Genomic DNA, 57,671 nt, shown 5'->3' on the forward strand with positions numbered 1-57,671 from the left:
CGTTTACCACCGCTTCGGCCTCAGCAACGGGCTGACCAATTCCAAGTTCAGCGAGAATCTTGCCCTCAATCTCATCGGCTAGATCAGGGTTATCCACTAGGAACTGACGGACATTCTCCTTGCCCTGTCCCAGTTGATCCTTGTCGTATGTGAACCAGGATCCAGACTTACGGACGATTCCGGCTTCGACCCCCATGTCGATGATCGAACCCTCGCGGGAGACACCCTTGCCATAAATGATGTCAAACTCTGCCTGCTTGAACGGCGGAGCCATCTTGTTCTTAACGATCTTGGCCCTGGTTCGGTTACCAACCGGCGCACCGGCTTCCTTAAGCGTCTCAATTCTGCGCACGTCAATACGAACCGAAGAGTAAAACTTGAGTGCCTTACCGCCCGTAGTCGTCTCAGGAGAACCGAAGAAGACACCGATCTTTTCACGCAGCTGGTTGATAAAGATGGCGGTGGTCCCAGTGGCTGAAAGAGCGCCCGTAATCTTGCGGAGCGCCTGGCTCATAAGGCGAGCCTGCAGTCCGACGTGGGAGTCACCCATCTCCCCCTCAATCTCTGCCTTAGGTACCAGCGCAGCGACCGAGTCGACGACGATGATGTCAATACCACCCGAGCGGATCAGCATGTCGGTAATCTCAAGCGCCTGCTCACCCGTGTCTGGCTGAGAAACCAGGAGGTTATCGGTGTCTACACCAAGTGCGCGGGCATAGATCGGGTCGAGAGCGTGTTCCGCGTCGATGAAAGCAGCGTTACCACCTGCCCTTTGAGCGCTGGCAACCGCATGGAGGGCTACCGTTGTCTTACCTGATGACTCAGGTCCGTAGATCTCTACCACCCGGCCGCGAGGGAGTCCGCCGATTCCGAGAGCAACGTCAAGGGCGAGAGAACCAGTGGGAATCACCTTGACAGGGGGACGGGTATCGTCCCCCAGGCGCATGACAGAACCCTTACCGAACTGTCGGTCGATCTGACTAAGTGCGAGATCTAGGGCTTTGGCCCGATCTGTCCCCGGAGCCGCAACCGTCTTGGGGTTTGAAACACGCGCCATAATTGCTCCTTCTTCAGCAGCCTCTCCGGCTGATTCACCTTCTGGCTTCGATTCAACAGACCCTCTCCGGATTCTGCTGAGGTAACACTATGTCCAGCCACCGACATAATCAGAACGCCCCCAGTTCCCTGTGGAAACTGCCGGGCACGCCTACCTGCGGATAACTCTACTCGAACATCCGTTCGATTGGAAAGCTGACACGCATAATACTCGCCAGGTCTAGCGTCTCTTCTGGGGACGACGGTGAACCCAAAGATCCTCCTCGCCCCGCCCCGTCTCAGCAATGAGCGCGTTCCACACCACATCGACCTTGATGTGCTTTTCCAAGGCTTCCCTGGCGGTCATCGCCAGCGTGGGAAGGTAGAGGTCATACACGAGTGAACGCCCTAGGGCCGGTCCGTAAACCTGCTCTAGGGCGTTCCAAAACTCAGATTGGTTCACCTGTTGGTAACCAGGGAACCAGCCAGAAGATCATCTGGCACGGTATCCGGAACGGCTGCTGTATCAAGCACCATCATGCGATCCGCAACTTCACGCAGCACGAACCACAGGGGCACCCCCAGGGCCGTGCAGATCGACTCTAGTAGCTCAGAAGAGGCTTCCTTCTGACCACGTTCAACCTCACTGAGATAGCCCAGCGAGACCTGCGCCTGCGAAGAAACCTCCCGCAGAGTGCGCCCCTGAAGATTACGGAGCGAACGCAAAACATCACCGAGCTCACTTCGCAGCAACGGTGACCTTACAGATGTCATTTTCATCATCTCTCCACTGTACCTCGGCTTAGCGGTCTGACGTGAAGCCTGTCCACGATGACCCGCGGGAACTGAACGTGACATCACATTCCCTGCGCCCACCGGACGACGTAGCTGGTTCGTTGTCTTCATGCCATATATAACGCCAGAGACAACCAACTTATTGCGTAATCTGCCTCACAAACACCGGGGGACGGCTATGCTTCGTCGCCCTTCTGCAAGTTCAAAGCATGTACCGACACCAGAAGGTACTGGATGCCCGACCACACCGTCACGATCAGAGCGGCAAGCATTACGACCCAAATCAGGATCAGTACCAACTGCGCCACGAGATGGCTCACGAAAGAACCCCACGGAATGATCAATAGCATGATCAGGAACATCTGCAGAACCGTCTTCAGCTTGCCACCAGAGGAGGCCGCTACGACGGTCCCCCGCCTGCGCAAGACCTCTCGCAGAACGGTGATCCCCAACTCTCGAACCGCCACAATAATCGTGAACCACCAGGGCAGGTCCGAAAGGATAGATAGCGCGACAAAGGCGCCGAGAGTCAGGAACTTATCGGCCAGTGGATCAGCCAGCTTGCCGAAGTTCGTGATGATCTTATACTTGCGGGCAATCTGTCCATCAAGATGATCGGTGTAAGCCGCAACAGCAAACACCAGGGCCGCCCACCAGCGTGACGAAGTGGTGTTTTCAAGTAGCAGCCAGAGGAACACGGGCACCATGAGAATGCGCAGAACGGTGAGGGCATTGGGCAGGTTCAATGTCGGTGAGTTCTGCTGCCCGGTCTTCTTACCGTTATCGCCCATCACGGACTCCCTACTAATTGCTTGGCCCCCATCATCTTCATCATGATAGATCACCGGTCCCGCTGAACTGGGGCGAGATGCGAATCGGTCGCGTGGGTGCTTCGTCACGAAGAACCCGGGTCGCATCCTCATCCCCCCACCTCGGAGTCAGTTCAGGACCGCCAAGAAACTGGGTAGCTGGGCCATCTTCAGTGGGTTCGTCGTAGTCTTCCTCAGACTCTTCCCCAACCGCAGGCACCTGTGGGACTGCTGGGGCAGATGGCATCTGTGAGACCTCGCCGCGAAGAAGTGCAAGTACCGAAGGCAGTTCTTCCGGTTCAACCAGGACCTCGCGCGCCTTCGAGCCCTGGGAGGGGCCTACTATCTCCCGTGACTCAAGTAGATCCATCAGCCTCCCGGCCCGTGCAAAACCAATCCTGAGCTTGCGCTGCAGCATCGATGTTGAACCGAGCTGTGTGTTTATGACAAGCTCGGCAGCTGCGAGCAAATCATTGAGGTCGGAGCCGATGTCTTCCGCTACCTTGGCCCCGCTGGGAGCAGCAATGACACTCTCATCGTACTCAGGATCCGCCTGGTTACGACAGTACTCAACGGCTGCCTCAATCTCATCCTCATCAACCCATGCCCCCTGGACACGGAGGGGCTTTGCGGCCCCGGCAGGAAGGTACAGGGCGTCACCCTGACCGATGAGTTTCTCCGCTCCCGGCTGGTCCAGAATAACCCTGGAGTCCGCCAGCGCCGACGTTGCAAATGCCAGACGGGAAGGCACGTTTGCCTTGATGAGCCCGGTGACCACATCCACGGATGGCCGCTGCGTCGCCAGAACCAGGTGGATGCCGGCAGCACGTGCCAGCTGGGTGATGCGCTGAACCGAAGACTCAACATCACGCGGTGCAATCATCATCAGATCCGCCAGCTCATCAACTACCACCAGCAGGTAGGGATAGGGCTTGAGTTTGCGCTTGGATCCAGGAGGGGGACTGACCTTACCCTCACGGATCGCAGCATTGAAGTCGTCAACATGTTTGAAGCCGTACTCAGCGAGGTCGTCGTAGCGCGCATCCATTTCACGCACCACCCACTCCAGGGCCTCAGAGGCCTTCTTCGGATTGGTAATGATGGGTGTAACGAGGTGCGGGACGCCCTCGTAAATCGACAGTTCCACCCGCTTGGGGTCAATCAGAATCATCTTCACCTGGTCGGGTGTCGCCCTCATCAGGATCGAAACGATCATGGAGTTAATGAACGATGACTTACCAGAACCTGTCTGGCCCGCAACGAGCAGGTGGGGAGTCTTTGCGAGGTTGGTGACCACATAGCCGCCTTCAACGTCCTTACCGACGCCAACAAGAAGCGGGTGCTGATTCTTCTGGGCCTTGCCGCAGCGCAAAACATCTCCGAGGACGACGGTCTCACGGTCGGTGTTGGGGATCTCTACCCCAATGGCGGACTTACCGGGAATCGGGGCCAGGATCCGCACATCTGCACTGGCAACTGCATAGGAAATGTTGCCGGCGAGGGCGGTGATCCGGTCTACCTTCACACCCGGCCCGAGGGTCACCTCATAGCGCGTCACCGTGGGACCCCGCGAGAAGCCCGAAACATACGCGTCCACGTTGAACTCTTCGAGTACCCCCTGGAGGGTGGCGATAACGAGGTCGTTCGCCTCCGAGCGTGCCTTGTGGGGGACTCCCCGCTTCAGCAGTCCGGGTTCCGGCAGCCGGTATAGACGAGTCGGCGCATGAGCGGAAAACTCTTCCTCCAACACGACGGGTTCACGTGGCTCCTCAGGAATCACGTGAGGCACGAAGGCCACCGTCGCCTCTTCGTCGGGGGTCGGGGCACTCTGCGCGTAAGTTGGCGGCGGTGAGACCTTGGCGGGCGCCTCGGGTTCCGGCGTCCACACCGAAGACTCATCCTCATCGAAGCTGGCACTCACCCTCGTCAGCTCTTCGGAGGCTTCCACCTCATCTATGGGTGCAAAGGGATCGAAAGAATCACGTTGAACGCGAGCGACTTCCGCCTCTAGGTCATACGGGGCAACGGTCTCTCGGCGCACTGGCGCTACCTGCTTGCGCACCCTGGTTACCGGCGCCACCCGGTGTTCGTTGAGCCAGGCATCGTCTTCCGTTGCCAGGGCCACAGCGTCTTCGACCTCGACCTCATCGTCCCCGGCGGACTTTCGTCGTGCGATGACTTCCCACAGGGCACGGAGCTTGGGCCACGCCTCTCTAAGTGGCGTCTTACTCCCGAGGAGAAGGGAGTACAGGAAGAGCAGGAAGAGCAGGATTCCGGCGCCGACGGGCGACACCAAACTGGCTGTTGGAGACGCGAAGAACCAGCCGATGATGCCCCCGGCAGACTCAATGGCAGCAAAGTCAGAAAAGGCTGGGTTTCCGCTGAACAGCTGTGCCAACCCTGTCACGGATGCGATCACACCGACTGTTCCGGCGGCCCGGTAGGGCAGCATGTCGATGTTGCGGCGGCGCCTGAACAGAGCCACCCCCCAGAGCAGCAGGACAACGGGGACAACCACCGCGAAGAGGCCGACTGCACCCGCCACGGTGTGGTGGATGGCTTCGCTGAGGGCGCCCGCAACACCAAACCATTCGCGCAGTGCAACGATGACTGCAAAGGCCACCAGGATGAAACCGAGTGCGTCCCGTTTCATCTGGGGCTCAATTGCCCGCCAGGATGATGCCAGACCAGACCCCATGCGGCGTAAGGCGCCCGGGGTCCGTTCACGCTCATCCTCTTCAGGTTCAGCGTGAACGACGCGAGGAACCCGAGCGTCCCTGGCACCCTTGTCTTTGGTGCCGCCGCTCTTCGCTGGTTCGCCACCGCCCCGAGAGGAGGCGGTAGGACGTGTTTTCCGTGCTGTAGCCATAACAAATCGACGTTACAAGAGCTCTGTCAACATGACCGAGTGCCGCGCCGTTCACCGCCTATTCTTGGCGAAGGGGAAAGGTAGCTTCCGCCTCAACTTCCAGGGCATCCCTGGCATCTCCCGTGGCCAGGACAATATCCACAGCATCGCTTGAAGGCAGAGGGAACGCAGTGGCATGACTGATCTCAATGGCAGCGGCAGCATTGGCCCGCCGACAGGCGTCCACCAGTGAGTCACCTCGAAGCAGCGACGCACACATCACCGCGACGTGCGTGTCACCCACTCCCGTTGTGTCAACGGGACGTGCTGTCATTGCGGGGATAGTCTTCCGCTTCTTCCCCGCATCCTCGATGACCTCGCAGCCAAGCGGCCCCATCCGGCGCACAACTCCCACCGTGGGTTTGACGACCCCCTGGAACCACTCTGCTGTCACATACGGCTTCAGCAGCGCGTTAAGCAGTGCGGCCTCACGAATGTTGATGGTGAGAACATCGGCGCGTGCCAGTACCTCGAGCCACACTTCCGTGGGCACCAGAGCCACTGCTGGGGAGGCCGCCACCACGAGACGCACTCCCTCAGGAAGATCCTTTACCCACTTGACTATGGCTGTCGCCCCAGAAGCCGAAACTAAGTCGGCCCCACTCACGTGGACGAGGTCGCCGTCCTCAAGGGGGATCTGATCTAAGAGCTCCCTTGTCGGCTCTGCTTCGACCCCGGGGGCAACCACCTGGGCCATCTTGCCGTCGCTCTCGACCATTGTCACCGCCACCCCGATATCCCCGACAAACGCGGTATCAAAGGTTTCGATCCCCGATGCCATGAGGCTACGCCGGATCGAGTGGGAGTTCGGACCCGTGCCCAGCGGCGAGGCCAGGAACGTCCTCACCCCCTGGCGGCGAGCCCCCTCGGCAATGATGAACCCACCCCCCGGCGAAGAAACAGCCGAACTGGCCCGAACCTGATCCCCCTCAGACGGTACCTGCTGAACATTAAGGGTCACCGCAAGGTGAACGGCTGAGGTTGAGACCAACTTTCCCTCCGCCTTGAGCGGAGGGCCCGCGACCGGTCGACGCAGGGACCCCGAAAACTGATTGCCCTTATCGTCAACGAATCCATAGGGTCCTGCTGGTCTCACTGCTGAACCACAATCGGAACGATGACGGGGCGACGACGCAGGCGCCTTGAAACCCAGCGACCCAGGGTACGGCGAAGCGTCTGCTGCAACCTGTGGGTGGAGACGTTTCCGGGAGCTGCTGCGTCACGAAGGGCCTTGGCAAGCTCGGGACGAATCTCATCAAAGATCTCGTCCTCCTCTGCTACCCCGACCGCGCGAACCACCGGGTCCGAAAGCACCATCCCCGAATCCTTGTCGACTACCGCATAAACCGTGATCAGGCCCTCGGAGCCGAGAACGACGCGTTCGGCCAACTCATCTTCGGAAAGATCCCCGATCGATGAACCATCGACGTAAATCAGTTCGTTCGGGACCACTCCCGCCACGTGGGTCTTGCCGTTTTTCAGGTCTATCACCACGCCGCCCTCTGCGAGGACGACATTCTGGGGATCAACCCCGGTTTTCACCGCTAGCTGGCCGTTGGCTACCAGGTGGCGAATCTCGCCGTGGACGGGCAGGACGTTCTTCGGCTTGATGATGTTGTAGCAGTAGAGCAGCTCTCCGGCGGAGGCATGCCCCGAAACGTGCACCTTGGCGTTGCCCTGGTGCACCACCTTTGCACCGAGACCCGTGAGATCGTTGATGACGCGGTAGATCGAACTCTCGTTACCCGGGATCAGGCTGGAGGCAAACACCACGGTGTCACCGGGACCGACTTCGATGGAGTTGTGGTCACCACGCGCAATGCGTCCGAGGGCGGCCATGGGCTCGCCCTGCGAACCCGTCACCATGTAGACGCGATCGCGCCTCGGCAGGCTGTTGACTTCACTGAGGGGAGCCACGACGTTCTCGCCGGTATCCAGGTACTCAAGTTCGTCGGCGATCCGCATGTTGCGTTCCATGGAACGGCCGACGAAAGCCACCTTCCGCCCCGTTTTCTCGGCAGCCTGAAGGACCTGCTGAACACGGTGAATATGTGAGGCAAATGAGGCCACGATGATGGCCCCCGGTGTCCCCTCAAACGCCTTTTCAAGTGCCGGCCCAATCTCGACCTCGGAGGTGACGAAACCCGGAACCTCAGCGTTGGTGGAATCGACCAGGAAGAGGTCCACCCCCTCTTCACCGAACCTGGCGAAGGAACGAAGGTCCGTGAGGCGCCCATCGATGGGGAGTTGATCCATTTTGAAGTCGCCGGTGGCGAGGACGGTTCCTGCGGCCGTGCGGACAAAGATTGCCAGGGCGTCAGGAATAGAGTGGTTTACCGCCACAAACTCAGCTGAGAAGGGCGCAAGTTGAACCACATCGCCCTCACTCACCACGTGGAGGTGCTTGGTCGGCAGCCTGTGTTCCTGCAGTTTTGCTTCCACCAGGGCCAGCGTGAGGCGAGAACCATAGATGGGAATATCGGGACGTAGCTTCAAAAGGTAGGGGACAGCACCGATGTGGTCTTCATGACCGTGTGTGAGGAGGAGACCGACGACATCATCAAGACGATCGGCAATGTAGCCGAAGTCCGGAAGGATAAGGTCGACGCCCGGCTGATGGTCCGAAGGGAAGAGGACTCCGCAGTCAATCAGTAGCAGCTTGTCTTTGGTTTCAAGTACGGTCATGTTCCGGCCGACTTCGCCGAGTCCCCCCAGCGGCACCACCCTGAGGGTGTGCTTACCTACCGGACCTGGCTCAGAAAGATGCTTGTAAAGGTTGTTCATGACACCAGCATGCCACGTTGAGAGCCGGGCGCGTAACACCCCCGCTCTCTAGTCGAGGGCAGCAAACCAGAGGTGCTCGACGACCTCACCGACCCCGGTATCGGCGCCCCGGCGCACCCCCACCGGCGCAAACCCCGCCTTCCGGAAAAACCGCACCCGGTCCTGGTCTTCACCGACGATCCACACCACCATGCCCGGAACCCCCTGGGGCCGGAGGATGTCCGCGATTGCTGCGAGAAGGCGTGAGCCGTGTCCGATGCGACGGTGTGAGGGTGCGACCTCAAAAACCAGGATCTGCGCGGAACTGGTGGGGACTTCAAACGGAAGCCCCGGGACCACACTCTCGGCTTCCGCTTCGCCCTCAGAGACGGCAAATGCAGCGAACCCGACAACTTCCCCACTGTCAGTAGCAACCAGGACCCCGCGCTTTTGCTCATCCCCCAGTGCGATGGTTGAGTTCCAAGTCGCCTCGATATCCAGCTGGGACAGCTGGCCGGCAACCTGGTTACGGTACTGCTGACCCACGACGTGGGCGACCGTATCAACCAGGGCTCCCATCTGAATCTCAGTGATTGCCCCCACGTCATCAACAGTGGCAGCGCGGACGAACACCGGGGCCGACAACTCAGTCATTTGAACTCACAATCGCGCTGGATCGGACCGCCCCGAGCATCTGCCGAGCGATTTCTTGAACGTCTTCCTTCTGCACCGCATCGATTCTGGCGAGGGCGTCGGATACCGATACCAGTTCCCCGACTAGTTCAGAACGAGCCAGCCGCGACATACGGCTCGAGGGATCTTCCAGGTTGAGGGTCACACCGCCGCGAATCTGCCCCCTGGACCGCAGCAGTTCCTTGTCGGTGGGGCCGAACTCCGCCAGCTTCTCGACCTCTCCCCACATCACCTTTTCGACCTCGGCCAGGTGTCTGGGGGCGCAACCGGCGTAGAGCGCGAAGTAGCCTGCGTCCGAGTATGCCGAGGGGAAGGCGTAGGTCGAGTAGGCAAGGCCCCTCTTCTCTCGGATCTCCTGGAACAGTCGGGATGACATTCCCCCTCCCAGAAGGTTGAAAGTCACGGATGAGGCAGGCCCAGCAGGATCGAGGGCGCGCAACCACGGGCCTCCGACCAGGAGGTGTGCCTGTTCAATGTCCCTGACGATCTTGAGGTTCCGCTGGTGTGATCCCCCCGAGGCAACCATCAGGGTGCTGGGAACGCGGCGCTTCGGTTCGATTGGCTCTGCAAGTTGGGCCGCCCACGGCGAGTTCGACATGGCCTCTAGAAGCTGATCCCGGACCCTCCCGTGATCAACGTCCCCGGCCACACTAACGATCAGGTCGTCAGTGCCGTACTTCCGGTGGTAGAGGTCGCGGATCTTCTGAGCTGCCATCCCCTCAACCGAGTCCCTGGTGCCACCAATCGGTCGACCGAGCTCACTATCGCCATAGACGGCCCGCGCAAACAGCTCACCTGCAACCTCACTGGGTGAGTCGTCACTCATGGCCAGCTCATCAAGGATGACTCCGCGTTCGACCTCGACATCCTCATCCGAAATGACCGAATCGGTAACCATGTCCGTCAGGACTGGAAGCAGTTCCGGAAGGTCGTCTGCGACCATGTGCGCCCAGTAGTAGGTCGCCTCCTTGGTCGTGGCGGCATTGGATTCAGCACCCACCGCATCAAAGGCCTCCGCGATCTCAAAAGCTGAGCGCTTTGTGGTCCCCTTAAAGAGAAGATGCTCGAGGAAGTGACTGATTCCCCCCTCCCCCGGACCCTCATCTCTGGAGCCCACGGCAACCCACATACCGAGGGAAGCCGAGAGTGCCCCGGGAATCTGCTGGGTGATTAGGCGGATCCCACCCGGAAGAATCGATCTCTCGATTTCAAGGCCGGAATCCTCAATCGTTGAGGTGGAAGGCGCCCCGCCCAAGGTGAGGGTTGTCGGGGTTGCCGGGTCCACGTACTGGGGTAACGAAGGCAAAAATGCTACTTTCTACGACGGTTCTGGTTCCGGATCAAAAAGACCTTGTCCCATAGGCTACAGCGTTCCCGGAGGCAGTGGTTCCTCAGTTATCTCACTCACCTCGGCCGACACCTCCGGCAGGATCAAGTCCTGGCTTGCACCTGCAATCTCCTCGCTCTTGACACTAGGAACCGCACCGGTAAATGAAAGAACGAGGGCGATGAGTCCGGCCACAGCAATGACCCCGGAGAACCAGGCGGTGGTGCTGAAACCAACCTGGACCTGCTGTAAATCAGTGATAAGAGTCGCTAGAGAACCGAGCACGACCGCCAGGATTGAGGTACCCGTTACCCAGGCCCAGAACTTCACCGGCTGCACATTTAACAGCGCCCTCACCAGGGCCATTAGTGCAACGAGGGCGAGCGCCGGGGTCGCGATGATACAGAACACGACAACGGTCATCGGAGCGAAGTAGCCCACCGGAACATCGGGAATGTTCGATGTCGCGGAGGCGAGCAACCACGTCAGGGCCGTGACAATGAAGAGGAGGCCAAAAAGTAATGGGTCAGTGAATCTGCGCATAGGACAATACTATGGAGGTTGTGCCAACTTCACAGAGCACAGCTACTCAATGCGCTGCAGCGACCAGACGACTGCCCCGAACTCGGTTAGTTCGGGAACGCTGAGAAGGTTCCCCCCGATAATCGGCTTACTCATGCCCTGGGTGCTTCCGAGCCGAGTGGGTGCGACGTCGCCGAGCTGCCAAAGGTACATCTGAGGGTCGGAGTTGGCTGTGCCATTACCCCACGCAACCGACGCTGCAGAAGCACTAACCTCGGACCAGTCCGCTCCGGTCTCAATGGCGGCACGTAGCTGCAGGGTTGCGGCATCCAGAACAAGCAACCACGCAGGCGATTCCCCCTGGACGACCACCACAGTCACGATCTCCGAGGTGGCCACCACAGAACCAATCTGCCACCCGGCAGTAAGCACCTCCATGACCTCGGTTCCGTTGCGAACGAGGACGCCATTGTCATTGACCCAGTAGGAACCGGGTGATACCTGGTCGGCGAATGGGAGTGTGCCAGGTGCGACGACCTCAACCGCGCCCGGCTCACCCAGGGGAACCCGCAGGATCGCAGAGGCCCACTGGTCCCCAGCGGATCCGGGGATCAGCTGAGATGGCACCTTGGCCTCGTAGTAGATGTCCTGACCGTCGGTGCTGGGGGCAGCCGACCAGGAAGCGCGCGGCGCAAACCGCTCACCGTGAAGCAGGAATGCCGCCCCAAACTCTTGCACCTCACCGTTCGCTTTGTTCCACCCCACGATGCGCCAGTCATCGAAGTCGAGGGTCGGCATTGCTCCGTGTTCTCCCGCTGAGCCTTCCTTCCACAACACCCAGTCCCCATGGACAGTGGCGTCCTGTGGTTCAAAATACAGGTCGTCCGGATTGGCTCCGGACAGCCTGGCAAGCTCTCCGGTGAGTTCGGGCATCTCGGTGAACGTTCCGTCGGTTGCAATAGTGCCGAGGACGGTGGGGACCTGGGCTAGGTCGGTGATCTCAATCCCGAGCTGAGGTCTGAGCTGAGCGCCAAGTACGGCCTCATCATCAAGTACAGCTCGCACCGATGGGCCGGGAAGCCCGCCGTCTCCGGTGGCTGTCACCCCGAGTTCTGTCAGTTTATGCAGTTCCCCGGGGGCAACGGCATCAACGGCTCGAACTATCTCAACCTGACCGGCGGAGCCTGGAGCCAGGTTGAGTTCAAAGGGAACTCCCGGAACCTGAACTGCCTTCAGCGCAGCTGTCTGACTACCTGATGACTGGGGCACCGTAGAAGACTGTGCGGGTTGTGTTTCCTCTGATAAAAGGCCAACATCTGGGGAAAGCGACGTGGTACAACCGGTGGTGACCACCGCCAGCACGAGCATCCCAATCATCGGCAGAGATGGACGAAATTCCATCAGTAGTAGATTCCGAACGACTGCAAGAAGCCGGTGAAGGCACCCAGTTTGTACTTGAAACTAGGCTGGGAAGCCGCGTAAAAGTGTGAAGCCGGGTCCAGGGCGATCAGCGTGTCCGTGGCCGGATTATAACCCTCAACCGGCATCAAGTGACTGAACGTTGAGTTGGCGGGGTGCCCGTTGTAATGGACGCCTCCTGACCACTCTTGCGTGTCAACAACGACCGGCCGTCCCGTAGTGGTGAAACTCTTCGTCACCACAGACCGGAAGATTGTGGAACTCGGGGCTGCATGCTGGACGTAGGAGTTCTTCCCCATCCACTGGTTGAGTCCACGAGACATTGCCTGGGCCACCCAGGCGGTGCGCCCGTAGCGGTTAGTCATCAGGTAGGCATCCTTGGCCAGGTTCTGCTGGTTGAGGGCGAGTCCACTGGGTGAGCGTGGGTAACCTAGTCGGCTAAGAATCATCTCTCCGGTTGCAGGACCGCAGTAGTAGCCGTTGATCTGATTGCGGTGGGACATCCCGAACCGGTAGAAACCTTCCGATTGGCTGACCACGGAAGGGAGCACCGGACAGGTCTTGGTCACTGCACCCTCAGAGATAGCCACGGAACCACCTGTGACCAGGACATAGGTCTGCGATGCTGCAGCAGCCGCCACCGTCTTTGGCCTGCACTCTTTCTGAGTCAGGAGGATGGGGGCGTCGTAGGCCTTGGAAGCGGGCACGGAAGCCATGGCATCCGGGAAGGTCACCCCTGTGGCATAGATTATTGATGTCCGTCGCTCGCTCCAATAGTGCTGTGCGACCGCCGCCGAGGTGGCGTAGCGATCTCTCCCAGAAAGGAGCACCGGTGAGGTTCCCGCAGCGGAGGTGATTCGGTTCAAGTTGGAGGCGGACCAGGTTCCGCCGACAATCGTCACTGCCGAGGGCATGAGTCGACTAAGGGCCTGCTCAACCACCGGGCTGCTCACGAACCCGTTGGTGAGGAGTACGGGGCCTCCCCCACCATTCTTGGCTGAGGCCGAGGAAGCTACCAGCGCGTCCGGGAAGTCGGTACCCGTGGCAATCATTGCCCCGGAACCGACCGGGAACTTGGCGGCAATGGCCTCTGCCGTTTGGAAGCGGTTCGTGCCCGCAAGGCGCTCCACTCTGGGTGCCAGTCCCTTGAGGACTTGGATCACCGAGTCTGAGATGACCAGGTTGCCCCCCGCCACGTAAATCACTGAGGGCTGGAGCCTCTTGATCTCATTCACTACTGAAGTGGGAACCGTGTTCGTCATGGTGAGAAGAAGCGGGCCCCCCATGTAGGACGCCAGCGCGCCGAGCGTCAGTCCGTCAGAAAACGAACCACCCGAGGCAATGAAGACTGCCGGGGCCGTCGAGGTCCCGGGGAAAAGGCGCTGCGAGAGATTGACTGCAGTACTGTAGCGGTTCTGACCACCCGCCCGGGAAATGCCACGGGCCAGGGGCGTTGCACCGGTGAACTCGCCTCTGGCTACAGTGCCGGGAAGTTCCCCCTCGGCTTCCTCTAAGGGAAGCTCAGCCTCAACCTCCTCTAAGAGCCCACTCTCCGGCTCCCCTCCCCCAGGCTCTTCTTCCGGGTCCCCCTCGATCCCATCTTCGGGAGCCAGGTCCCCCTCGATCCCATCTTCAGGAGCCGGGTCCCCCTCACCCCCCGCTACTTCTTCTTCATCCGGTAGCGGTTTCTCTTGGCTGGTTCCCTCTTCAGTGGACAACATTGGATCAGGTAGTGGAGCGGCCTGTCCTCCAACCCCAGTGAGGCCGAGTGTGACTGCAAGCAGGGGTGCCAGCGTCATATGGGTGACTTTGAGCTTCATTGACAAGGTGCGTGCTCCATTCCACAGTGCAACTCCCTCTTCTTAGACACACCAACCTCCATCAGTCAGTGACCAGCAAAAGGGTCCAGTTCACTCACAAGCAATGTAAGCCCCAGCACCACGCCTAACTCTCTGTTCAGCCACCTGAACCTTCCTGAGGACGGGACTGCTGTACGTTTAGGCGACACTTGTTATTACGCTGCTTGTGCAGTGTGTGTATTCATTCTTAGTTCGAAGTCGATGGGTGTCAATTTGCCGAGTCGGGCTTGTCGGCGTCTGCGTTGGTAGGTGCGTTCACAGCGAGGCCGGCTTTCAGGCAGATGTCGATGGAAGATCCCATGATCCGCCCCGAGTAAGCGTCCTTGATGGCGCAAAGGTCATCATGAGCTGGCGATCCAGGCTTGTTACCGTTCTTGCGCTTCTTCTTACCAAAGACGGACCAGCACCCGACAGTGCTTCTTACTTCGGGTGGAAAGCAGTGACACCCCGGTGCTATGCCCGATTTCTCGGGGTCTCTCGCACCGGGGTGTCACCCAGATTTTATCTCAAGCCCGTCCTTTTAGAAGAACCTGAGGTGAGTCAACGTCAGACCCTAGCCCTCCTGGCCCTCACCGTCATTACGACGGCGGCGGTTGCGCTGACGGGGACGACGAGGACGGTCATCGCCCTTGTCTTCACCTTCACGCTTGTCTGACGCGGGGGCTTCAGCTGCCTCGGCACCCTCGTCCTCAACAACTGCGTGCAGCGAGAGCTTGCCACGATCGTCGATCTCAGCAATCTCAACTTCAACCTTCTGACCAACCTGGAGGACGTCCTCAACGTTCTCCACACGCTTACCACCGACGAGGCGGCGGATCTGCGAGATGTGCAGGAGGCCGTCCTTGCCCGGGCTGAGGGAGATGAATGCGCCGAAGGAAGTCGTCTTGACGACGGTGCCCACGAAGCGCTCCCCAACCTCTGGCATCTGCGGGTTAGCGATCTGGTTGACCATGGTTCGGGCGGCCTCAGCGGCCTCACCGGAAGCAGCGCCGATGTAGACAGTGCCGTCGTCCTCAATGGTCAGATCCGCACCGGTGTCCTCCTGGATCTGGTTGATCATCTTGCCCTTCGGGCCAATGACCTCACCGATCTTGTCAACAGGAACCTTGACGGTGATGATTCGCGGAGCGGTCATCGCCATCTCGTCGGGGGTGTCGATGGCCTGGTTCATGACATCCAGGATGGCAAGACGCGCATCACGTGCCTGTCCCAGGGCGGAAACCAGCAGGTCGGAGTCAATTCCGTCCAGCTTGGTGTCGAGCTGCAGCGCGGTGATGAACTCGGAGGTACCTGCAACCTTGAAGTCCATGTCGCCGAAGCCATCTTCTGCACCGAGGATGTCGGTCAGGGTGACCGCACGCTCTTCGCCGTCAACCATGCCAGTCATCAGACCCATGGCGATACCTGCAACTGGTGCGCGCAGTGGCACACCGGCCTGCAGCATCGACAGGGTTGAAGCACAGACGGAGCCCATTGAGGTCGAGCCGTTAGAGCCCAGCGCCTCGGAGACCTGGCGGATGGCGTAGGGGAAGTCCTCACGCGAGGGAAGAACGGGACGCAGCGCACGCTCAGCAAGGTCACCGTGGCCGATTTCGCGGCGCTTCGGTGAGCCCACCCGGCCGGTTTCACCGGTCGAGAAGGGCGGGAAGTTGTACTGGTGCATGTAGCGCTTGCGCGTCTGGGGACTCAGGTTGTCGAGCTGCTGCTCCATGCGGAGCATGGCCAGGGTCGTGACCCCGAGAATCTGGGTTTCGCCACGCTCGAACAGGGCGGAGCCGTGGACGCGGGGAAGAACCTCGACCTCGGCACCAAGGGAACGGATCTCGGTGGGGGTACGGCCGTCCATACGAACGCCGTCACGCAGGGTGCGGTTGCGGATTGTTTCCTTCTCAAGGCTGCGGAATGCTGCCTTGAGGGCCTTTTCCGAGCCGGGGAATGCCTCTGACGCCTCAAGCAGGGCCTGGGCCTTGACTGCGTCAACCGCATCCATGCGGGCAAGCTTGCCCTCGGTCAGCAGAGCCGCGGCGAGCTTGTCGCCGACAGCCTTCTCAACGGCTGCGAACTCTTCGTCGGTGTAGTCGAAGAAGAGAGGGAACTCAACGGTTTCCTTCGAAGCCTTGGCAGCAACCTCAAGCTGGGCCTCGCAGAGAGCGCGGAGGAAGGGCTTGGCAGCCTCAAGACCACTGGCAACGACCTCTTCGGTCGGCTTCTGGGCGCCGGCCTGGATTAGCTCCCACTGGTTGTCGCCGCCGCCGGCCTCAACCATCATGATGGCGATGTCGGAGGTGCCGTCTTCCTTCTCTACGATGCGACCGGAGACAACCATGTTGAACACGGAGTTCTCAAGTTCGCTGTAGCGAGGGAATGCCACCCACTGGCCGTCGATCAGCGCGAGGCGGGTGCCTGCGATCGGGCCGGTGAAGGGCAGGCCTGCGATCTGGGTCGACATCGATGCGGCGTTGATAGCCACGACGTCGTAGGCGTCATCGGGGTTGACTGCGAGGACGGTCTCAACTACCTGGACCTCGTTGCGTAGGCCCTTGACGAAGCCGGGGCGCAGGGGGCGGTCGATGAGGCGGCAGGCCAGAATGGCCTCCGTACCCGGACGGCCTTCGCGGCGGAAGAACGAACCCGGGATGCGACCGATGGCGTACTGGCGCTCTTCAACATCCACCGTCAGGGGGAAGAAGTCGAACTGGTCCTTCGGGGTCTTCCCGGCCGTGGTAGCCGAAAGGATGGTGGTCTCTTCGTCCAGGTAGACAACGGCGGAGCCTGCTGCCTGGAGGGCGAGACGACCGGTTTCGAAGCGCACGGTGCGCTTGCCGAAACGGCCGTTATCAATAACTGCTTCTGCAGTAACCACTTCACGTGGCTTAAGTGTCACTTCGGACATGGTTTCCTTTTCAGTTGGAGCCCGCTGTCGTCGGCCTTCGATCGAAGCCCACGGAACCCACTGCTCCGTAAGCCACTGTCGAAAACCGCACCAATCAGCGGTGACTCAGTTTTCTTTTCGAGATTTACTCGTTGTTTCAGGATATTGGATTTTCAATGCCCTGATAGATGTTCGGCCCGCATCCAGTAAGGAAGCGGGCCGAATGAAAGCTATCGACGCAGGCCGAGACGTTCAATCAGACTGCGGTAACGCTCCACGTCAATACCCTGGAGGTAGTCGAGCAGGTGGCGACGGCGGCCAACCATCAGCATCAGACCACGACGCGAGTTGTGATCGTGCTTGTGGAACTTCGAGTGTTCGGTCAGTTCCTTAATGCGCTCAGTCAGCAGTGCGACCTGTACTTCAGGTGAGCCCGTGTCGCCCTCGTGCGTCGCGTATTCCTTGACGATTGCTTCTTTTTGATCCTTTGACAGCGCCATGAGCACTCACTTTCTTTTCTGGTCGTTGCACGGAGCGTCTGGGCCGGTATACCCAGGCAGACAAGCCGTGGCCGATCGAACGGCAGGGACCAGACTACCAGTGCCACCACTCGACTCCCAGTGCCTGCGCCGGTTATCACTGGTGAAACCGGTGAGATGCGGCACCCCGGGTGTCACCCCTCACAGAGAAGCCACCCCCTGCGCTCTTCCCGATCTCAGGTACCCACCATCCTCCAGTCCGGCCTCAACCTCAAACCAGTTGCGGTGTGCGGACCTTCCGGAAATGGCGTACAGCAGTGGAAACCACGGTCCATAGCGCCTCCACTGCGCGACATGGCGCTTCTCATGGACGAGGACGGAGCGCGAGAAACTGGTGCCGGTGAGAAAGACTCGACCCAGGCAGATACCGCCGCGCGGATAGGCCCAACCGGGAAGGCGTGAGGCGATCACCAGGTCGTCATCTCGCAGAAAACGCACCCCGGGAAAGAAGGCTGCGTAACCCACGGCAACGGCTGAGATAACCTCCGTGGTGATCTCACCGATACCCCTGTCGAAGAGAAAGCGACCCGCCAGCTCCTGGGCACGGAGTAGCCCCCGTGGGCCCGGGTGGGCGGGCTGCCACGGGGAGCGAACCGGAACCGGCTGTGCCGCACTCTGGGAGAGGACGCCCCAGCCGGACCCTAATCGTTTGGTGAAGCCCACTAGGCTCCCACCGGGTCTGCCGAAGCGCTCCTCTGCGCCGCGACCTGCTTCAAAACGGTGACCACCAGGGCTGCGACCAGGGTTCCCGCGACGATTGCGAGAGCAAAACCCCAGAACGGCTGGATGGCAAAGAAAACGAAGACGCCTCCGTGAGGCGCCCTCGAGCCCACGCCAAAAGCCATGATCAGCGCACCCGTCACAGCTCCCCCGGTCATGATTGAGGGAATGACCCGGAAGGGGTCAGCCGCCGCGAATGGAATGGCCCCCTCGGAGATGAAAGCGGCTCCGAGCAGCCAGGCAGTAACGCCATTCTCGCGCTCTGCCTGGGTGTAAAGGCCGGGTCGAACGGCTGTTGAAAGGGCCATGGCAAGGGGTGGGACCATTCCGGCTGCCATCACCGCCGCCATGATCATGAAGGCCGCGTCGGTCTGAGCAGCAAGCCCGGTTGTGGCAAACAGGTAGGCCGCTTTGTTGACCGGTCCCCCCATGTCGAAACACATCATGAGGCCGAGGATGATGCCGAGAATGATTGCACCCGACCCCTCAGACAGCGAGGTGAGGCCATTGGTGAGGCCGATCATCAGGGCTTCGAGTGGCCTTCCCAGCAACATCAGCATGAGACCACCCACGAGGGCAGTCGTGAGGAGAGGGATGATGACAACCGGCATCAGACCCGCGAGCCACCTGGGTGGCCTCAGGCTCGCGAGCCAGTAGGCAACCAGACCCGCCAGCATGCCGGTGATAAGACCGCCGATGAAGCCCGCCCCGACGAAGACTGAGATAGCACCCCCAATGAACCCTGGGGCAATTCCGGGCCTTCCCGCTATCCCAAAGGAAATGTAGCCGGACAGGGCGGCGACCAGGAAACCCATGCCCGCCTGCCCGAGGACGAGCAGCACAGACCCTATGTACAAGAGAAAACCATTCCGGGCGAGGAGGTCGGTCCCCACCTCCCCTGACACCGCATCAACATCGGGCAGGTTCCACAGGGCGTAGTTACGGACGACAAGATCGCCGGCATCCGTGACGTTGTATCCCCCGAACAGGAAGGCGAGGGCGATGAGCAGGCCACCGGCGGCAACAAACGGGATCATGTAGGAAACGCCGGTCATCAGCGCCTGCTGGATCCGCTTGGGCCACGAGGTCGTGGGCACTTTCATCCCCTCGTGAGGATCTCTTCCAACCTCCCTTACCCGCTCAGCATTAGGGTCGCTCACCGCAGCCACCGCCTCGGCGATCATCTTGGCGCCCTCACCACGGTTCATCGGCCTCTTTACGCTGGACTCAATGACGGGCTTCCCAACGAAACGCTCCCGACCTGAGATATTCACGTCGGCGGCGATAATCACAGCATCCGCCCTCTTCAGCTGTTCGGGGGTAAACGGCTCTACCCCACCGGAACCCTGCGTCTCAACGAACAGTTGCACTCCCGCTTCCTTGGCAGCCTGCTCCAGGGCCTCAGCTGCCATGTAGGTGTGGGCGATTCCTGTGGGACAGGAGGTGACGGCCAACAGGACAGGGGCGTCGGCTGGAACCTCTTCCACACCCCCTGTGTGGCGGGCGACCTTCGTCTGCGCTGTCACCACCTGCTCCTGACTGGGCTCTACCACGCCCATAATCAGCGCGGACACCTCTTCCGGTGACCGGGCTGCCCTCAGCGAAGCAACGAACTCTTTTCGAATCAGGGCGCGCGAGAGCTTGGCCAGAAGCTTCATGTGTTGGGAGCCCGACTCATCAGGAGCCGCAATTCCGATAACGAGGTCGGCCGGACCATCTTTGGCTCCGAAATCAACCGGCTCGGCGAGGCGGATAAAACCGAGCGAAGCAACCTTGACAGCATCGGTTCGGCAGTGAGGAATCGCAATCCCACCGGGCATTCCGGTGGGGAACTGGGCCTCACGATCCTCCATCGCCTGCTTAAGACCGGCCTCTTCAGCCCGTCCCGTAGCCGCAATCACCGAGGCCATTTTGGCAATGACATCGTGCTTGTCACCGGAGACAGACACATCGAGACGGACTAGGTCCGGAATGATCAGTTGGTCCTCCATGCCTGCAACCCCCTTCGTGTCTAAATGTGATGACCGCCCGGATGGGAGATCAAATCCGTCTCACAGCCGCAGTATTTGGCAAGACCTGAGACGGAAGCGGAATAGTGGTACCCGGTAAGGACACGGCAGTTGATCCGTAGGCAACTGCAAGTGCCAGGCACTCTGCCGGCGGAAGCCCCTCCTCCCGGGCAATCAGGTATCCGGCAGTCGCAGAGTCGCCTGCCCCCACGGTTGAGACAACATCTACCCTCGGTGAGGGCGAGAACCACACGCCCTCTTCAGTCGCAAGGATGGCCCCGGCACCACCGAGAGTCACCAGTACCTCACCCACCCCCTGGGACCGCAGGGCGAGCGCGGCGTCACGGGCAGGCTCCAGGTCCCCCCTTTCAGCAAACCTCTCAATCTCAACCCCATCACGGCCGGTCAGCTGACCCAGTTCAAGACCATTGGGCTTGAGGAAGTCGGGGGCGGCATCAGCAAAGTTCTCAGCCAACGCCACCAGGGATGCATCTGAGGTATCCACCCCCACCCACACCCCGAGGGGGCGCAGTTTACGGATCAGTCGTGAGTACTCATCAACCGGGAAACCTGGCGCCAGCGAACCGGAAAGCATCACCGTATCCCCGGCTTGAACCGCATTGATTAGGGCGTCATCGACCGCCTCAACCTCCCGGGTTGAGAGTCGCTCCCCCGCCTCATTGATCTTGGTTGTCTCTCCGTCACCCAAGATTGTCAGGTTGGTTCGGACCCGACCTCTGACCGGAATCGATTGAAACGCCAGCCCTTCCTCTTTAAGCAGGGCAACCAGCCTGTCTGAGGAGTTGGCCGGCAGAAGCGCAAGTACGGGAACTCCGGCTGCCATCACCCCGAAGGCCACATTGACTCCCTTACCACCGGGCTGGGTGGCATCAGAGTCAATCCGGTGCACTGCTCCCGGAGTAAGTGCAGAGCCGAGGGTGACGGTCCGATCCAGAGATGGGTTCGCAGTCAGAGTGATTATCAAGGCGCCCCCTCACGGTCACTACCGGACTCACACATCGCCCAAGCGGCACGGTTTGACCCCCCAGCTTAGAGCAAAGCAGTGAGCTACACCACTGGTTGGGCCTGAGGGTTCAGAGACCCGCGGTCACTTTCGCGGGATCAACGCGGGTGGCACTGCGCGCTCCGAGAATCGCCGCTGTCGCGAGCAGGTCCTGGTCCATTTGCGAAAGGAGGTCATCGACCGAGTTGAACAGCATCATCGGACGCAGTCTCTTCACAAACACCACGGTGACTTCTTCACCATAGAGGTTGAGGTCGGTGCGGCCGAGCACGTGGGCCTCAACAGTCCTTGAGGTCCCCTGAAACTGCGGGTTACTTCCCACCGATATTGCCGCCGGGAGGAACTCTTGGCTATGCCCCACATCCCGCACCAGCCACCCGGCATAAACTCCGTCAGCGGGGACAAGCTGGCCGGCAACGGCGAGGTTAGCGGTTGGAAAGCCCAGCGCCCTCCCCCGCTTAGCGCCGTGAACGACGCAGCCGTTGACCCTCGGAAAACGACCCAGGACCCGGCTGGCTTCCTCAACATTGCCCTCTGCCATCAACTCCCGAACCCATGAGGAAGACCAGCGCCGACCTGACGGGGCTTCCACATCGGTGACCATGGAGACATCAAAGCCGTACTGGCGACCGTACTCTCGTAGCGTCTCAACATCGCCGCTGTTCCCGCGACCAAAGCGAAAGTCTTCACCAACGACGACCTCGACGGCTCCCAGACGTTCTACCAGGTAGTTCACGACAAAGTCTTCTGGACTGAGCATGTACAGATCAGGGGAATAGTTCGCCACGAAAACCGCGTCGACCCCGGCAATAGCCATGGCGTCGAGCCTGTCTTCGAGGGTCGCAATGAGTTCGAGAGGTTCACCCGGGCGATGCACCGACCTCGGATGTGGATCGAAAGTGAGCGCCACCGAGGGGAAGCCGCGCTTGCGGGCCCGTTCGACACAGGTCCCCACCACACGGGAGTGCCCCTGGTGCATTCCGTCGAAGTTGCCGATCGTGACCACAGACCTCTGATTGCCTGGAACTTCGTGAAGACTGCGCCAGATCTGCACCGGTCCTACTTTCAATAGTTTGCCCCGCCATGTCACAGGCGGGGCTCTCTAGGTTCGATGGGTCAGCAGACCCGAGACTGCTACTTGTTGCTGCGGAGGCCCAGGTTGATGCGGCCTTCGTTGTCGACGGGTTGTCCTTCGCGCCCCTTCTTGCCGCCCCCACCACATCCGCAGCCGCCGCAGCCACAGCCGCCAGACTTGCGCTCTTCCTCAGCCATCAGGCCCTCTCTTTCCCGTGTGTTGCAACCAGAAACCCGTGAAGGTTACCAGCCGTGTCTTCGCGACGGCCACTAGACCGCAGCGAAGACAGTTACTGTTCTGAGTTCAAGACTAGTCGGTTCGGCCAGCTCCACCAGTCCCAAGACCGTGTCCCTACTCTCCTCGGAGACCAGGGCCCGAATCAGGGGAAACTTCGGGTTGCCTGAACCTGCGTCTCCGTAATCCACCACATCCTCGGGTCGGGGGGCTTGGCCGTGGCGGAACCTCTCCCTGGCCCGCCCTGTCACCACGACCGTGGGAAACAGGGTTTGAGCGGCTGTGCTCAGAGGGATGACCGGCAGGGGCTCATCCCTCTCACGCAGTTCAAAGAGGCTCTCCAAAGAGTGGCACTGACCAATGTCCCACGGCCCGTTAGAGGTCCTCCGCAACGCGGTGAGGTGTCCCCCAACACCCAGGTCAGCTCCGATATCACGCGCGAGAGCCCGAATATAGGTCCCGGAAGAGCACCGGACTTCAATGTCGAAGTCAACCACGGGAACCATTTTCCCGTCATCATTGACAGCAACCTGGGTGATTCGTGGGGCACCCAGGATCACCAGGCGATGGATAGTGACCGGGCGGGGCGGAATAACCACCTCTTCCCCATCCCGCACCAGGGCGTGGGCCCGCTTGCCACCGATCTTGATGGCGCTGACCCTGGTGGGGACCTGCATGATGTCACCCCGGTAGTCTGCGACTGCCCGTTCAAGATCCAGCCCCGTCAGCGGTGGACACCCCGGGGACGCTATCACCTCGCCCTCGGCGTCATCGGAAACTGTCGTAACTCCCAGCCGCACCGTCCCCAGGTAGGTCTTGGGGGCCCCGGTGACGTACTGCAGCAGTTTCGTTCCCCCGTTGATACCGAGGACGAGGACGCCCGTAGCCATGGGGTCGAGGGTTCCGGCGTGGCCCACCCTGCGGGTCCCCGCAAGCCTGCGTCCTCGGGACACCACATCATGCGAGGTCATCCCCCCTGGTTTATCAACCAGAAGAATGCCCGCCTGCGGATTTGTTCCACTCACGGGCTAAGCTTCCTCGCCCGTCTCCTCTTCCACGTCCTCACGAAGGTCCTCGTAGACCTCTTCCTTCTCTTCTTCTACCTCGTCACCCGTGATGTAGGGGGAGGCGTCTCCGGCGTAGCTTGCCCCCTCAGCCTCCGCGGCGATTCGTGCGTCATTTTCGCGGGCGGCACGCAGGGCATCTTCGATTGAAGCGGCGGCTTCGGGAAGCGCATCCAACTGGAACTTTAGGGTTGGGGTGAGGCGGATACCGAGGGCGGCGCCGACCTCTGAACGAACCAGCCCCTTGGCGGACTCGAGGGCGCGACGACTCTTCTTCCGATCGTCCTCATCGCCCATGACGGTGTAGAAAATAGTTGCGTTCTGCAGGTCCCCCGTGACGCGCACATCAGTGATGGTAACGAAGCCGAGGCGTGGATCCTTAACCTTGCGCTCCAGGGTGCTGGCGACTGTCTCACGGATGCGCTCTGCAATACGACGCTGACGACCTTCATCTGCCATGGTGGGCTCCCCTCACAAGACTCTTCCGCAACCGCGGACTTCTACGCGAACAGCCTAGCTTCCCGTGGGCGACGGTGTGTAACCGGCAGGGGGAAACCCCCGCCGGTTACACACCGAACGGGGGTTCCTCTGCGGCTCAGCCGCCATGTTGAGCTGGTTAGGCGCGAGCCTTCTCGCGCATCTCCCAGGTCTCGATCGTGTCGCCCTCGCGAATGTCCTTGTAACCAAGGGTGATACCGCACTCAAAGCCCTCACGGACCTCGGTCACGTCATCCTTTTCACGACGCAGAGACTTGATCTCAAGGTCATCAGCAACCACGACGCCGTCACGAACCAGACGTGCCTTGGCTCCACGCTTAATGGTGCCCTTCCGCACAAGAGATCCTGCGATGTTGCCGAACTTGCCAGAGCGGAAGACCTGCATGATCTCTGCCGCGCCGATGTCGACCGACTCGTAGATCGGCTTGAGCATGCCCTTCATGGCATCCTCAATCTCTTCCAGTGCGCGGTAGATGACCGAGTAGTACTTGATCTCGACACCCTCGGACTCTGCCAGTTCCTGAACGCGTTCCGCCGGGCGGACGTTGAACGCGATGATAACCGCGTTGTCGACCGTCGCCAGGTTGACATCGTTCTGGGTAACTGCGCCGACGCCGCGGTGAATGACACGCAGTGCGACATCTTCACCGACATCCAGCTTGAGCAGTGAGTCTTCCAGTGCTTCGACAGCACCGGCCACGTCACCCTTGAGGATGAGGTTGAGAGTATCAACCTTTCCTTCCTTAAGAACACGGTCGAAGTCTTCCAGTGTGACGCGCTTACGACGACGAGCCAGCATGGCCTGCCGTTCAGCAGCCTCACGCTTGGAAGCAATCTGCCGCGCGGTCCGGTCGTCGGGAGCCACCAGGAAGGTGTCACCAGCACGAGGTACTGAAGTCAGACCGATCATGAGGACAGGACGAGCAGGTCCAGCCTCTTCAACGGACTCACCGTGCTCATCAAACATTGCTCGAACGCGACCGTACGAAGAACCAACCACAACGGCATCGCCGACGCGGAGGGTACCGCGCTGGACCAGCATGGTGACAACCGCACCGCGGCCCTTGTCCAGGTTCGCTTCAATCGCAACACCACGCGCCTCTGCATGAGGGTTGGCGGTGAGGTCGAGCGTGGCGTCTGCCGTCAGCAGGACAGCTTCGAGAAGCTTGTCGATGTTGAGGTTTTCGCGCGCTGAGACGTCGACGAACATGACGTCGCCACCGAACTCTTCAGCAACCAGTCCGTATTCGGTGAGCTGGCCGCGAATCTTATCCGGGTTCGCCTCTGGCTTATCAATCTTGTTGACGGCCACGACGATCGGAACCCCGGCAGCCTGCGCGTGGTTGATCGCCTCAACCGTCTGCGGCATGACACCGTCATCCGCCGCGACAACGAGGATCGCGAGGTCGGTTACCTGGGCGCCACGGGCACGCATAGCCGTGAAGGCTTCGTGACCCGGGGTGTCCAGGAACGTGATGGGACGGTCGCCGCCCTCGGACGCCACCAGGACCTGGTAGGCACCGATGTGCTGGGTGATGCCACCGTGCTCACCGGCAATAACGTCGGTGTGACGGATAGCGTCAAGGAGCCTGGTCTTACCGTGGTCAACGTGACCCATGACGGTGACAACCGGTGAGCGTGCCTCGAGGTTTTCCGCGTCCTCAAGGCTTTCGGCCTCAAAGGAGATATCGAAGGACTCGAGGAGCTCGCGGTCCTCATCCTCGGGGGAAACGACGTTGACGCGGTAACCGAGCTCTGCACCGAGGACCTCAAACGTGTCCTGGTCCAGCGACTGGGTTGCCGTTGCCATCTCTCCGAGGTGGAACAGAATCGCCACGAGGTCTGCCGGGTTGACATTGATCTTTTCGGCGAAGTCAGCAAGTGATGCACCCTGGCGAATCTGTACCTCTGTGTCGTTACCACGGGGTACCGAAACACCGCCGATTGCGGGCGCTGACTGCTGCTCGAACTCTTGACGCTTGGCGCGCTTGGACTTGCGCCCCTTCTGGCTGCGGCCCCCACCACGGCCAAAGGCACCCGGTGCTGCTCCGCGGCCACCACCGCGACCACCGCGGGGAGGAGCTGAGAAACCACCTGGAGCCTGACCGGGAGTGCCGGCACCGGCGCCACCGCCGCCGAATCGGCTGCCACCTGGGCGCTGAGCGCCTCCCGGGCGACCACGGCCGCCACCACCGGGACGCGTCGAGCCCGCGGGCTCATTGCGCTGGAAGGAAGCGGAACCGGGCATCATGGCCGGGTTGGGACGGGGGCCGCCACCGGGACGAGGCGCAGCGTTCGCGCCACCTGCCGGACGGGGAGCCCCTGGGCGAGGAGCACCGGAACGCGGAGCACCGGAACGCGGAGCACCTTGACGGGGTCCTCCGGGTCGGGGCATGCCCTGGCTCGAAGCGTAGGGGTTGTTACCGGGGCGCGGACCACGCGGACGGGGTCCGGCTCCACCGCCACCACCCGGGCGGGGCGCACCGGGACGAGGAGCGCCGGGCCGAGGCGCCGGAGCCGAGGGCCTGGAGCCTTCATCGCGCGGGCCTGAAGGCTTCGAAGGAGCGGCCGAACCCGGGGTAGGCGCAGGCCTAGCCGGGGGCTTCGGGGTCGACCTAGTCGCGGCGGTCTCCTCACGGAAAACGGGCTTGGACGAAGCGGGGGCCGGCTTGACAGGCGCGGAAGCGACAGGCTTGACCGGTTCTGGCGTCGGAGTCGCAGCGGCGCGTGGCTTGGGAGCCGCAGGGCGGGCGGGACCCGGAACTGGTGCCGCCGGGGCTGGAGCTGCGGACTTCGCAGCTGGTTTCTTGGGTGCGGCGGGTGCCGCGGCTTTCGCCGGGGCTGCCGGCGCCGATTTCGCCTTTGCAGAGTGCTCCTCTTGCATTTGGCGAACGATAGGGGCCTCAACCATTGATGAGGCAGACTTGACGAACTCTCCGCGAGCCGTCAGTTCTTCCCTGAGTTCCTTACTGGTGATGCCGAGCTCTTTCGCGAGCTCGTGTACGCGCATCCTTGGCACAAATTCTCCTCTTCGGGTCCATTCCCAAAAAAGAGAATGAACGACTAATCCTGCTGGCAGCTCATCGCTGGGTACTCATCGGGTGCCCATCAGCTTCCAACCCGCTTCCGTGTCTGTGAGGACAAGGCCTCATCCATTCGCAACAAAGAAGTCCTCTGTCTGCGTCCATGCCTGATCATTCCGGCTGTTGAACCTGAGTGATCGAGCGAGACGACCTGTCGCCAGTGCTTTGCGGTAGCACCCCAAATCGGGGTGGAGCCACGCACCGCGCCCCGGAAGTCTCTTGTTTGGGTCAACAACTACCGACCCCGAATCCCTAACAAGTCGAACCAAACCTGCCTGCTCCTGCCTTTTCCCACATCCAACACAGGTGCGGATGGGAACATGGCCGGGGGCGTGTAGCTTCGTCATAAGTCTCCGCGAACAAGTCTAGTCCAGCCTCTGCCGGGCTCCACCCCCCGATACTGAGCGAAGCATCACGCCAAAAGGCCAGACCGATTTCTCGGTCTGGCCTTTCACGAAGCTTCAACTAATCGTCAACGGCATCAGCAACTGACGATCGCGATATTTCAACATCACCCTCAGCGGTGTCCGCATTGATATCGATGTGGTAGTCCGTAAGTCGAGCCGCCAGGCGGGCGTTCTGCCCATCCTTACCGATTGCGAGGCGAAGCTGGAAGTCCGGGACCACAGCCGTGGCCGTCTTGTTCAGTTTCGAGTGCACCACCACCCGTGACACACGTGCGGGTGAGAGCGCATTGGCGATGAAACGTGCCGGATCATCGGACCAGTCAACGATGTCGATCTTTTCGCCACCGAGTTCAGCCATGACGTTACGGACACGGCCCCCCATGGGACCGATACAGGCCCCCTTCGCGTTCACATCCGGACGTGCAGCGGCAACTGCAATCTTGGTGCGGTGCCCCGCTTCACGAGCCAGTGCCTTGATCTCAACCAGACCCGAGTCGATCTCTGGGACCTCCCGGCGGAACAGTCCCTGCACCAGCCCCGGGTGGGTACGCGACAGGATGATCCGGGGACCCTTGTCGGTCCTCTCTACAGAAACAACGTAGGCACGGATGCGGTCACCGTGGTTGTAGGTCTCCCCGGGAACCTTCTCGCCCTCGGGCAGGATGGCCTCAAAGTCATCGCCCAGCTGAACGATGGTGGTGTTGCGGTCCCGTCCCTGCTGGACAACGCCCGTGACAACCGTGCCTTCTTTACCGGCGTAGGTGCCAAGTACCCGTGAGTCCTCGGCCTCTCGCAGGCGCTGGGTGATGATCGACCTGGCCGTGGTGGTGGCGATCCGCCCAAAGTTTGATGGGGTGTCATCGAACTCGCCGAGGACGGTGCCGTCCTCATCCGTTTCAGTCGCGATGACAGAGGCACGTCCGGTCTTCCGGTTCACCTCAATGCGGGCCTGGTCGATTGACCCGGGCATGTTGTGGTAGGCACGCAGCAGCGCCTCCTCGATGGCCTCGACAAGGGTGTCGAGGCTTACGCCCTTTTCCTGTTCGACCATCCGCAGTGCGGTCATGTCGATTTCCATGCTTAGCCCTCTCGAGGCGTCTCCACTACGAGCTGCGCCTTCTTGACATCGTCGAAGGCAATGGTGCGCGCACCATCTGGACCTTCAACTGTGAAACCGTCGTTGTCAACAGCCGTCATCTGTCCCTGAACGTGGTCCTTGTTTTTGAGAACTACCTTCACTTCACGACCAACCGACCGGTGGTACTGGTTCAGGTTGGTCAGCTCCCGGTCAGCTCCCGGTGAGGTGACCTCAAGTGTGTAGGCGCCCTCAATGGGATCGTGCTCATCAAGTGCCCGTGAAAACTCCCGAGCCAATGAGGCAACCTGATCTGAGGACAGGTTCGCCCCGACTCTTTCTAGATCAACGGTGACCGTCAGGACCTGACTGTTACCGCTTCCCGTCAGTGCCACTGCATCAACAACCGCGTTCTGTGCCTCTGCAAGTGGGGCAAGCAGCTGTTCTACCTGGTTTTCAACACTATTGCCTGTCATTGTCGATTCTCCGATCACACCCCGGGGAAAACCCCGCCTGATTATTCCGGCCACTTGTGACCGGTGTTGAACCCATGTTACTTGCTGATCGTGGGATGATCGCACAGTGCAGTATTTCATCGCAACCAGCAGTACCACCGGGATCCTTCGCAGGCTTGCCTACCTTTCGTTCTCGGTGATTATCGCCGCCGCTTCCCTGGGGGGCTGTACCACGACACCCAGCGCAGCAGGTGCCGAAGAGGGCGAGGCTGCCGTAAGGGAACTTCCCCAGCTCACTGCCGTCCAGGAGCTTCGCAACGCCATGGCACGCACCGAGTCGGCCATCACCGAGCGAACGGGACAACTGGCCTATCTTGCCACCGAATGTGATGACTGCCAGGAGACACTCATTGCCTCCGCATCCAGTTCTGAGGCGCGCCTAAGTAGCCTGGGAGGGCTCTGGTTCCCGTGGGGAGAGTTCGAAGTACGAGAAGACGCTGACGAGTTCGTCGAACTTCCTCCGCAGGTGTCTGACGCCCCCTACACGGTCGCTCCCCTCTCCGCGTTCATGGCTGTCACTGCGCGTCAGGAACTAGAGCTGGCGGCCAGGATCACCGACGTGGAACCGGAAGAACGCCAGGCACTTGCCTCCCTCCTTTTCGGGCGCCTTACCTCTGCCTGGTCCCTTGCCAGCTGGTACGGGGTTGACCTGCCCGCAGCCATCGAGAACCTTCCCCCGGAAGCGACCAGTTCTGCTGTACCTTCGGGTCCTGCGGCAGGAACCAAGCCCTCGCAGTCTGGTGGTTTAGAGACCCCTGCCGCCAAGGTTAGGGCGGATGCGCTGGTGGGATACGACTGCGCCCGCACCGCCCTCCTCAATCAAACCAACGACGGACTGACTCAGGCTCAATCGCTGAAGATTGCCAGCGACCTCGGTGACAGGATGAAGAGGATTCTGGAGAATGATGTGATCGACGGCCGGGCACTGGTTTGCACCGTGTCTGACCGGGCGCTGACCAGCGCACTGCACACCCTCGTCCTCGCCGATCTCAACCTGATCACTTCACCTGAACTTCCCGACCGCGAGCTGGCAGCCAAGTACCTGGTGGAGGACGCCCAACTTTGGGCCCAGGTTTCCCCCATTTCAGTTCCACTAGTCTCTATGTTGAGCCTTGAGAAGGAGAATGATGAACCCCAGTCTGAATGAAGCAGAGTTAGAGTCGGTCGATGGAAACGACACCCCATTCGATCCTGGACTCCTCAGGGAGGCCACCATCTCGGGTCAGTGGAACCGAGTAGCAACGGTTGGGCTGATAGTCTCGATCGCCCTCTATCTTCTCGTCGCGCTGCTGAACGGCCCTCGCGCCTTAGAAATCATCTTCGTCCTCGTTGCATTCGTCTTCGGCCTCGGTTACATGGCCACCACTATCTGGGTGTTCTCCCTGCGGTCAGAGCGCAAGCATCTGGCCCGAAAAAACGCGGAGGGTACCGCAGAGTAGCAACTCCCCACATCGCCATCACAAGCGAGTAAACCCCCTGGGCTCGAAGCCAAGGTCCACCATCTCCGTCAGTTTAGAGAATCAGTGCTTGACATCGACTTTGACATCGTTGGCTCATTCCTACGTCCCCGGGAGATCAAAGAGGCTCGGGCGGCCTACCGTGCAGGGGCGATCTCCCCTGCTGAACTGCGGCATATCGAGGACGACGCCATCAGCGCCCTAGTGCAGCGTCAGGTTCAGTCGGGACTGAAGATGGTTACGGATGGGGAGTTTCGCAGGCGCTGGTGGCACCTGGACTGGCTTAAAGAGTTTGACGGCTTCACGACTGAGTACCTCGAGAAGGAACACAACGGAGTCGTCAACCACATTGAGTTGGGCTTTATTGACGGCAAGATTGGCTATGACCCAAACCGACCTCATCCAGAAGTTGAGGCCTTCAATTTCCTGCAGAGTGAGGCTGCCAAGTACCCGGGTGTGACCGCGAAAAAGTGTATTTCCGGTCCGAACATGATTCTGGTCGACAACTATCTACAGCTGGGCAAGAGGGTTGTCCCCCACTACGGTGACGACATTGACACGCTCATCGAGGATATTGGGACGGCATATCAGGCTGCCATTCACGACCTTTACGATCAAGGCTGCCGCTACCTGCAGATTGACGACACCTCCTGGACCTACCTGATCGATGACGCCTTCCTAGCGAAGATCAGAGCCATGGGTTACGACCAGGCTGGCGTTCTGGAATGGTTCCGACGCGTCTCGACGAAGGCTTTGGAGAGCAGGCCCGCCGATATGACGATCGCCACCCACTTCTGCAAGGGAAACTTCAAGGGGCACCCCCTTTTCGCTGGCTTCTACGACGCTGTGGCCCCCGTCGTCGCCAGCCTCCCCTACGACGGCTTCTACGTTGAGTACGACGATGAGCGTTCAGGTTCATTCGAGCCCTGGTCGATCCTCAAGGACTCGGGTAAAACGCTCGTGGTCGGCCTCATTTCCACTAAGAACCCGGGCATGGAAACGCGTGAGCAACTCCGACTTCGACTACAGGAGGCACGTGACATTGTCGGCGACAACATCGCCCTGTCTCCCCAATGCGGGTTTGCTTCGGTCGAGGAGGGTAACCTCATCAGCGAGGAAACCCAGTGGGACAAGGTCGCCCTCCTTGTTGAGAGCGCGGACCTGGTCTGAACTCGGCCTAGCGAATGTGCATCATTGCAAGTCCAACCAAGCCCAAAAGCAGTCCGAATGGGCCCAGCACAGAGCGAGTCGGCCACCCAAAACCCACAGGTGACCGACTCGCGTCTACTCAGAGAGGAGCGTGCTGAATATTACGGGGTTGCTGTCACGGGTCCCCTCACCGCCGTTACAGCCCTCTCATTAGCCCCCTGCGTGTCCGTGTACTCAATCACGACCCTGATGAAGGCATCGAGATCGGTCTCCGCCACCAGGTAGGCACTGTCCAGAATCTGGTCTGCTCCGGGACCCTGAATAGTCACCCAGTCGGCGTCGGGAGCACCAGCCGCCGCTGCCCTCTGCCAGGTGTAGGTGAACACCGCCCCTTCTGTCCCGTCCTCATCGGTAGGTACCGTCACCGATAGCGTCGAACCCACCTGCAAGGTTCCAGCTAGTTCCGGCGGAACCGGGAGGTCGTTGACATTGACCACCGTTGACGCAGTTGGTACCGAGACAAAGGTGTGGGTTGTGCCGTCCCTGTCAAAGGTCATCCTGGCAATCAGGTACTGACCGACCGCTGCATCGTTAAGTGTGAAGGTTGAACGGTTCGGTGCATCAGCGTCTGCTTCCACACCACCGATTATCAGATCCTCACGCTCGGTGATCTCCTCCGGGGACGCACCTTCTCCGCCCTGCCAGAAGAAGCGGATGTTAGTGGCTCCGGTGAGGTCGAATGGCTGCCCTGAAAGGTCGAGCAGTTCGGCCACGGCCGTTTCGCCCTCAAGCATTTCCGGGGTGGTTGTAATGACAAGTTCACCCTCAGAAACACAGTCGAGAACCGTGACCGCTTCGGGGTCGAGCTTCACACATCCATCCTGGAACTGCAGGACCTCAATGTTGTTGATGATATCGAGTCCCTCAGACTCCTCGGCCTCGGCCGCGCCAGTGTGTTCAACCTGCCAGTAACTGTCACGAATGTGAGTGATCACGTAGGCCGTCCGAATATCCTGGTACTGCGCGGTATCAACGGCCGTGCTGTCCGGAGCGTCGTAGCGAATCTCGCGGACAATCTGCAGGTCGCCGGGGTTGATGGTGCCGTTGAGTAGACGAGCCCGGTAGGGAGCTGCGCCCGGATGCTGCTCAAGGATGGTTCCATCAGCGGAAACCAGAGCCAGGTCAGCCGCCAGGTAGGCATCGCCATCTAGGTAGTCATTGCCGAACCGGCCTTCAATGAGGTCGCTTCCTTCACCACCAAGGACGATGCTCGGGAAACCATCGGTATCAAGTACCGGGCCTGACCTCATGAACTGCTGACCGAAGTTGAGCCCTTCGGGGTAGAGCATCGCACGGAGGCCGGTGACCAGATCCAGGGTCGATTCGGTCATCTTGTGCAGGTACTCTTCATCTCCGGCGAACTCACCCTCGACCGCCCGGTTAGGTCCGCGCAGGATGTCATCGCCCGCACCACCCGAAAGGCCCTCAATTTGATCAAAACGGTCTCGAACAGCGGTTACATCTGGGCGTTGCAGCAGGGTGAAGTTGAAGTCAGCATCCACACCCTCTGTCTCACCGTAGTAGGTGACCCAGTCCCAACCCATGTTGCCGAGGTGGCGGTCGGTGCCGTACTTCTCGGCAACAAGGATGTCATCGCCACCCTCGCCCTCGATGTCGTCGTCACCCCCGCGGCCAAGGACAACATCGTTGCCCCCAATAACATCGGCCTGGAACTGATCGGCGTTATCACCCTGGGCGAGGTCGGCATGCGCTCCGCCCTCCACCCAGTCATCGCCCTCACCACCGAAGATGTTGGCCCGTCCTGTCCCACCGAGGTAAGTGTCGTTGCCATCACCCAGGAAGACGTTGCCCGTGTCGCTACCGCGAGTCACAAAGTCATCACCACCACCACCGAGGAGGAGGTCGAAGCCAGGTCCGCCGTTGACAACATCGTTGCCGAGGCCGGCTCGGATCTCGTCATCTCCGAAGAGGTCGGTGAGAATATCGTCGCCGACACCGCCATGGATCAGATCGTTGCCGGAACCGCCCTCGATGTTGTCGTTGCCCTCACGTCCCCAGAGTGCGTCATCACCCTGGTCTCCCCGGATTCGATCGTTTCCGACCGTTCCGTGGACCTCGACGTGCTCCTCCCCGATGAAGCGGTACTCCCCATTTGCAAGTTGGGAGAAACCATTCGGGAGGGGGATCGGGTTATCGAGGTCGAACTCAATCTGGTTGACGTTGAAGACTCCGGCAGGAATGTTCGCAGCATCAGAGTTGCGCTCAATAAGGGAGGCGAAGGAGTTGCCTTCCAGTGCCGCAAAGAGCTGGTTGCCCTGGTTGCGGAACAGGTAGTAGAAGCGGTCTCCGAACTGGAGGTCTTCAAGGGTGTTCTCAAAGACGTAGTTGAAGGTTGCTCCAAGCATTCCACCGAAGGGGTTGAGCCGTTCAGCTAGGCCGCCTGTCCAGAAGTCAACCCCGTTGAGGCCGGTCTCAAGACCCGCCCATGACCCAGAGGAAAACATGAAGTCGAGTCGATCGGCGGGTGCACTGGGACGGACAGGGGCAAGGGCAGCTAGCTGCGCCTCAACTCCCGCGTCAACAGCACCGGGTCCGCCAATAATGATGATTTTCTCCATGCCCAGTCGCCTCAGTTCGGCCACCACCGATCCGGGGATAGCTCCCGTAGTCGGAACCAGGAGCAGCGGGGCATCGTCTCGCCCAGCCGCTGGGGCCGGCCCGAGGGCGTCGGGGAAGTTCCTGCCCGTTGCGACGTAAACCGTCTTGGCACCGTCAGGATAGGTGGCTTTCGAGATCTCCACGGCTGTTCCGTACCGGTTGTCCCCACCCAGGCGTGTAACCGCACCTGTGGTGTAGGTCCCGAGCGACCTTGCAACAGAGGCATTAATCGCCTTTTCCCCACCGAGGACGATGATCTCCTTGGGTTGGAGGCGTCCCAGCTCGGTGGCTGTTGCCGCTGGGATCTTGCTTGAGCTGGTCAGGAGGATCGGGGCACCGAGGCGTCCCAGTCCACCCGGTGCGCTTGGTGAAGCCACAGCACCGCCCGCAAGCGCGTCGGGGAAGTTCGACCCGGTTGCGATGTAGACCCGGTCAACCCCGGGGTTGAAGGTGCTCCGGCTGACGCTGGCCGCGGTGACGAACCTGTCGGCTCCCGCGACTCTCTTCACCGTCGCAATATCGGCCAGGGCTTCGGCAACGCCCTGGGACACCGCGGAAGTTCCACCGAGAATGACGATCTCCGTGGGGTTCAGGCGCACCAGTTCGGTGGCAATTGCCACCGGTAGTACCGAGCCACGTGTGAGAAGGACGGGCCCCTCATTCATGCCGGCGGCAGGTCCACCAACTAGGGCATCCGGGAAGTTCTCGCCCGAGGCGATGTAGACAACCCGAGCCCCGGCGGGGAATGTCGCTCGGCTGATCACAGCTGAGGTGTCGTAGCGGTTGGTGCCTGCGAGCCTCTGAACGAACTCAGCACCCGGAGGGGCACCGTTGACGAGGTATGAGGCTGCCGTGCGCTTTTGATCGACTGTCTTGGCATTGAGGACCGTTGGGTGGGTGCCGTAGGCGGCGACGAAGTTGACCAGGGTGGCGTTTTGACCACCACGACCAAAGATGTTGCCGTTCTTTAGGCCATTTCCGAAGTCGGACCAGTTCTCGTAAGGACGCAGGCTGACGTCGCCGCTTTGCTCGTAGAACAGTGCGCGAGCGGACTGGAAACTTGGTGTTCCTGTGTCATTGGCTCGGATGAGGTTGATGGTTGCAAGGTCGAGGGGTAGTCCCAGCAGGTTGTTGCGCAGGGTACCGACGATGAACTCATCAATCTGGCTGCTCTGCTGGTCAGTGGTGCCCATGATGATGGAACCGGCGGCCTGATCGGGGCTCAGGGTTGACTCTGCGTCATAGGCCCTGGGGTTGAGGAAGCCATCCAACAGTGGGACATCAGCTGTTCCGAAGCCTTCACGCTGAATGGTTTCGGTCATCATCGAGTGTCCGAACCTGTAGACCACGTTGGCAAACTCTGCCGGGATGTCTGCGTTGATGTCCGGGTTGTAGCTGTTCTCGTTGAAGACGACCGGTTCGATGGCCGGCTGGATGCCTCGGGCGAACTCTTCAAAGACAAGGTGCTGGTATTGCATCTCGGTCACGAAGCGTGCTGCCTGGAACAGTCTCTGTTCGTAGCTCCAGTCATCAGCTTCAGGTCCGGGCAGAACCTGGTCCGGGCGCTGGTTGGGCCACTCGTGCTCGAGGCCCTGGAAGGCCTTCTTGAGCTCGGGGTTCTGGTTGAGCACCTCTTCGATATGGCCAACCATGCGGTTGTGCTCGGAGTGGAAGACATGGTGCACGGCGGTGAGGCCGATGTTCTCGTTTCCGCGTCCGTCACCCGTCACAAAGTGTTCATCAAGAGTGACGTTGTCGTAACCGGTCAGTTCTCCGCGAACCGGCGCTCCGCTGGCATCACAGACCGCATCGACCGGCGGGATTGGCTCGCCAGTTTCGTCGTACTCCTGCGGCTCAAGTGCCCCTGTCTCACAGTTGAAAAGAGGGGTGGCACCGTGGGCAATGTCGTCTAGGAAGGCGTGGTTGGTGTGGATGGCGGGCGCCGTTCCCGCAGGTGCACTTACGGACCCCTCCACGGTCCCGCCCTCGGTAACCAGCAACGGGAAACCATTGGGGCCGGGGACAAAGTTGCCGTAGAGATCGGTCGCCACCATCGGAACATTCAGGACGTCATCATCGTTCAGATTGATTCCGAGGACGTTGACGGCCTGCGCTTTGATGTCTGCCCATGTGGCCAACCCGCCCGTGGGGGCATCAAGTAGTCGTCCAGTGGCCTCCGGTTTTCCCGCAACCAGGGTGTACTCGCGAAGGAAGACCTGGTGGGAGGGATGGGAGGTGTAGGTCTGGTTCTGGTCTACATACGGAGTGGTCTGGTTGTTGTGGGTGTCGTCAACAGTTCCAATGACGCCATCTGGGCCCGCCCCGCGTTCGGCACGGGTCAGGGTGAGGAAGTTGGTTGAGGAACCATCCACATAGAGGGGATCATCCGGCTGGAGTGGCACGACAATCGTTCCGTATCCACCCTTGTTGATGAGGTCGAGGCCGTGGTCAAAGAACTGACCGAAGAACCCAAAGAAGGTGTTCGTCGGGGCAGACAGTCCCTCATCCGTAGCCGTGTTGGGAATGACTACGGATCCATCTGCATTGACCACTCCACCAAGTGTTGCTTCCGCTGCATTGACAGCCGCAGGGTTGGCGCTTGACTGGTCGACAATCAGGTTGCTGGTGATTCGAGGGGTAGCGTCATAGACGAAGTGACCGGGGTCAGACTGGGCGTAGCAGGTCGGGGTTGATCCTGGCGGCGCCCCTGGGGGAACCGGCTCACAAACCTCAACATTTTGGCCGGCACCCGGAGCTTCCGGGACATCTGGTCGGGCTGAACCCTGTTTGTAGACAGGTGTTACCAGCCTTTCCATGGGTTCGTCAGCTGAACCCCAGTGGGACCGTCCATCAACCAGGTTGTTGAAGGATCCGTCCACCGTTCGAAGGCCAAAAGGCAGCTTGGCATCCGGCACACACTTCCAGGTTCGGTCCGTGGGTGTGGAGCAAAGAAGTGGCCCCACCCCTCCCCCGGTCGTACTGCGGTCATGAGCCTCTGCGATTTGAATCTGGCGCAGGATGAAATCCAAGTCGTTCGCATTGACATAGAACGACGTAGTTTCCGATGTTTCTGTTGCTGCTTGGGCCTGTGGTTCTAAGGCAGTCGCAAACGACCCGACAAGGGCCAGCGCAGCAAGACTGGAAAACAGACGTATGACCCAGCGTCGCCCCCGGTGGGACCGCCTTCCTGGGTGTGGTTTGGTAGATGACATTGGGGCTCCTCATTACGACAACCGGTGAAATGCCCACCTACTTGTCGCAAGATGCTTACCTCTGACATCTGGAGACCGCGCCTAGGTGCGCATCCCAACTTCGGCTTTTTCGCCGGTTCAGTGCCACTCCTTGGTGGCAGGTTTGACGCACCCTCAGGACTATGGTCCCAGAAGTGAGCTTAACGTCACACTTACGTCAAATGCAAGACCTTATTTTCGTAAAGCATTCTCTTACGCCCTCTAGAGGAACCCCCTCTGAACTGCAAAGTTCCTTCATAGAGGGGTGTCCGAGCAAACCAAGTCTCACCCGAACCCCACTGTTCAACCGATTGAACAGCCGAGTGGTCCCGGGCTGCAAACACAAAAAGTGCCCCCGCTGGGGCTCGAACCCAGGACCAATGGATTATGAGTCCACTGCTCTAACCGACTGAGCTACGGGGGCGACTTGCGCAGGCCCACTTTACCCCACCGGCGGAAAGCTCTCGAATCGCCCCCTTCCTCCCTTGGGAAGGCGCCTCCCGCCCGGCTAATCTGCTGGTATGAAACTCTTTGGTCGCCGCAAGAATGCCAACTCAGTTGACTCAGAACTCCCACCTCAGCCCAAAGGTGCACCGCTTCCCGAATCTGTGCGCCTCAGCATCCCCCAGGACCAGCGGGGCGGTCCCTACGAAGAGCTTGAGGACGGTCGTTTCATCATCGTAGGTCGCAACATCATCATGATTTCCAATGAGCACAAGGTCGTCGACTCCGGCTTCTGGCATGAGGTCCAGTACGCCTCCTGGGACGCCAGCACCCACACCTTCCGCCTGGTTTGGTCCCAGCCCGACCGCGACCCGGTCATCGGACGCACCATCACGCGCAACCCCAAGGACCTGATGGAGAAGATTACCCACCGCGTTGACGACACCATTGTCGCCACCCGCCGTTTCGTCACCTCGGGTGGCGCTTCAGTTGCTGCCACGGTGCGGCGCCGGGTCGACGGTGAACTCTTCTCAGCGGTCATCTCCTCTGGACCCATCAGCGATGAGGACGAAAAGAAGGCCTACAGGCTTGAGGCCGACCTGCGCGAGGAACTGGGGATGGGCGAGGCCGATTAGAGACCTGGGAGCCAGGAACTTACAGGTCCACACACCCACGAGACAGGGCCAACCTCGACCTAGGTAACAGCCTTTAGAATCACATGGCTCAGGTCCCGGCTTCGCGGCATCGATGACGGGGCTTACCTCCAGTAGTTGTTGGCGGCAGCCACCGTCTGGAAGTTCAGTGCCACCACCTGCGAGGCGGCAGTCAGACTGTCTGCATTCTCTGCATAGACTGGACGCAGACGATGCAGAACTTCAACGTCGGGCTGGGTGGTCTTAACGCCCATCCGGGAGAGCTTCACAGCGAGCTGAAAGCCTTCCTCAGGCGTGGCGGTGATCAGGGTGGGCCAACCATGTTTCAGACATCAGAACCTCCAAAGTCAAACTTCACTTACTGACCAGGTTCCCCACTTAAGTGGGCTAGGTCATAAAAAGATACTAACCCGGTTTTCAAAGTGTGGCGAGGGCCACTAGCCAGAGGCATCGTTGCCCAAGAAAGCTAAAAGGCCCGGTGATCTTCACCAGGCCCATTTGGCTCCCGCGGTTGGACTCGAACCAACAACCGTTCGATTAACAGTCGAATGCTCTGCCATTGAGCTACGCGGGATTGCTTCGATAAGTTTAGGCGGCCTTCCAACGATCGGGCAAATCCTCAGGAGTGCCGTATCCCTCACTTCTAAGCAAGCATCCTTTCGCCCAGGCATGGGTTAGGAACTGTCACCTGATTGCGCCAGGCGCAGCCTCAGTTCTTCGTTTTCAAGTTCGAGGTCGTAGAGGTTGTCCCAGAGCTGATCATTCTCTTCCTGAAGCACCGTGATTTCCTCTTGGAGCAGCAGGTTCTGCTCCTCAAGGAGAACGGTGTCCCCACCTCCCAGGGAAAAGCCGAAAAAGAGGGCGACAATCGCCGCAATGGTCGGCGCTACCCAGCGCCTTTTCCTCCGCTCCGGCAGGCTGGCGTCAGCGGGTCCCCAGGGTCCACCTGGCCCGGGTGTGCCCCACGGAGAACCCTGGTACTCGGGTGTCGTCGTAGCGGAGGGTGCCGCATACGGCCCCTGGCCCGGGGCCCATGTCGCTCCAGCTGAGGGCACCTGCTGCCGAGGTACCTGTACCGGTGGAGCACTCTGCCCGGGATACTGCGGTGTGATCGGTGATGGTGCCTGCTGACCGTGCGGGGCCCCCTGGGGCTGAGGGAACGGAGGTTGCGACTGGCCGCGCGACACGTTACCCCACGGGTCCGTCGACTCATAGGGGTTGGTGCGCTCCGAGTTGCTCGGAGAGAATCGGCTGTCACTCATGGTTGGAACCTAGCGTTACCCGTTGGCGTCGCCTAGGTGAGCATCATGAAGAGCTTCTCTAGCTCTTCAATCCGAACCTTTGAGTCGCCCTCTCCATCATCCGGCGCAGGTTCGCTGGGGTCGCGCAGGCAGTCCTGCATGGCCGTGGAGATGATGAGGAACCCGGCACGATCAAGCGCTTTAGAAACAGCGGCCAGCTGGGTCACCACATCCCGGCAGTTGCTTCCAGACTCGAAGGCGTTGATAAGCCCGTCGAGCTGTCCCCTGGCCCGCTTCAGTCGGTTGGCGATCTTCTTGGCGTCAACGGCTGCCTGCTGCGAGGCTGCAGTCCTGGCGTCGTCAACGTTTGGTGAGGTCGTGCCTGACACTTCTGCTCCTTGGATACATGTGGGGCGCGTTCAACAGAGGATATTTCCGCACCCTTTAGCTGCGCTCATTATCCCACGGGGTATCTGAGAAGGGTTAGGTGGGGGCTCACATGTGAGACCGGAGAGCAGCCTCAACACCGACTCTCCCCTCCGTTATTCGTCCATCTGCAGGTAGGTGCGGCGCCGCCTCTCGATACCCCACAGGTCCTCGAATGCCTGCATTGCCTCCGGTGAGGCCGAATCGAGCCTGGCCAGACGCGACTGAAGCGTCCTCGTCTGCCGCTCAAGTTCTCTGATAACCAGGGAACGAACCAGTCCCTGGGCATACTCCCTCTGGTTCTCTTCCTCTACGGGCAAGGTCAGGACCATCAGGGCGATGAGGTCGTCCGCCACCTGGGGCTCCGCTTCATCTTGGACATCCCCGACCCAGCGTCGCGTGGCAGCTGCGACCGCCGCTTCCCCCACCCCGAGTTCCATCTCGGCTTCCTGCAGCCTGTCAAGGAACCCGCTCAGGCCCCCGGACTGCATCAGGTGGTTGAACATAGCGGCATTGCGTGCGTCCTGAAACGCGCCCGGAGTGAGCTCTTCCAATCCAACCCCAACTACATCGAGGGGTCGCTGGAGGCTGGCCGCAAGCGCGAGGCGTTCGGTTGACGGTCCGGTGCCTGCGTCCGGGAGAAGTGGGCGGCGCGGTGCCTGCTCGGGTTGCTGTATGTCGTCACCAGGAGCTCCGGTCCCCTGGGGCTGTGCCACTGCGCCCCCTCGGGACTGCTGGTTGGGGTTGATGCGGCTTTGGTTCCGTGGGTCGGCGGGGGGCTGCTGACGTTTAGTCTGGGCTGCGACGCGGGCCGCCTGGAACATGGCGCGCTCAACTTCGCGCGGTTCAAGCCCGATCCATCCGGCAACTTCTCGGGCGTACTCAGTTTGCAGGGCGCGGTCCTTGATTCCAGCCAGGATGGGGGCTGCTGAACGCAGTCCCTGAACCCGACCCTCTGCCGTGTCAAGGTTGAGGGAGGAAAGCACAGAACGCAGAACGAACTCGAAGAGTGGCACCCTGGAGGCGATCAGCCGTTGCAGGGCTTCGTCTCCGCCTGCCATGCGCAGATCGCAGGGATCCATTCCGTCGGGGTCAACCGCGACAAAGGTCTGGGCGGCAAATGCCTGGTCTTCGACGTAGGCGCGACGGGCCGCAGCCTTACCTGCTTCATCCCCGTCAAAGGTAAAGATGACCTCCCCGCCCCGAGCCCGACCGTCAGCTAGCATCACCCCCGCGGAAGCCGACTCAACGTCGCCGAGCAGCCGACGCATTAGCTGGGTGTGTTCCTTGCCGAAGGCGGTTCCGCAGGTGGCAACAGCGGTGGTCTCGCCGGCGGCGTGAGCCGCCATGACATCTGTGTATCCCTCAACCACCACCACCTTGCGCTGCCTGGAAATATCTTTCTTGGCGAGGTCGAGGCCGTAGAGAACCTGCGACTTGTGGTAGATCGGCGTCTCGGGGGTGTTGAGGTACTTGGGTGAGTTGGGGTCGTCCCCCAGGCGTCGTGCCCCGAAGCCGACGGTCGCACCTGTTACGTCCCGAATCGGCCACATCACCCGGTCCCGGAACCTGTCGTAGGGTCCGCGCTGCCCCATGATGGCGAGGCCGGAGGCAACGATTTCCTCATCCGTGAAGGCTTTGGAACGCAGGTGTTTGGTCAGGCCATCCCACCCACCCGGGGCGGCTCCGCAGCCAAACTTTTCAATATCACCACGGGAGAACCCGCGGCCCAAAAGGAACCTCCGGGCCTCCTCAGCCTCCGGCATGTTGAGGTGTCCCCGGTAGAACTCTTCGGCTATGCGGTTGGCATCAAGGAGGCGCCTCCGCTGGCTCTGGCTGGGGCCGCGGCGAGGCTGGTTCCCGCCCTCATAGCGCAGCTGGACCCCATACTTACCCGCTAGGGCCTCAACTGCCTCAGTAAAGGTGACGTGGTTGATCTTCTGCAGGAACGAAAAGACGTCCCCACCTTCGGAGCAACCAAAGCAGTGCCAGCGACCCAGTTGGGGGCGGACGTGGAATGAGGGGGATCGTTCATCATGGAAGGGGCAGAGGCCCTTCATCGAGCCGACACCGGCAGCCTTCAGGGTGACGTGCTCTCCCACCACATCCTCGATCCGAGCTCGTTCACGAACCAGGTCGATGTCTTCACGTCTAATCAGTCCGGCCATGAACCCAGCTTAGGTTGCCGGTGAGCGGCAGGTGACCGCTGTCAGCGAACATGTGTTCGCCCCCAGGTTTCTAGAGGAGGGTGGAGAGCAGTCCGCAGAGTCGCGCGTGCCACGCATTGGCAGAGACATCGGTCAGACAGGCCACCTGGTCGATGACGGCGCGCAGTCGTCCGGCATCATCGGAAGCCCGTTCCCACTCTTCGGCGAAAGGAAGTTCAAGTTCACCTGGTCCGCCCTCGAACAATGCGGTGACGAGGTCGTGGACGATGGTGCGCTGCTGGTAGTAGACCGGCTGACTCTCCCTGGGACTCATCACGTAGTGCACTGCGATCCCCTTGAGCAGACCGATCTCGGCTTCGGTCTCCTTGGGAATGACCAGGTCGGCACCAAAACGTCCCAGGGGACCCGCGCCATACTCGGCCCGGGTGGCTGCCACTGCCGCGGAACAGAACCGTCCGATCAGCTGGCTGGTCAGATCTTTGATTTCGGCGCGGGCACGATAGGAACCGTCGTAGGAGGTAGGCCAGTAGTCAAGACCGAACAGGCGGTCAGCAGCATCCCCCAGTTCGTCCTCACTGATTGCGTCCGAGTACCAGTCCACCGTTGACTGGATGATGGCCTCAAGTTCGCCGACCTCACCACGAAGGCGCTCGAGGGCGAAGTGACCGGTAGCGACTGCGTCTTCAAGGTCGTGAACGGAGTAGCCGATATCATCAGACAGGTCCATTACCTGTGCTTCCAGGCAGCGCCTCCCCGCTGGCGCGCCCTCACGCATCCAGTCGAATACCTCGGCGTCGTCCTCATAGCAGCCCCACTTTCTCAGGGACTTCTGCGGGTCGGGTCCACCTCCCTTGACCCAGGGATACTTGGTGATGGCATCGAGGGTGGCGCGCGTCAGGTTCAGCCCACCCGGGACCCCGTTAGGCCCCATCACCTTCGTTTCCAGACGGGCCACCAGTCGGAACGTCTGGGCGTTACCTTCGAAGCCACCAATATCGGCAGCGACCTCGTCAAGGGCGCGTTCCCCGTTGTGACCAAAAGGCGGGTGGCCGAGGTCGTGGGCCAGACAGGCAGCATCAACCACGTCTGGGTCACAGCCCAGTTCGAGGGCGAGGCCACGTCCCACCTGGGCAACCTCTAGGGAATGGGTAAGACGAGTGCGCACAAAGTCGTCAGATCCGGGACCGAGCACCTGTGTCTTAGTCCCTAGTCTGCGCAGTCCCGCCGAGTGGAGGATTCGGGCACGATCACGGTCAAAAGGACTGCGACGTGGGTCTTTGGGGTCCTCGGGAAGGAAACGGCCCCGATCGGCCCTGTCGTACGGCCACTCGGTCTGCGAGAAATCAATGTTCTGCGCGTCATAATCGCGCTCGTCAACCATGCCCATCACGTTCCAAGGCTAGTATGGATGGGGCGCAGCCGAGGTATTCGGCCATTGTGATCGGGGGTTTAAGTAGTGCGGGGTAACCAGACGATCACAACGAGCCTGATCCACAAGAGAGAAGACGGCGAGATGTCCTGGTGGCAGACCACTGTCATCTGCGATATGCCGGGCCTGTGGGACAACAGCGGGCTCCGCAAACTCTCAGAGTTGCTCCCTGAAATCGCCAACCTCGGATTCGAGTCGCTGCTAATCCGCCCGGCCAACCCAATTGTCGAAGGGGAAACTAGTTTCCTCCCCGACTTCGTCGCAGCAGCCCACCGAGCGGGACTGCGGGTAATCGTCCGCGTTTTCATCCTTCCCGAAGGTTCGGTGCTCGAAGCCCCCGACTCCCCTCCCCTCGTTCAACTTGAGGACGATGTTGCGCTGGTGACCGAGAGGATCCGGACTGCCCTTGAGGCCGGCGTCGACGGCGTTGACCTTGGAACTATTGAACTACCGGGGGAACTGGTCGACGATTCAGAGCGGTCCAGGGCCTTCTCATCCGCCGTGAACTTCGCGCTTGCGGAACTGGCCGGGTTCGATGACGACCGCATCCTGACTGCAGCTCTTCCGGCTGAACCGGAAGAAGAGTTCACCCGTCACCTTCGTGAAGACTGGTTCCACCACCTGCGCTCCTCGGTCATGTTCGATGTTGAGTGGCGCAGGGACGACATGCGCCAGGCCATCACAAGGGCCTTTTCACAGCGCGATTCCCTTGGACTCTCAACGCCGTGGCGACACGCTCTTGTTCGTCCCCAAGCCGCGCAGACGGCTCGAACCAGCGCCGACACCGGCTGGGCCCGCGGGGCATCTCCCGAGCGGCACCTGGCGATGAACCTGTTTGTGTGTGCCCTGCCCGGTAGTGCCTATCTGCCGTTCCTTCAGGTCGGAGGCTCAACCCACTACCCCGTCGAGAATCGCTCAGCGGTTGACGTCCACATCGGGGCTACCGAGCAGGATCAATTCAACTCCCAGGGGATTGCGCAGGCACTGCATATCCGCAAAGAGCAGGGTCTGGCCGTCAGTCCCCTCGCATTCATTGATGGGCTGCCCTGGGCAGGTGACGACACCCTGGTCATGCTGGTAGGACACACCATGGTTGTCCTCAACATGTCGGAGCGACGGATCTCAGTCCCCCGCTCCTACTGGCTCATCGCCTCATCCGGGGAGGCAGGGACGATCCCCGGGGGTGGCACCTCAATGGCCCCCGATACCTGCTGTTGGTTCCAAACTGCCGACCTGCAGCCCACTGACCCGGGGAACTATCCGCGCCAGTAAACCAGGTGGCAGCCTACGGCTAGATCTGTTCCAGGCTGTCCCGAATCTCAGCAATCGTGGGCTGTCCAGGCGCACTGGCCTGAACCCCCCGAGCAAACGTAAATGCACTGCGTTGCGCCGAGGCCCCCAGCCGAGAGGGCTGACCCAGTTCGCCCATTCCGATGATGACAGTCGGCATTGGCAGGTTCTTGACCGCCCACTCTTGAAGGCGCTGAATGAGGGCGAGGTCGTCAGCGTTGCGCACCATCCACGCCACCTTGCCAACCCCGGCCCCCATGTCTTGCATGTGGGAGAGGAGTTTCTGGGTGATACCCGCGGAAGGTGAGGCCGTGAAGTCATGGAATGAGGCCACCACGCAGGTGATGTCGCTGATCTCAGCGATCAGTTCCTCCGCTCCCGACTGACCGGCCTCGACATCAACCAGGTCTGCCCACTGGGCCGCCAGACGGATCGCCTTCCGGTAGCTCGCGTTGGAACCCCGGTAGTGTCCCCCCTCATCCTCGGTCCGAACCGTGACGAGGACGGGCAGACCATGCGTCTTACGCAGGCCAGCCCCCAGTTGATGCACCAACTCATCAGTGGGGTCGATGTCGAGATAGTCGAGGCGCCACTCGACAAGGTCAGCTCCGGAAGCCGCCGCCTGCGCCACCTCTTCCTCAACCGCATCTAACGATGATGCACTCACCGGTACCGCAATGAGCGGTGACTTTGAATCAAACTTGCAGCCCATGGCTATCCCCCATCACTTCCGGCGCTGTCATCTAGTCCAGCGCGTTCTTCAGCATCCAGGTAGCGGCTTTCCAGCCACCCTTCTGGAAGGTGGGGGCGGCGGGCCGTACCTTTACGACCTCGGGGCCCCCCTGCTTCAGATGGGAACGGCTGGTCGAGGTCGAGCGCGGCCAGGCGCTCACTCAACTCTTCCCTGGTCGAAACCAGACTCAGGAAACGACGGGCTTCACCGCCTATGGAGAAGCCACGCAGGTACCAGCCGACATGTTTACGTAGTTCTTTTATGGCCCGGGCTTCGATACCGTCGAAGGCCACCGCCAGTTCGGCGTGGCGGTCGAGTACCTGCACCACCTCCGCAAGGTCTGGCGGGGTGATGGGATCTTTCCCCCACAGGGCCGCCGAGATCTCCCGGAACAGCCAGGGGCGCCCCTGGCACCCGCGTCCCACGATGACGGCATCACACCCCGTCTGCTCCATCATCTCCTGGGCATCCACTGCTGAGAAGATGTCGCCATTGCCAAAGACCGGGATGTCCATCTGCTCCTTGAGAGCAGCGATGAAGGGCCAGCGTGCCGCCCCCGAGTAGTACTGCTCCTGGGTGCGGGCGTGCAGTCCAACCGCAGCGGCGCCGTGGGAACGCGCCAGGTGAGCCGCATCAAAGACGGTTATGTGGTCGTCGTCGATTCCGATGCGCATCTTGACGGTGACGGGAACCGATCCCGGGCCGCCTGGAGCCACCGAATCAGCAGCCGTCACCACCGCGGTCACGATGTCCTCGAAGAGATCCTTCTTCCAGGGAATCGCCGCCCCTCCCCCCTTGCGGGTTACCTTGGGGACCGGGCAGCCAAAGTTCAGGTCGATGTGGTCGGCGAGGCCGCGCTGCACCAGCTGTCGTGCTGCTTCCCCCAGGGTCTCCGGGTCGGTCCCGTAGAGCTGCAGGGAACGCACCGGGTCGTCCTCATCGGCTTCCACCATGTGCCACGAGGCCGCATTGCCTTCTAGGAGGGCACGGGCCGTGACCATTTCATTGACAAACAGACCCCCGGGAGCAAAGCGTGCCGCGCGGGCGGCAGCCAGGTCCACTTCCCCCGGCAGTCCCTCGTTGGCGAACTGGCGGCACAGCCTCCTGAAGGCGCGGTCAGTCACCCCGGCCATGGGGGCCAGAATCAGGGGGGTGCCAACGGTAACGGCGCCAAGGGTGAGAGAAGCTCTGCCTTCCGCCTCAGCGCCGTCACTTAAGCGTGAATCAGACAACGTCCAAGCGCTCAAGCAACCAGGCCCGAACGTCCGCAAGAGGTACGCGCACCTGTTCCATGGTGTCACGGTCACGGATTGTGACGGCCTTGTCCTCAAGTGTTTCGAAGTCGTAGGTGATGCAGTACGGGGTACCGATCTCATCCTGGCGACGGTAGCGACGGCCAACCGCACCGGCCTCGTCATACTCGACGTTCCACAGATCACGCAGCTGCATGGTCAACTCACGTGCCGGGACGGCCAGCTCTTCCTTCTTGGAAAGGGGCAGCACGGCAACCTTGACGGGTGCCAGGCGCGGATCAAGGCGCAGGACGATGCGCTTGTCGACACCACCCTTAGTGTTGGGGGCCTCATCTTCCGAGTAGGCCTCTACCAGGAATGCCATCAGCGACCGGGTCAGGCCAGCCGAAGGCTCAACCACCCACGGAGTCCAGCGTTCGTTCTTACCCTGATCAAAGTAGTCAAGCCTCTTACCCGACTTCTCAGAGTGGGTGGTGAGGTCGTAGCCGGTTCGGTTAGCAATCCCCTCCAGCTCTCCCCACTGCGAACCCTGGAAACCAAAGGTGTACTCGATGTCTACCGTGCGTTTCGAGTAGTGCGACAGCTTCTCTTGCGGGTGCTCATACAGACGCAGGTTGTCACGAGAGATGCCGAGGTCGGTGTACCAGTTGATCCGCTCTTCAATCCAGTACTCGTGCCACTCTTCATCCGTGCCGGGCTCGACGAAGAACTCGAGCTCCATCTGCTCAAACTCACGGGTGCGGAAGATGAAGTTACCCGGGGTGATCTCATTGCGGAAGGACTTCCCGATCTGAGCGATTCCAAACGGCGGCTTCTTCCGGGAAGTAGTCATGACGTTGTCGAAGTTAACGAAGATTCCCTGCGCGGTCTCAGGGCGCAGATAGTGCAGTCCCTGCTCATCATCAACCGGGCCGAGGTAGGTCTTGAGCAGGCCGGAGAACGCCTTCGGCTCGGTCCACTCACCACGCGTGCCACAGTCGGGGCACGCGATAGCGGTCATCTCAACTTCGTCTTCGCTGATGTCATGCTTCTCGGCGTACTGCTCAATCAACTGGTCCTGACGGAACCGGTGGTGGCAGGACAGGCACTCAATCAGAGGGTCGGTGAAGGCTTCAACGTGTCCGGAGGCATTCCACACGGCGGTCGGCAGGATGACGGATGAGTCAATCCCCACCACATCGTCGCGCTTACGTACCATGGCCTTCCACCACTGGCGTTTGATGTTTTCTTTTAGTTCAACACCCAGGGGCCCGTAGTCCCAGGCACTGCGAGTACCGCCGTAGATCTCACCCGCCGGAAAAACAAAGCCCCGACGCTTGGCAAGATTGATGACGGCATCCAGTGTTGAAGTTTCCCGAGCCACGCTTTTCTCCTCAAACGAAACTGACAGTCAGCCAGCCATTCTACCGACCTTGTTGGAATGCCCGAAATGCTGCCATGTGACATCCCCCCACCCATGCCGCACTTTGTTGACAATGATTCCCAATAAGCAGACGATTACCCCATGGAATCAGCCACAGCGAAACCGGCGATTGTCCTTCGAGACACCCGCGCAGGCTACCGGGGACACGTCGTCCTCCACGACCTCAACCTGCAGATTGACGAGGGCGAATGCGTCGCCATCACCGGGAACAATGGCTCTGGTAAGTCAACTCTGCTCAAGACCCTGATCGACACCATTCCTCTGCAAGGAGGTGAGGTCGATGTCCTGGGGTTCACGCGACGGGCCACCCAAGCCCCGGTCGGTACTGCCCCGTGGTACTCCGTGGGATACGTGCCGCAGCGCCTGGCTTCCGCCGGAGGGATTGAGTCGACGGTCCAGGAGATGGTGCAGTCCGGTCTGCTGGGAACCGGCCACCTGCGCCTTCCTCGGAACTGGGCAGAGCGTGTCAAGAACGCCCTCGACCTGGTCGGCATGTACCACCGACTTCACGAACCCTTCCAAAACCTCTCTGGCGGCCAGCAGCAACGTGTCCTGATTGCCCGAGCCCTGGTGCGCAACCCTTCGCTCATCCTGATGGATGAGCCTCTCACCGGCCTCGACGAGCACAACCGTCTGCGGCTGAGGGAGATCCTGGAGGCCAGTCTGCTGCGCGGAGCAACCGTGGTGGTCGTCCTCCACGAACTAGGTGAGCTTCGCCCCCTGATCACCCGGGAAATCCGTGTTTCAGCTGGCCATATCACGCACGATGGCCCCTGTACCCACGACACACACCAGGATCTGGCGGCCCCGTGGTGGGACCACGATCAACTTCACGGCCACGACGCCACGGACGACGAGTTCGAACATGCTTGAGCTGATCCTCTCCCCCCTGTTCCTCTACTCCTTCCTCGCGGCGCTGCTCGTCGGAGTGTCCGCTCCGGTGGTCGGCACCTACCTCGTGCACCGCCGCCTCGCCATGCTTGGTGACGGAATCGGCCACGTCGCCCTCACGGGTGTGGCCGTGGGCTGGCTGGTCGGATCGTTGGCCAACCTGAGTCCGGTCGATAAGTTTGCTGTCCCCGGTGCCATCATCGCTTCGATTGGGGCCGCGGTCATCATCGAACTGGTCCGTCGTTCCGGAAGAACCTCAGCGGACGTCGTCCTCGCCCTTCTTTTCTACGGCGGAATCGCCGCTGGTGTTGTCTTCATCGGACTGGCCGGCGGTTCTTCAACCCAGTTGAACTCCTACCTTTTTGGTTCCCTCGCCACTGTCTCTCTCGGCGACCTCATCCTGATCGTGGCCATGGCCATCGGCATCTTCGCCATCGGGATCGGGTTGCGACCCCTCCTGTTCTCCATCACGAATGATGAGGACTTTGCGCGCTCCTCGGGGTTGCCTGTCAACACCCTCTCCATGCTGGTGGCGGTGATGTCGGCCGTCACCGTGGCCGTCTCGATGCGGGTGGTCGGCGCCCTTCTGGTCTCTGCGATCATGGTGATCCCCGTGGCCACCGCTCAGCTCTTTGCGACTTCATTCAAAGCCACAATGGGCTACGGAATGCTGATCGGCGGGGTGGTATCCGTGCTGGGGTTGGCGATCACGTTTCAGGTCAACATCTCCCCCGGCGCCACCATCGTCGTCCTCGCCGTCATCGTTTACGCGGTAACGTTTATGGTCCGCTCCCTACTAGAAAAGTCCAGGAGGGTTTCCCGGTGACCGACATCAGCATCCCTTCAACGGCGCCACAGCAGCGCATGTCAAAGCAGCGTCGCGCCATCCTTGACGACCTCGAAGCCAACCCGACATTTCGCAATGCGCGTGATATTCACGCCTCACTCGAAATGGCGGGAGGCTCGGCTGGACTTGCCACGGTGTACCGCAACCTCCAGGTCCTGGAAGAGGCCGGTCTGGTTGACGGTGTGCGCAGTGAAACCGGTGAGATGCTCTACCGGGCCTGCGCCGATCTCGACCACCACCACCACCTCATGTGCTCGGAGTGTGGCAGGGCGGAAGAAGTCGAACTGGACGGAATGGAACTCGCTATACAAGAATTAGCCAGTAGGCACGGCTACCAGCTTTTGGATCACACCCTTGAACTGGTTGGGTTGTGTAAGCAGTGCAGAGATGATCAATTGGGGGAAGCATGATACCGGACTGGGCACAATCAGGACTACCGCTGGTTGGTTTCCTGTTCGTGGTGGTCTTCTTCCGCGCGCAGGGGACGTACTGGCTGGCCCGCTCCATCCCCGCCGCCGTGACAAGGTGGGGGGCTGACTCGAAGCGCTTCTCCGGCCTTGCCAAGTGGGTCAACGGTCCGGTGCCCGCTAAGGGCAAGAGGATTCTTGAGAACTGGGGCATCATCTCCATCCCCCTCTGCTTCCTCACCGTCGGCACCCAGACTGCAGTCCTGGCTGGTTGCGGACTGGTTCGGATGAACTGGGGCAAGTTCACCGCCGCCATGCTCCCCGGCGCCGTCGCCTGGGCTTTCCTCTACGGCTACGGCCTCCTGGCCGTGTGGATGACCGTACTCAAAGCCGTAGCTGGATCCCCCTGGGCCTGGGCCATCCTCGCCGCTCTGGTCGGCACCATTCTTGTCATCAAGAACCGATCCAAAATTAAGACCGCAGCTCTCTCACTGGCCGGACCCGCGCACTAAACCCGCCCTAGTCCCGCACTGGCTTCCGCAATTAGGCTTTCCTCAAGTCACTAGAGGGGGAACCATGGCAGATAGGCACCGGTCTGAAAGCAGTGGATTTAGCGCCGCCGAACGCGAATCGATGAAGCAGCGTGCCGCAGAACTGCGGGCGGAAAAAGCCGATGGAAAAGGAGCTGCCAAGCGGGCGCGCGAACTTCAGGCCTGTGAGGACGCGATTGGTTTGCTCGATGGCACCGACCGTGAGATTGCTGATCTTCTGCACCGGATCGTCCACGAGTTTGCTCCCGAACTAGATCCGAAGACCTGGTACGGCTTTCCCTCTTACGCCAAGGATGGGAAGGTCGTTGTCTTCTTCCAGCCCGCTTCACGCTTCAAAGCCCGCTACGCCACCGTCGGGTTCAACGAAGACGCCCACCTTGACGAGGGCGTGATGTGGCCGACCTCGTTCGCTGTCATTGAGGTCAACGCTGCCGTCGAGAAGCATCTCACCGACCTCGTCCTCAAGGCCGTCAGCTAGTTGGGGCCTGGTCCTCCCCGACGGCATCGATAGCTCCCCCGAAGCGTCGGTCTCGGTCCTGGAAGGCCTGCAGGCGCTCCCAGAGCTCTTCCCTCCCAAACTCGGGCCAGGGAACGGGGACGAAGTCAAGCTCTGCATACGCTAGCTGCCAGAGCAGGAAGTTGGAAATTCGGGACTCCCCCGAGGTGCGGATCAGCAGGTCAACATCGGGGACATCTGCCGCATAGAGGTGCGAGGCTATGTCGGCCTCACGGATTGACGACGCCTTCCGCTTGCCATCAGCTACCTCTTGGGCCAGATCCCGGGCCGCATCGGCGATTTCAGCGCGACCCCCGTAGTTGATGCAGAGCAACAGCTCTGTCTTGGTGTTGTGCTTCGTCTTCTCTTCGGCGGTCCGCAGCTCTTTAAGCACCGACTTCCACAGCCGAGGACGCCGCCCCACCCAGCGCACCCGCACCCCCCAGTCATTCAGGCGGTCGGTGTGTTTGCGGATAACATCGCGTGAGTAGCCCATCAGGAAGCTGACCTCAGCTGGCGAACGCTTCCAGTTCTCGGTGGAGAAGGCGTACATCGAAATATACTTCACCCCGGCCTCAACAGCGCCGGCGACGGTGTCCATCAGAGCCAGCTCTCCGGCCCTGTGCCCCTCGGTCCTCGGCAACCCACGGGCATTAGCCCAGCGGCCATTTCCATCCATGATCACCGCCACGTGCTGGGGCACATGACCAATGAGGCCCTGCGGCAGGGTAGCCGAGCCTTCGCCGGGAGCAGCCAGCTGCTGGGTTGGAGTGCGGTCCACCTCGACCTCCTACTTGACGGACCGTTTGAAGCCGTTGCGCATCCCGTTGCTACTGATCAGCAACACACTGTCCAACGCAGCATCGGTGTGGGTACGTACCACCTGGGAGATCTCTTCATTCCCCGCTTCGAGGACCTTCTGAACAGCCTGCTCGTCCTCAGCAGACGCTTCTGCCATAAGGGCGTCGGTACGTTTGACCATGGCGTGCCCGGCGGCCTGTGCAGCCTGCTGGTACTCGTCAATCACGTTGATGGTCTCAAAGTAGTGGGCATCGGCCAGGGCCGCAATCAGGCGACTGGCCCAGTAGAAGCTGTCTGTGTCGACCCTGCCCGTGGTGTTCGAAAGGTAGTCCGGCATCTTCGAGACGTTGGTGTAGAGGGGAACCAATGCGTTGAAGGGGTTGGAGGCGTAGGCCATCCACTGAACGGCCCGTGAAGACTCTGGACGGTAGGGACGAATCTGCAAGACCGCCAGCTGACTGTGCCGGTTTACACCGATGGGGCGGAACAGGCTTCGTTCCTCCTCGGTGCCAACGGTTGAGTACGGGTCGTAGACCGTGCCCTGGAAGTGGGAGGAGAGCAGGTACTTGATGTCCTCGATGGTGATCTTGCGTTCCGGAACGCGGCACCAGGGCAGGTTGTCAGAGTCGGGCTTTAGCCGAGGGTCCGCTCCCTGCCAGTCGGGACTGTTCGGGTTCAACTTCTTCTGGATGAACCAGGCCCTCGGGGTGTTGTAGACATGATCGGCATCCGAGTGGGAACCAAAGGCATCACGGGGATTGAGGTTCCCGCCCCGGGAAAGGTCGAGGAAGTTGTCATCGATAAATGTCTTGAGGTCGGCGGAAGCCAGGAAGTTCCGCCCCTCTCCGAGCGCATCATCAAGGTCGAACTCATCAATCCCCAGCTGGTTTGGCATGGTGACATAGACGTCGTCGGGAACGCGACGGGCGATCCAGTGGTGTCCCCCCACCGTTTCCAGCCACCAGATCTCATCGACGTCAGAGAAGGCGATCCCGTTCATCTCATAGGTCCCGTGCTGCTCAAGAAGAGCCCCGAGCCGCAGGACTCCCTCACGCGCTGAGTTGATGTAGGGCAGCACCAGGGTGACGAAGTCTTCCTCACCGATTCCCCCCGGAACCTCGGGGACGTACCCGTCCTCTCCGGGGGTCCCCTGAGCAGGCTGCAGTTCAACGAGGGGGTCCGCGCCGAGCACCCGTTCGTTGCTGGTGAGAGTTTCCGTTGCGCTCATGGCGACGTTTGCTGAGTTGATACCGGCCTGCGCCCACAGTCCCTTATCAAGCAGAGCGTTGGGGGCTGCGGAGTACCGCATCGGGTCATCCGGCAGGTCGATGGTGACGTGGGAGAGAACACTGGTGTAGGTGCGAGGTTGGTCTTCCGGGTGAACGATTACCACCCGCTTGGGGTTGAAAATGCCGGTCGGCGAGTCCTCATTTCTAGCCACAATGGTTGACCCGTCGTAGCTAGCGTTTTTGCCCACCAGAATTGTCGTGCAGCCCATCGGGACCTCCTTGAATCAACTGACCAATAATATGCCCGGTCCCAGCTGCTGCCAGACCGCAGACCCGCTACTTCTCGTTGGGCTCAAGACTGGCGAAAGGCAGAGCCTTGAGCCGGTGTTCCAACTGCCACTGGACGGAGGCCCCAGAAAGATCAAGGGCTTCTCCCCACAGCTGTTGCGGCTGGGCCTGCGCTAGCGGCCAGTCGGCCCGCAGTAGCGCATCCATCAGGACCAGCACCCCCGGGTTGACCCGCACGGCGTCCTCGGTGGGGCACTCATCGCACAGGCTTCCTCCCGCACTGGCAGAAAAGTGACCGTGCCACCCCGGGGTTTCACAGTGTGCGCACGCGTCCAATGTGGGGCGCCATCCCTCCAGTGCGGAGAGCCGGAGCAGGTACGAGGCCGCAATAAGGGCCGGTGGTCTGCTGCCCGAAGCTAGCGCATGAAGGGCTCCGTGAAGTAGCGCGAACTGTTCGGGAGAGGCGAGCTCGTGCCCCTCGGTAATCCTCTGTGCGCCCTCAACGATTAGCTTGGCGTTCGTGAAGGCGCCGTACTGCTGCGCGATCGCGGACGAGTAGGCCGAAATCGTTTCAGCCTGCGTCAAAGTCACCAGTTCACTGCGTCCGCGATAGCACTGCACATCAACCAGATTAAACGACTGAAGGCGCGCCCCAAACTTTGAAGAGGTACGGCGAATCCCCTTGGCGACCGCCCGGAACTGTCCGGTCTTTTCACCCAGTAGAACGAGAATCCGGTCTGCTTCTCCCAGTTTGTAGGTGCGCAGGACAATCGCCCTATCGCGAAAGGACTTCTGCACTTATCGCAGAGCTCGGTTCAAAGCTGAAATGATGGCCTTGTAGGATGCCCGCGCGATAGAGGAGTCAATGCCGACCCCCCAGACGTTCTTCCCCGCAATCGATGCCTCAATGTAAGAGGCCGCATCGGCACCCTTACCCGAGGACATGGCGTGCTCGGAGTAGTCAAGAACCCTGAGGTCAAAGCCTAGTGAACGCAAACCCTCAACGAACGCATCGACGGGACCACTGCCACTGGCGGTCATGATCTGCTGGGCGCCCCTGTCGAAGATCTCCGCACGAAGCTGAGCGCCCGAATCATCCGAGGTGACGGTTGATCGCCCGAGGACGAAGCGACCCCAGGGTTCAAGCCCCGCACAGGAGTCGTTGGGTAGGTAAGCATCGGCAAAGATGCGCCACATGGTTTCCGCGTCGATCTCTCCGCCCATCGCCTCGGTCTGGGCCTGGACGATCTGGGAGAACTCAATCTGCAGGCGACGCGGCAGTTCCAGTGCATGGACGGAGGACATGATGAAGGCGACACCCCCCTTGCCCGACTGGGAGTTGACGCGAACCACGGCCTCGTATGAGCGACCCACATCGTGCGGGTCGATCGGCAGGTAGGGAATCTGCCAGAGAACCGCTTCATCCGAACCGGCCTCAGTCATCTGATCCTCACGGACGGCGAACCCCTTACGGATGGCGTCCTGGTGAGAGCCGGAGAAAGATGTGTAGACAAGGTCTCCCGCATACGGGGTGCGGGCGTGGACCTCCATACCCGTGCAGTACTCAACCGTGCGACGAACCTCGTCAATGTTCGAAAGGTCGACCTGGGGGTTGACTCCCTGCGTGTACAGGTTCAGTGCCAGCGTGACGAGGTCGACGTTGCCGGTACGTTCACCGTGGCTGAAAAGGCAGCCCTCAACGCGGTCGGCCCCCGCGAGAAGCGCGAGTTCCGCAGCTGCAACAGCCGTGCCGCGGTCGTTGTGGGGGTGAACCGAGATGGTGACAAACTCTCGTCGAGAGATGTTTTTGGACATCCATTCGACCTGGTCGGCGTAGACGTTCGGAGTGGCGCGTTCGATGGTGGCGGGAAGATTGAGGATGATCTCGCGGCCCGGTCCCGGCTGCCAAACATCCATGACAGCTTCGCAGACCTGCAGGGCAAACTCCGGTTCAGTATCAATGAAGATCTCTGGTGAGTACTCAAATCCGAAGATCGTTTCATCCCCGAGGAGGCGCTCGGCCTCCTCCATCACGGTGCGGGTTCCCTGCTGGGCGAGGGCGATCGTCTGCGCCTTATCGTTACGGAACACGACCTCGCGAAACAGCGGTGAAGTGGCGTTGTAAAGGTGTACCGTGGCCCGCTTCAGACCGACAAGGGACTCGATGGTGCGGGTAATAATGTCGGGGCGTGACTGGGTGAGGACGGAGACTGTCACGTCATCGGGCACGGCTCCGGAGTCGACCAGGGAGCGGACGAAGTCGAAGTCTGTCTGGGAGGCGGCGGGGAAGCCAATCTCTATTTCCTTGTAACCCATACGCACCAGCAGGTCGAACATGAGGCGCTTCCGTGAGGGATCCATGGGTTCAACCAGGGACTGATTGCCGTCACGAAGGTCGGTGGTGAGCCACCGAGGAGCCACTGTGATCTGCTGGGACGGCCAGCTGCGCTCCTGAAGCAGCGGCGGATTGGTTTCAAGGAAAGGCCGGTACTTTGAGACCGGCATTGCGGAGTCTTGCTGGAAGTTTTCGGGACCACTGGTGAGCATCTGTTTGCTTTCTTAGCCTTGAAGTTACAGATGATCGGAACGACAAACTCCGCGACGTGCCTTCCGATCTGGACTAGGCTTCGCCGCGGCAGCTAAGCAGCATGTTCTGTGTGGTCACGGTCGCAATCTATCGCGATCCTTACAGTGGCGCAAACAGGTTTCAGCATGAGACCTGATCTGAACCTGCGCTGATCCCTAAGCTTTTGCACGCCGTTTGGCGCGACGTTGGTCCGCAACCCAACCGCTGATCTCAGCCGCGTAGTCGGTAACCGCCTCGGATGACAACGCCAGCACCAGCAGGGTGGCAAGGGCGATGTGGCTGATTCCGGTGCTCGAATCCACCACAAAGCCAGCCTGGAACCAGGCAACCACGTGAATCAAGACGTTGACCCCGTAGATGACCATGAGAATGCGCCTGGCCCACGCCGAACCAAACCACAGGGAGGGAACAGACAGTGCGAGGGCAGCCAGGTAGACAACCGAGGCCACAGGTCCGAGCGAACCGCCGTGCACCATGCCGAGAACCGTAGTGATCGCAGTGAGGATACTGGCCACCAGGACCAGGTAGAGGGTGAACGGACGCTTGGTCTGCCTAAACTTTTGCCAGTAGGTCTGCGGCGGCGCCGGATCAGCGCTGCGAATCTTCGCTACTTCGTCCGGCGTCAGCTGCGGCACGGTGTCCGGCAGCGTTGTCACGTTGACGATCGGGAGGTTGCCGTCAGTATGGACCATGTCCCCACCGCCGTTTCGAGCGTGAAAGGCCGTGGAGAACTTATTGATCCACTCGACTTCAA

General features: G+C 60.7%; 49 protein-coding genes and 2 tRNA genes (2 of these 51 only partly in view). 10 read left to right on the top strand and 41 right to left on the bottom strand.

Annotation, left to right across the window (positions count from 1 at the left end):
* The 25 genes from recA to rimP form a co-directional block, all read right to left on the bottom strand.
* Positions 1-1,057 carry the 5' portion of a recombinase RecA gene (recA, locus tag CS903_RS03405; RefSeq protein WP_099332134.1) on the bottom strand. The gene continues 20 nt to the left of window position 1, outside the view, so 1,057 of the gene's 1,077 nt are visible here — the first part of the coding sequence; the start codon lies at positions 1,055-1,057; the stop codon falls past the left edge of the window.
* Between the two features lie 219 nt (positions 1,058-1,276).
* Positions 1,277-1,498 (bottom strand): DUF3046 domain-containing protein, encoded by a 222-nt coding sequence (locus CS903_RS03410; protein WP_099332135.1) that lies wholly within the window; start codon positions 1,496-1,498, stop codon positions 1,277-1,279.
* Entirely contained in the window at positions 1,495-1,815 is a 321-nt protein-coding gene (locus CS903_RS03415; protein WP_099332136.1) for a helix-turn-helix domain-containing protein, read from the bottom strand. Before CS903_RS03415 ends, CS903_RS03410 begins: the two co-directional genes overlap by 4 nt.
* A gap of 191 nt (positions 1,816-2,006) precedes the next feature.
* Positions 2,007-2,621: a CDP-diacylglycerol--glycerol-3-phosphate 3-phosphatidyltransferase gene (gene pgsA, locus CS903_RS03420; protein WP_099332137.1), complete on the bottom strand. Its 615-nt coding sequence runs from the start codon at positions 2,619-2,621 to the stop codon at positions 2,007-2,009.
* Between the two features lie 40 nt (positions 2,622-2,661).
* Positions 2,662-5,508, bottom strand: a complete 2,847-nt coding sequence (locus CS903_RS03425) for an FtsK/SpoIIIE family DNA translocase (RefSeq protein ID WP_099332138.1) — start codon at positions 5,506-5,508, stop codon at positions 2,662-2,664.
* Positions 5,509-5,566: 58 nt separating this feature from the next.
* Positions 5,567-6,538, bottom strand: a complete 972-nt coding sequence (locus tag CS903_RS03430; protein ID WP_164996657.1) for a PfkB family carbohydrate kinase — start codon at positions 6,536-6,538, stop codon at positions 5,567-5,569.
* A gap of 101 nt (positions 6,539-6,639) precedes the next feature.
* The gene (locus CS903_RS03435; protein WP_099332140.1) at positions 6,640-8,331 is read right to left on the bottom strand and encodes a ribonuclease J; all 1,692 of its coding nucleotides are present in this window, start codon (positions 8,329-8,331) and stop codon (positions 6,640-6,642) included.
* 48 nt (positions 8,332-8,379) lie between these two features.
* Complete coding sequence (locus CS903_RS03440) at positions 8,380-8,964, bottom strand: GNAT family N-acetyltransferase (RefSeq protein WP_207203735.1); 585 nt, start codon at positions 8,962-8,964, stop codon at positions 8,380-8,382.
* Positions 8,957-10,309 (bottom strand): M16 family metallopeptidase, encoded by a 1,353-nt coding sequence (locus tag CS903_RS03445; RefSeq protein ID WP_242491731.1) that lies wholly within the window; start codon positions 10,307-10,309, stop codon positions 8,957-8,959. Before CS903_RS03445 ends, CS903_RS03440 begins: the two co-directional genes overlap by 8 nt.
* A 57-nt stretch (positions 10,310-10,366) precedes the next feature.
* Positions 10,367-10,873, bottom strand: coding sequence for a hypothetical protein (locus CS903_RS03450; protein ID WP_099332141.1), 507 nt, complete (start codon positions 10,871-10,873; stop codon positions 10,367-10,369).
* A 42-nt stretch (positions 10,874-10,915) separates the two neighbouring features.
* Positions 10,916-12,121 (bottom strand): hypothetical protein, encoded by a 1,206-nt coding sequence (locus CS903_RS03455; protein WP_129587578.1) that lies wholly within the window; start codon positions 12,119-12,121, stop codon positions 10,916-10,918.
* A gap of 131 nt (positions 12,122-12,252) precedes the next feature.
* A complete protein-coding gene (locus tag CS903_RS03460) occupies positions 12,253-14,091 on the bottom strand; it encodes a cell wall-binding repeat-containing protein (RefSeq protein WP_099332143.1) in 1,839 nt (612 codons plus the stop codon).
* A 592-nt stretch (positions 14,092-14,683) separates the two neighbouring features.
* Positions 14,684-17,023 carry a polyribonucleotide nucleotidyltransferase gene (locus CS903_RS03465; RefSeq protein WP_099332144.1) on the bottom strand — a complete coding sequence of 780 codons (2,340 nt, stop codon included), beginning with the start codon at positions 17,021-17,023 and terminating at the stop codon, positions 14,684-14,686.
* A gap of 209 nt (positions 17,024-17,232) precedes the next feature.
* A complete protein-coding gene (rpsO, locus tag CS903_RS03470; protein ID WP_099332145.1) occupies positions 17,233-17,502 on the bottom strand; it encodes a 30S ribosomal protein S15 in 270 nt (89 codons plus the stop codon).
* 180 nt (positions 17,503-17,682) lie between these two features.
* Positions 17,683-18,204, bottom strand: a complete 522-nt coding sequence (locus CS903_RS03475) for a Fe-S oxidoreductase (protein ID WP_099332146.1) — start codon at positions 18,202-18,204, stop codon at positions 17,683-17,685.
* Complete coding sequence (locus CS903_RS03480) at positions 18,204-20,252, bottom strand: PTS fructose transporter subunit IIABC (RefSeq protein WP_099332147.1); 2,049 nt, start codon at positions 20,250-20,252, stop codon at positions 18,204-18,206. Before CS903_RS03480 ends, CS903_RS03475 begins: the two co-directional genes overlap by 1 nt.
* Positions 20,253-20,301: 49 nt before the next feature.
* On the bottom strand, positions 20,302-21,255 hold the full coding sequence (locus CS903_RS03485; protein ID WP_099332148.1) for a 1-phosphofructokinase family hexose kinase: 954 nt from the start codon (positions 21,253-21,255) through the stop codon (positions 20,302-20,304).
* A gap of 109 nt (positions 21,256-21,364) precedes the next feature.
* On the bottom strand, positions 21,365-22,348 hold the full coding sequence (locus tag CS903_RS03490) for a bifunctional riboflavin kinase/FAD synthetase (protein WP_099332149.1): 984 nt from the start codon (positions 22,346-22,348) through the stop codon (positions 21,365-21,367).
* Between the two features lie 80 nt (positions 22,349-22,428).
* Positions 22,429-22,566 carry a hypothetical protein gene (locus CS903_RS09340; RefSeq protein ID WP_164996658.1) on the bottom strand — a complete coding sequence of 46 codons (138 nt, stop codon included), beginning with the start codon at positions 22,564-22,566 and terminating at the stop codon, positions 22,429-22,431.
* Positions 22,567-22,638: 72 nt separating this feature from the next.
* Complete coding sequence (truB, locus tag CS903_RS03495) at positions 22,639-23,628, bottom strand: tRNA pseudouridine(55) synthase TruB (RefSeq protein ID WP_242491732.1); 990 nt, start codon at positions 23,626-23,628, stop codon at positions 22,639-22,641.
* Positions 23,629-23,631: 3 nt separating this feature from the next.
* A complete protein-coding gene (gene rbfA / locus CS903_RS03500) occupies positions 23,632-24,126 on the bottom strand; it encodes a 30S ribosome-binding factor RbfA (RefSeq protein ID WP_099332150.1) in 495 nt (164 codons plus the stop codon).
* Positions 24,127-24,283: 157 nt separating this feature from the next.
* Positions 24,284-27,175 carry a translation initiation factor IF-2 gene (gene infB, locus CS903_RS03505; RefSeq protein ID WP_207203736.1) on the bottom strand — a complete coding sequence of 964 codons (2,892 nt, stop codon included), beginning with the start codon at positions 27,173-27,175 and terminating at the stop codon, positions 24,284-24,286.
* 138 nt (positions 27,176-27,313) lie between these two features.
* Positions 27,314-27,595 (bottom strand): YlxR family protein, encoded by a 282-nt coding sequence (locus tag CS903_RS03510; protein ID WP_099332152.1) that lies wholly within the window; start codon positions 27,593-27,595, stop codon positions 27,314-27,316.
* A gap of 118 nt (positions 27,596-27,713) precedes the next feature.
* A complete protein-coding gene (gene nusA, locus CS903_RS03515) occupies positions 27,714-28,733 on the bottom strand; it encodes a transcription termination factor NusA (RefSeq protein ID WP_099332153.1) in 1,020 nt (339 codons plus the stop codon).
* A gap of 2 nt (positions 28,734-28,735) precedes the next feature.
* Positions 28,736-29,206, bottom strand: coding sequence for a ribosome maturation factor RimP (gene rimP / locus CS903_RS03520; RefSeq protein WP_164996659.1), 471 nt, complete (start codon positions 29,204-29,206; stop codon positions 28,736-28,738).
* A gap of 106 nt (positions 29,207-29,312) precedes the next feature.
* Here rimP and CS903_RS03525 point away from each other — a divergent pair, with 106 nt between their 5' ends.
* The 3 genes from CS903_RS03525 (at position 29,313) to CS903_RS03535 (ending at position 31,872) form a co-directional block, all read left to right on the top strand.
* A complete protein-coding gene (locus CS903_RS03525) occupies positions 29,313-30,392 on the top strand; it encodes a hypothetical protein (protein ID WP_129587580.1) in 1,080 nt (359 codons plus the stop codon).
* Entirely contained in the window at positions 30,373-30,684 is a 312-nt protein-coding gene (locus tag CS903_RS03530) for a hypothetical protein (RefSeq protein WP_099332156.1), read from the top strand. The genes CS903_RS03525 and CS903_RS03530 overlap by 20 nt, the downstream gene beginning before the upstream one ends.
* An 84-nt stretch (positions 30,685-30,768) precedes the next feature.
* Entirely contained in the window at positions 30,769-31,872 is a 1,104-nt protein-coding gene (locus CS903_RS03535) for a 5-methyltetrahydropteroyltriglutamate--homocysteine S-methyltransferase (protein WP_099332157.1), read from the top strand.
* A gap of 140 nt (positions 31,873-32,012) precedes the next feature.
* Here the strand turns inward: CS903_RS03535 and CS903_RS03540 are convergent, their stop codons facing one another.
* Both CS903_RS03540 and CS903_RS03545 read right to left on the bottom strand, forming a co-directional pair.
* Positions 32,013-37,409, bottom strand: coding sequence for a peroxidase family protein (locus CS903_RS03540; protein ID WP_164996660.1), 5,397 nt, complete (start codon positions 37,407-37,409; stop codon positions 32,013-32,015).
* 701 nt (positions 37,410-38,110) lie between these two features.
* A tRNA-Ile gene (locus CS903_RS03545) sits at positions 38,111-38,184 on the bottom strand.
* 97 nt (positions 38,185-38,281) lie between these two features.
* Here CS903_RS03545 and CS903_RS03550 point away from each other — a divergent pair.
* The gene (locus CS903_RS03550) at positions 38,282-38,839 is read left to right on the top strand and encodes a hypothetical protein (protein WP_099332159.1); all 558 of its coding nucleotides are present in this window, start codon (positions 38,282-38,284) and stop codon (positions 38,837-38,839) included.
* Positions 38,840-38,961: 122 nt separating this feature from the next.
* Here CS903_RS03550 and CS903_RS03555 read toward each other — a convergent pair whose 3' ends face one another.
* The 6 genes from CS903_RS03555 to CS903_RS03580 form a co-directional block, all read right to left on the bottom strand.
* Positions 38,962-39,186: a hexameric tyrosine-coordinated heme protein gene (locus CS903_RS03555; protein ID WP_099332160.1), complete on the bottom strand. Its 225-nt coding sequence runs from the start codon at positions 39,184-39,186 to the stop codon at positions 38,962-38,964.
* 170 nt (positions 39,187-39,356) lie between these two features.
* Positions 39,357-39,431: transfer RNA gene (locus CS903_RS03560), tRNA-Asn, on the bottom strand.
* A gap of 100 nt (positions 39,432-39,531) precedes the next feature.
* Positions 39,532-40,119 (bottom strand): hypothetical protein, encoded by a 588-nt coding sequence (locus CS903_RS09290; protein WP_129587581.1) that lies wholly within the window; start codon positions 40,117-40,119, stop codon positions 39,532-39,534.
* A gap of 32 nt (positions 40,120-40,151) precedes the next feature.
* Positions 40,152-40,487, bottom strand: a complete 336-nt coding sequence (locus tag CS903_RS03570; RefSeq protein WP_099332162.1) for a metal-sensitive transcriptional regulator — start codon at positions 40,485-40,487, stop codon at positions 40,152-40,154.
* A gap of 153 nt (positions 40,488-40,640) precedes the next feature.
* Positions 40,641-42,692, bottom strand: a complete 2,052-nt coding sequence (dnaG, locus tag CS903_RS03575; protein WP_099332163.1) for a DNA primase — start codon at positions 42,690-42,692, stop codon at positions 40,641-40,643.
* Positions 42,693-42,762: 70 nt separating this feature from the next.
* Entirely contained in the window at positions 42,763-44,073 is a 1,311-nt protein-coding gene (locus CS903_RS03580; protein WP_099332272.1) for a deoxyguanosinetriphosphate triphosphohydrolase, read from the bottom strand.
* A 132-nt stretch (positions 44,074-44,205) separates the two neighbouring features.
* Here CS903_RS03580 and CS903_RS03585 point away from each other — a divergent pair, with 132 nt between their 5' ends.
* The gene (locus CS903_RS03585; RefSeq protein WP_129587582.1) at positions 44,206-45,393 is read left to right on the top strand and encodes an alpha-amylase family protein; all 1,188 of its coding nucleotides are present in this window, start codon (positions 44,206-44,208) and stop codon (positions 45,391-45,393) included.
* A gap of 19 nt (positions 45,394-45,412) precedes the next feature.
* Here CS903_RS03585 and aroD read toward each other — a convergent pair whose 3' ends face one another.
* Genes aroD through CS903_RS03600 form a run of 3 tightly spaced genes read right to left on the bottom strand, consistent with a single transcriptional unit; the run spans position 45,413 to position 48,760 of the window.
* On the bottom strand, positions 45,413-46,123 hold the full coding sequence (gene aroD / locus CS903_RS03590; RefSeq protein WP_099332165.1) for a type I 3-dehydroquinate dehydratase: 711 nt from the start codon (positions 46,121-46,123) through the stop codon (positions 45,413-45,415).
* A 2-nt stretch (positions 46,124-46,125) separates the two neighbouring features.
* On the bottom strand, positions 46,126-47,376 hold the full coding sequence (gene dusB / locus CS903_RS03595) for a tRNA dihydrouridine synthase DusB (RefSeq protein ID WP_277984864.1): 1,251 nt from the start codon (positions 47,374-47,376) through the stop codon (positions 46,126-46,128).
* On the bottom strand, positions 47,369-48,760 hold the full coding sequence (locus CS903_RS03600; RefSeq protein WP_099332167.1) for a glycine--tRNA ligase: 1,392 nt from the start codon (positions 48,758-48,760) through the stop codon (positions 47,369-47,371). The genes dusB and CS903_RS03600 overlap by 8 nt, the downstream gene beginning before the upstream one ends.
* Before the next feature lie 141 nt (positions 48,761-48,901).
* On the opposite strand from CS903_RS03600, the gene CS903_RS03605 reads away from it, so the two are divergent.
* The 5 genes from CS903_RS03605 (at position 48,902) to CS903_RS03625 (ending at position 51,994) form a co-directional block, all read left to right on the top strand.
* Entirely contained in the window at positions 48,902-49,693 is a 792-nt protein-coding gene (locus CS903_RS03605) for a metal ABC transporter ATP-binding protein (protein ID WP_099332168.1), read from the top strand.
* Positions 49,686-50,537 (top strand): metal ABC transporter permease, encoded by an 852-nt coding sequence (locus CS903_RS03610; RefSeq protein WP_099332169.1) that lies wholly within the window; start codon positions 49,686-49,688, stop codon positions 50,535-50,537. The genes CS903_RS03605 and CS903_RS03610 overlap by 8 nt, the downstream gene beginning before the upstream one ends.
* A complete protein-coding gene (locus tag CS903_RS03615) occupies positions 50,534-50,968 on the top strand; it encodes a Fur family transcriptional regulator (protein ID WP_242491734.1) in 435 nt (144 codons plus the stop codon). The genes CS903_RS03610 and CS903_RS03615 overlap by 4 nt, the downstream gene beginning before the upstream one ends.
* Positions 50,965-51,477: an SNARE-associated domain-containing protein gene (locus tag CS903_RS03620; RefSeq protein WP_099332170.1), complete on the top strand. Its 513-nt coding sequence runs from the start codon at positions 50,965-50,967 to the stop codon at positions 51,475-51,477. Before CS903_RS03615 ends, CS903_RS03620 begins: the two co-directional genes overlap by 4 nt.
* Positions 51,478-51,541: 64 nt before the next feature.
* On the top strand, positions 51,542-51,994 hold the full coding sequence (locus tag CS903_RS03625) for a DUF1801 domain-containing protein (RefSeq protein ID WP_099332171.1): 453 nt from the start codon (positions 51,542-51,544) through the stop codon (positions 51,992-51,994).
* On the opposite strand, the gene CS903_RS03630 is transcribed toward CS903_RS03625, so the two are convergent.
* From CS903_RS03630 to CS903_RS03650, 5 genes are all read right to left on the bottom strand, one after another.
* The gene (locus CS903_RS03630; protein WP_099332172.1) at positions 51,987-52,793 is read right to left on the bottom strand and encodes an isoprenyl transferase; all 807 of its coding nucleotides are present in this window, start codon (positions 52,791-52,793) and stop codon (positions 51,987-51,989) included. The two genes, CS903_RS03625 and CS903_RS03630, sit on opposite strands and share 8 nt — an antisense overlap.
* A 9-nt stretch (positions 52,794-52,802) precedes the next feature.
* On the bottom strand, positions 52,803-54,311 hold the full coding sequence (locus CS903_RS03635) for a C69 family dipeptidase (protein WP_099332173.1): 1,509 nt from the start codon (positions 54,309-54,311) through the stop codon (positions 52,803-52,805).
* 67 nt (positions 54,312-54,378) lie between these two features.
* Positions 54,379-55,128 carry a DNA repair protein RecO gene (gene recO / locus CS903_RS03640; RefSeq protein WP_099332174.1) on the bottom strand — a complete coding sequence of 250 codons (750 nt, stop codon included), beginning with the start codon at positions 55,126-55,128 and terminating at the stop codon, positions 54,379-54,381.
* On the bottom strand, positions 55,129-56,877 hold the full coding sequence (leuA, locus tag CS903_RS03645) for a 2-isopropylmalate synthase (RefSeq protein ID WP_164996661.1): 1,749 nt from the start codon (positions 56,875-56,877) through the stop codon (positions 55,129-55,131). It abuts the gene before it with no gap.
* A 195-nt stretch (positions 56,878-57,072) separates the two neighbouring features.
* Positions 57,073-57,671, bottom strand: partial view of an LssY C-terminal domain-containing protein gene (locus CS903_RS03650; protein WP_099332175.1) — the 3' end only. The gene runs 721 nt beyond the window's last position; the window shows 599 of its 1,320 coding nt (coding positions 722-1,320); the start codon falls outside the window, past its right edge — the gene reads right to left on this strand; it ends in the stop codon at positions 57,073-57,075.

This window comes from Actinomyces minihominis (assembly GCF_900187855.1).
GTDB classification, from domain to species: domain Bacteria; phylum Actinomycetota; class Actinomycetes; order Actinomycetales; family Actinomycetaceae; genus Scrofimicrobium; species Scrofimicrobium minihominis.

Excerpts from the sequence above, each read along its gene's own strand:
- CS903_RS03415 (WP_099332136.1), bottom strand. The coding sequence starts at position 1,815 with ATGAAAATGACATCTGTAAGGTCACCGTTGCTGCGAAGTGAGCTCGGT.
- pgsA (WP_099332137.1), bottom strand. The coding sequence starts at position 2,621 with ATGGGCGATAACGGTAAGAAGACCGGGCAGCAGAACTCACCGACATTG.
- CS903_RS03425 (WP_099332138.1), bottom strand. The coding sequence starts at position 5,508 with ATGGCTACAGCACGGAAAACACGTCCTACCGCCTCCTCTCGGGGCGGT.
- CS903_RS03435 (WP_099332140.1), bottom strand. The coding sequence starts at position 8,331 with ATGAACAACCTTTACAAGCATCTTTCTGAGCCAGGTCCGGTAGGTAAG.
- CS903_RS03440 (WP_207203735.1), bottom strand. The coding sequence starts at position 8,964 with ATGACTGAGTTGTCGGCCCCGGTGTTCGTCCGCGCTGCCACTGTTGAT.
- CS903_RS03450 (WP_099332141.1), bottom strand. The coding sequence starts at position 10,873 with ATGCGCAGATTCACTGACCCATTACTTTTTGGCCTCCTCTTCATTGTC.
- CS903_RS03460 (WP_099332143.1), bottom strand. The coding sequence starts at position 14,091 with ATGAAGCTCAAAGTCACCCATATGACGCTGGCACCCCTGCTTGCAGTC.
- CS903_RS03465 (WP_099332144.1), bottom strand. The coding sequence starts at position 17,023 with ATGTCCGAAGTGACACTTAAGCCACGTGAAGTGGTTACTGCAGAAGCA.
- rpsO (WP_099332145.1), bottom strand. The coding sequence starts at position 17,502 with ATGGCGCTGTCAAAGGATCAAAAAGAAGCAATCGTCAAGGAATACGCG.
- CS903_RS03480 (WP_099332147.1), bottom strand. The coding sequence starts at position 20,252 with ATGGAGGACCAACTGATCATTCCGGACCTAGTCCGTCTCGATGTGTCT.
- CS903_RS09340 (WP_164996658.1), bottom strand. The coding sequence starts at position 22,566 with ATGGCTGAGGAAGAGCGCAAGTCTGGCGGCTGTGGCTGCGGCGGCTGC.
- rbfA (WP_099332150.1), bottom strand. The coding sequence starts at position 24,126 with ATGGCAGATGAAGGTCGTCAGCGTCGTATTGCAGAGCGCATCCGTGAG.
- infB (WP_207203736.1), bottom strand. The coding sequence starts at position 27,175 with ATGCGCGTACACGAGCTCGCGAAAGAGCTCGGCATCACCAGTAAGGAA.
- CS903_RS03510 (WP_099332152.1), bottom strand. The coding sequence starts at position 27,595 with ATGACGAAGCTACACGCCCCCGGCCATGTTCCCATCCGCACCTGTGTT.
- nusA (WP_099332153.1), bottom strand. The coding sequence starts at position 28,733 with ATGGAAATCGACATGACCGCACTGCGGATGGTCGAACAGGAAAAGGGC.
- rimP (WP_164996659.1), bottom strand. The coding sequence starts at position 29,206 with ATGACAGGCAATAGTGTTGAAAACCAGGTAGAACAGCTGCTTGCCCCA.
- CS903_RS03530 (WP_099332156.1), top strand. The coding sequence starts at position 30,373 with ATGAACCCCAGTCTGAATGAAGCAGAGTTAGAGTCGGTCGATGGAAAC.
- CS903_RS03550 (WP_099332159.1), top strand. The coding sequence starts at position 38,282 with ATGAAACTCTTTGGTCGCCGCAAGAATGCCAACTCAGTTGACTCAGAA.
- CS903_RS09290 (WP_129587581.1), bottom strand. The coding sequence starts at position 40,119 with ATGAGTGACAGCCGATTCTCTCCGAGCAACTCGGAGCGCACCAACCCC.
- dnaG (WP_099332163.1), bottom strand. The coding sequence starts at position 42,692 with ATGGCCGGACTGATTAGACGTGAAGACATCGACCTGGTTCGTGAACGA.
- CS903_RS03580 (WP_099332272.1), bottom strand. The coding sequence starts at position 44,073 with ATGGTTGACGAGCGCGATTATGACGCGCAGAACATTGATTTCTCGCAG.
- CS903_RS03585 (WP_129587582.1), top strand. The coding sequence starts at position 44,206 with ATGTCCTGGTGGCAGACCACTGTCATCTGCGATATGCCGGGCCTGTGG.
- aroD (WP_099332165.1), bottom strand. The coding sequence starts at position 46,123 with ATGGGCTGCAAGTTTGATTCAAAGTCACCGCTCATTGCGGTACCGGTG.
- CS903_RS03605 (WP_099332168.1), top strand. The coding sequence starts at position 48,902 with ATGGAATCAGCCACAGCGAAACCGGCGATTGTCCTTCGAGACACCCGC.
- CS903_RS03610 (WP_099332169.1), top strand. The coding sequence starts at position 49,686 with ATGCTTGAGCTGATCCTCTCCCCCCTGTTCCTCTACTCCTTCCTCGCG.
- CS903_RS03620 (WP_099332170.1), top strand. The coding sequence starts at position 50,965 with ATGATACCGGACTGGGCACAATCAGGACTACCGCTGGTTGGTTTCCTG.
- CS903_RS03625 (WP_099332171.1), top strand. The coding sequence starts at position 51,542 with ATGGCAGATAGGCACCGGTCTGAAAGCAGTGGATTTAGCGCCGCCGAA.
- CS903_RS03635 (WP_099332173.1), bottom strand. The coding sequence starts at position 54,311 with ATGGGCTGCACGACAATTCTGGTGGGCAAAAACGCTAGCTACGACGGG.
- leuA (WP_164996661.1), bottom strand. The coding sequence starts at position 56,877 with ATGCTCACCAGTGGTCCCGAAAACTTCCAGCAAGACTCCGCAATGCCG.